Here is a 57,671-nt window from a genome sequence, read left to right on the forward strand (position 1 = left end):
TCAAACATACGATTTTCGTATAATTCGCGTGTTTGACCGCTCTTCTCTTGATCCAGAACACGTCAAAAGTATGATGATTCTTTAGAATCGTCATACTCATAAAGTCGTACCTCTACATCATTCGGGATCACCATTTTGTCCAGACTACGCCGCACACTTTTTGCGCTGCTGGCCTGTGCGTCATTCCTCACGCACGCCGCTGCCACTGATGAAATTACGACCGCCTGGCCGGTCAACGTTGGGCCGCTTAACCCTCATCTGTATACCCCTAACCAAATGTTCGCCCAGAGCATGGTTTATGAGCCGCTGGTAAAGTATCAGGCCGATGGTTCGGTCATTCCGTGGCTGGCAAAAAGCTGGACCCACTCAACAGATGGCAAAACCTGGACGTTTACCCTGCGTGATGATGTGACCTTCTCAAATGGTGAAGCGTTCGACGCCCATGCGGCGGCGGAAAACTTCCGCGTGGTGCTCGATAACCGCCAGCGTCACGCCTGGCTGGAACTGGTCAATCAGATCGTCGATGTGAAAGCGCTCGACAAAAACCAGCTCCAAATCACCCTGAAAAGTGCCTATTACCCGTTCCTGCAAGAGCTGGCGCTGCCGCGCCCGTTCCGGTTTATCGCGCCGTCGCAATTTAAAGACAACGAAACGATGCGCGGTATTAAAGCGCCGATTGGCACGGGGCCGTGGGTACTGAAAGCGTCGAAGCTCAATCAGTACGATGTGCTGGTACGCAACGATCGCTACTGGGGTGAAAAACCACAGATTCAAAAAATTACCGTCAAAGTGATCCCGGATCCGACGACCCGCGCTGTCGCGTTTGAAACGGGCGACATCGACCTGTTATACGGTAACGAAGGGTTGTTGCCGCTCGATACCTTCGCCCGTTTCAGTCAGAACCCGAACTACCGTACCCAGCTTTCTCAGCCGATTGAAACGGTAATGCTGGCACTCAACTCAGCAAAAGCACCGACCAATGAGCTGGCGGTACGTGAAGCGCTGAACTATGCGGTGAACAAGAAATCATTGATCGACAATGCGCTGTACGGCACGCAGCAGGTCGCCGACACGCTGTTTGCACCTACCGTTCCTTATGCCAACGTTGGCCTGAAGCCACGTCAGTACGACCCGCAGCAGGCGAAAGATCTGCTTGAAAAAGCCGGCTGGACGCTACCCGCCGGCAAAGACATTCGTGAGAAGAACGGCCAACCGCTGCGCATTGAGCTGTCATTCATTGGCACCGACGCGCTGAGCAAATCGATGGCTGAAATTATTCAGGCCGATATGCGCCAGATTGGCGTTGATGTTGCACTTATTGGCGAAGAAGAGAGCAGTATTTATGCTCGCCAGCGCGACGGACGCTTCGGAATGATCTTCAACCGCACCTGGGGCGCGCCGTACGATCCGCACGCCTTTATGAGTTCGATGCGCGTGCCGTCACATGCGGATTACCAGGCTCAGCAGGGGTTAGCTGACAAAGCGTTAATTGATAAAGAGATTGGTGAAGTACTGGAAACCACCGACGACACCCAGCGTCAGGCGCTGTACAAAGACATCCTGACCCGTCTGCACAACGACGCGGTCTATCTGCCCATCAGCTATGTCTCGATGATGGTGGTCGCCAGACCTGAACTGGGCACAATTCCGTATGCGCCTATCGCCTCTGAAATCCCGTTTGAACAGATTAAACCGGTGAAACCCTGATGTTGCGTTATGTACTGCGGCGCATTCTGCTGCTGATTCCGATGATTTTCGCCGCCTCGGTGATTATCTTTCTGATGCTGCGCCTGGGCACCGGCGACCCGGCGCTCGACTATCTGCGCTTATCGAACCTGCCGCCGACGCCGGAAATGGTGGCCTCAACCCGCGTGATGCTGGGCCTTGATCAGCCGCTTGTCGTGCAGTACGGCACCTGGCTGTGGAAGGCGCTGCATCTGGATTTTGGCATCTCGTTCGCCACCCAGCGCCCGGTGTTGGATGACATGCTGAATTTCCTGCCCGCGACGCTGGAGCTGGCGGGCGCGGCGCTGGTGCTGATCCTGCTGACTTCCGTGCCGCTCGGTATCTGGGCGGCGCGTCACCGCGACCGTCTGCCGGATTTCGTCGTGCGACTGATTGCCTTCCTCGGCGTGTCGATGCCGAACTTCTGGCTCGCCTTCCTGTTGGTGATGTTCTTTTCGGTCTGGCTGCAATGGCTGCCCGCAATGGGCTACGGCGGCTGGCAGCATCTTATTTTACCCGCGGTATCGATCGCCTTTATGTCCCTGGCGATCAACGCCCGACTTCTGCGCGCCAGCATGTTAGAAGTCGCCGGGCAGCGTCACGTCACCTGGGCGCGTTTGCGCGGGTTGAACGACAAACAAACCGAGCGCCGCCATATTTTGCGTAATGCGTCGCTGCCGGTCGTCACCGCGGTCGGGATGCACATCGGCGAACTGATTGGCGGGACGATGATTATCGAGAACATCTTTGCCTGGCCGGGCGTCGGCCGCTATGCCGTGTCGGCGATATTTAACCGCGACTACCCGGTGATTCAGTGCTTTACGCTGATGATGGTGGTGGTCTTCGTGGTCTGTAACCTGATTGTTGATCTGCTGAACGCCGCGCTGGACCCACGCATTCGTCGTCATGAAGGAGCGCACTCGTGAACTTTTTCCTCTCTTCACGCTGGTCGGTTCGTCTGGCCATGATTGTCATCGCCCTGCTGGCGGTGATTGCGCTGACCAGCCAGTGGTGGCTGCCGTATGATCCGCAAGCGATCGATTTACCCTCGCGCCTGTTGGCCCCCGACAGCCAGCACTGGCTGGGTACGGACCATCTGGGACGCGACATTTTCTCTCGCCTGCTGGCGGCGACCCGCGTGTCGCTGGGTTCGGTGATGGCCTGTCTGCTGCTGGTGCTGGCGCTGGGACTGATTGTTGGCGGCAGCGCCGGACTGCTGGGTGGTCGTGTCGATCAAGCCACCATGCGCGTCGCCGATATGTTTATGACCTTCCCGACCTCCATTCTGTCGTTCTTCATGGTCGGCGTGTTGGGCACGGGACTCACCAACGTGATTATCGCCATCGCCCTGTCACACTGGGCGTGGTATGCGCGGATGGTGCGCAGCCTGGTCATCTCTCTGCGTCAGCGCGAGTTTGTTCTCGCATCACGGCTTTCCGGCGCAGGTCATGTCCGGGTATTCATCGACCATCTGGCCGGGGCGGTGATCCCGTCTTTGCTGGTGCTGGCCACGCTGGATATTGGACATATGATGCTGCACGTTGCTGGGATGTCTTTCCTCGGCCTTGGCGTGACAGCACCGACGGCGGAATGGGGGGTGATGATTAACGACGCCCGCCAGTATATCTGGACTCAGCCGCTGCAAATGTTCTGGCCGGGGCTGGCGCTGTTTATCACCGTGATGGCCTTCAACATGGTGGGTGACGCCCTGCGCGATCACCTGGATCCTCATCTGATCACGGAGCATGCCCACTGATGCCACAGCACATTGAACTGCAAAACATCGCTTTAGTGGCCGATCGCCCGCTGGTGCACGGTGTGTCGTTAACGCTCAAACGCGGACGTGTGCTGGCGCTGGTGGGTGGCAGCGGTAGCGGTAAATCATTGACCTGCGCGGCGGCGCTTGGGATTTTGCCCGCTGGTGTGCGCCAGACAAACGGAACGCTGCTCGCTGACGGCAAACCGGTGTCGCCTCGATCCCTGCGTGGGTTCAAAATTGCCACCATTATGCAAAATCCGCGCAGCGCGTTTAATCCCCTGCATACGATGGCGACCCACGCACGGGAAACCTGTCAGGCGTTGGGTAAACCGGCAGATGACGCCACGCTCGTCAACGCCCTGCAAGCCGTGGGCCTGGAGCAGGCCGATCGCGTGCTGAAGCTCTACCCGTTCGAGATGAGCGGCGGCATGCTACAACGCATGATGATCGCGATGGCGGTACTGTCCGATGCGCCGTTTATCGTCGCCGATGAGCCGACCACCGATCTGGATGTGGTGGCACAGGCGCGCATCCTCGATCTGCTGGAGAGCATTATGCAGAGCCGGGCACCGGGCATGCTGTTGGTGACTCACGATATGGGTGTGGTCGCGCGACTGGCCGACGATGTGGCAGTGATGGATAACGGAAACATCGTCGAACAGGGTGACGTGGAAACCCTGTTCAGGACACCCCAACACGCCATCACCCGCGGTCTGGTGTCGGCACATCTCGCTCTGTACGGTATGGAGTTAGCCTCATGACTTTACTCAGCGTCACAGACCTTTCTCATCAGTACGCCCACGCCAGCCTGGGCGGAAAACATCAGCATCAGCAGGTGCTGAAAGCGGTCTCTTTGCATCTGAAAAGCGGCGAAACCGTTGCCTTGTTAGGGCGCAGCGGCTGCGGAAAAAGCACGTTAGCGCGTCTGCTGGTCGGTCTGGAATCGCCCAGTCAGGGAAGCGTAAGCTGGCGCGGTGAACCGCTGGCAAAACTGAACCGGGCTAAACAAAAGGCGTTTCGCCGCGATATCCAGATGGTCTTTCAGGATTCCATCAGCGCAGTGAATCCGCGTAAAACTGTCTGTGAGATCCTACGTGAGCCGATGCGTCATTTACTCTCGTTGTCGAAAGCCGAACAGCTGGCGCGGGTACGCGAGATGCTTCGCGCCGTCGATCTGGAGGAAAACCTGCTGGATAAACGTCCGCCACAGCTCAGCGGCGGTCAGCTCCAGCGCGTCTGTCTGGCCCGCGCACTGGTGGTAGAGCCGAAACTGTTGATTCTCGATGAAGCGGTGTCGAATCTCGATCTGGTGTTGCAGGCAGGCGTCATTCGTCTGCTCAAAAAAATACAGCAGCAGTTTGGTACCGCCTGCCTGTTTATCACCCACGATCTGCGGCTGGTGGAACGATTTTGCCATCGTGTGATGGTGATGGAGGACGGGCAGATCGTTGAGACACAGACTGTGGGTGAGGCATTAACCTTTTCCTCCGAGGCCGGTCGTGTGCTACAAAAGGCGGTACTCCCCGCATATCCCGTGCGCCGTCGCGCCATTTCGTAAGGTTGATATCTGATGCAACGAATCACCATCACGCTTGATGACGATTTACTGGAAACGCTGGATAGCCTGAGCCAGCGCCGTGGTTACAACAACCGCTCCGAAGCCATTCGTGACATTCTGCGCGGCGCGCTGGCGCAGGAAACCACGCAAGAGCACGGCACCCAGGGCTTTGCGGTGCTCTCCTACGTGTATGAACATGAGAAGCGTGATTTAGCCAGTCGCATTGTCTCAACGCAGCACCATCACCATGATTTGTCCGTCGCCACACTGCATGTGCATATCAACCATGACGACTGTCTGGAAATTGCCGTCCTGAAAGGCGACATGGGCGATGTTCAACATTTTGCCGATGATGTTATCGCCCAGCGCGGCGTGCGCCACGGCCATTTGCAGTGTTTGCCGAAGGAAGAGTAAGCCTCAACGATGCCGCCGGGGGCGCTGCGCTTGCCCGGCCTGCCTTTGCACTCCCGTAGGCCGGATAAGACATCGTCGCCATCCGGCATCTGATTACGCCATCGTGCCAATCGTCTTTCTGAACCGCAGCAATGCGATCAGGAAGAACGCCGCGCCAATGGCGAAAAGCGTCAGAAACTGCGGCCAGACAATGCTGAACCCGGCGCCGCGATAGAGTATGGCCTGCGCAAGGCTGACGAAGTGGGTAGTCGGCATCGTCAGCATGATGTCCTGCACCACCTGCGGCATGCTTTCGCGCGGCGTGGAGCCGCCGGAAAGCATTTGCAGAGGCAAAAGCACCAGAATCATCAACAGCCCCAGTTGCGGCATGGAGCGCGCCAGCGTACCCATAAAAATGCCGATCGACGTGGTGGCGAACAGACTCAGCGCCACCCCCAACATGAACAGCGGAATGGACCCTTCAATTGGCACGCCGAGCGCCCCTTTCACCATCAACATCAGCGACAGCCCCGAGACCACCAGCACCACCAGTCCCATTGACCAGACTTTCGCCATCATGATCTCAAACGGGGTGATCGGCATCACCAGCAGATGTTCCACCGTACCGTGTTCACGTTCGCGTATCAGCGCCGAACCGGTCAGCACAATCGCCAGCATGGTGATGTTATTGATGATCGCCATCACCCCGCCAAACCACGCCGGATCGAGGTTCGGGTTGAAGCGCATTCGGGTCTCCAGCGAAACCAGCGGTTCACTGTTATCGCGATAACGCGCGACAAAACTGTTCACTTCGCCGCTGATGATATTCTGGATGTAGCTGTTACCAGTGAACGCCTGGCTCATGCGCGTGGCGTCAACATTCACCTGAATATCGGGTTGCCTTCCGGCCAGCACGTCCCGTTGAAAGTTAGGCGGAATATTGACCGCAAAGGTATAGCGACCCGCATCCAGCCCGGCGTCCATCTCGTCGGCGGTGATCATCTCCGGCGGTAAAAACCACGGACGGTAGAAGCTGTTGACGATACGATTCGAGAGTTGAGACTGGTCCATATCGGCAATGGCAATCGGCGCGAGATGCAGCGACCCCGGCAGCACGGTCGCGGAGGAGTACACCGAGACGGTAAAGGCAAACACGATCAGCGTCAGCATCGCCTTATCGCCCAACAGGCTGCGCAACTCCTTGATACCTAAATTATAAATATTGCGTAGTCGGCGCATCACCCCTCCTGTTTTTTCAGCAACAGTACGCTCAGCCCCATCACCACCGGAATGGCGATCAGCAGCGGTACAAACAGCGGCCAGAGATCGGTGAGATCCAATGCTTTCGAGAATGTGCCCCGGGCGATCGTCAGGAAATGGCTGGTTGGATAGATCTCGCCGATCCACCGTCCCGCTCCTTCCAGCGACGCCACCGGATCGATCATCCCGGAGAACTGCGTCGCCGGGATCAGGGTAATGATGGACGTGCCAAAAATCGCCGCAATCTGACTCTTCATGAACGTGGAGATCAGCAGCCCCATTCCCGTGGCGATGGTGACATACAATAGCGCGGCCAGGCTGAGCGTGAGGAAACTGCCCTTGTGCGGTACGCCAAACACAAACACCGACAGGGCGCACAGCAGCAGGAAGTTCAGCATCCCCAGCGCGATATACGGCAACTGTTTACCGAGCAAAAATTCACTGCGGGTGGTGGGTGTGACATACAGATTGATGATCGACCCCAGTTCTTTTTCCCGCACCACGCTCAGTGCGCTCAGCATCGACGGGATCATCATCAGCAACAGCGGAATGACCGCCGGAACAATCGCTGGCAGACTTTTCACATCCGGGTTGTAGCGATAGCGTGTTTCAATGGTCATGAGTCCACTCTGCCCTACTGGCGTCGGCTGGCGGCTCGCTACGTCCTGTAGCCAGCTCTGGTGCATCGCCTGCACGTAGCCTTTTACCGTCTCGGCACGGCTGGGCATGGCGCCATCCACCCAGACGCCAATCTCCACCGGCGTCCCGCGCGCAATGTCACGGCCAAAATTAGGTGGGATTTCGATGGCTACTGCCACCTCGCCGGAACGCATCCGCCGGTCGAGATCGTCATAGCTGGTCAACGGCGGTTGTTCAATGAAGTAGCGTGAGCCTGCCAGATTCAATGACCAGGCCTGGCTGCTGACGGTTTGATCGCGATCGAGCACGGCAAAACGCAGGTTTTCGACGTCCATGCTGATGCCGTAACCCATGATCAGCATCAGGATCACCGTGCCCAGCAGCGCCAGCGTCGAACGCACCGGATCGCGCCTGAGTTCCAGCGCTTCGCGACGACTGTAGCTGAACAATCGCCGCAGGCTGAATCCCTGACGCGGTGGCTTCGCCTCTTCATGCTTTGTGTCCACCGGCACAGAGGTTTCAGGCGCCGGGCCCGCAGCCTCCTGGAGCCAGGAGATAAACGCCTCTTCCAGGTTTGCAGCCCCGCGCCGCTCAACCAGCTCCTGCGGCGTACCGCTGGCGAGCACTTTTCCGGCATGCATTAACGACATACGGTCACAGCGCTCGGCTTCGTTCATAAAGTGAGTGGAGATAAAAATGGTCACTTTGTCCTGACGCGACAAATCGACCATCAATTGCCAGAACATGTCCCTCGCCACCGGGTCAACGCCGGAGGTCGGTTCGTCGAGGATCAACATTTCCGGGCGATGGATCACCGCCACTGCCAGCGACAGCCGCTGGCGAATGCCAAGCGGGAGCGACTCGGGCAACGAATCCTCAACCTCCGCCAGCATAAAACGTTCGCTTATATCCTGAACGCGCCGGGGGATCTCTGCTTCCGGGATGTGAAACAACCGGGCGTGGAGTTCCAGGTTTTGTCGTACCGTCAGTTCACTGTACAGGGAAAACGCCTGCGACATGTAGCCCACCCGACGACGGGTGTCGATATCCTTCGGATCGACCGGTTGACCAAAAAGCCAGGCCTCCCCTTCACTGGCAGGCAGCAGCCCGGTCAGCATCTTCATGGTGGTCGATTTACCGCAGCCGTTGGAACCGAGGAAGCCAAAGATCTCCCCACGCGGGATGCGGAAGTTCACGTGATCGACGGCGACAAAATTGCCAAAGCGCATGGTCAGGTCTTTTGCCTCAATGGCGATCTCTTCCTGCTCTGCGTGATACGGCGGAATCACCACCGGCTGATACGCCTGCCGCTGCGCCTGCGGTAACAGGGCGATAAACGCCTGCTCCAGCGTCGCGCTGGCGGTTTTATCGCGGAGTTCCTGCGCGCTGCCGGTCGCCAGCACCTCGCCTGCGTTCATCGCCACCAGCCAGTCGAAACGCTCGGCCTCTTCCATATACGCCGTCGCCACCAGCACACTCATGTTGGTCTGCCGCTGACGAATATTCTCTATCAGATCCCAGAACTGGGCGCGAGACAGGGGATCAACGCCGGTGGTCGGTTCATCCAGTATCAATAATTCCGGGTCATGGATCAGCGCACAGCACAGACCTAATTTCTGTTTCATCCCGCCCGAGAGTTTTCCCGCCGGACGATCGCGAAACGGCGCCAGACCGGTGCTGTTCAGTAACTCCGTAATCCGCGCTTCGCGCTCGGCTTTGTCATGACCGAACAAACGGGCGAAGAAGTCGACGTTCTCATACACCGACAACGTGTGATACAGGTTTTTTCCCAGGCCCTGCGGCATCCACGCAATACGCGGGCAGACGTCACGACGGTGTTTCGGATCGCGCATATCGCCGCCCAACACCATGACGTTGCCTTGCTCAATCACCCGGGCACCGGAAATGAGCGACAGCAGGCTTGATTTCCCCACGCCGTCGGGGCCGATCAACCCCACCATGCAGCGCGCGGGGATATCCAGCGTGATGTTATTCAGCGCCACCGTGGTCCCGTAATGCTGACTCACGCCGTCAAGGTGCGCCACGGGAGGAACGGGAACCAGCGCCAGAGCGGTCATTGCGGCAACCTCACCGCCAGCGAGTCAGGCCAGGGAAGCTGTTCGTTCAGTCTCACCCACGCCATGCCTGGCAAGCCGGTTTTGACATATTCCAGATGCTGCTGGAGTAATTCAGGGGGGATCCGCGCCTTGACGCGAAACATCAGCTTCAGGCGCTCATCGCTGGTTTCAACGGTTTTCGGCGTGAACTGCGCGACGCTGGCGACAAAACTGATCGTGGCGGGAATACGCAGGTCCGGCGCGGCATCAAGCACCAGACGGGCTTCACCGCCAATTTTCAGCAGACCTGCTTGTTCGGTGGGCAGAAAGAACGTCATGTAAACATCGCTGAGATCGACCATATTCAGCACCCGACCGCCCGCAGCCAGCACTTCGCCCGGCTCCGCCACGCGGTACTGAACCCGGCCATCACGCGGGGCTTTAAGCTCGCTGTCTTCGATATCCGCGACAATCCGCCGTTCGGTCGCCTGCGCGGCGTCGACGCGGGTTTGCGCCTGGATAATGCTGGTGCGCGCGGCTTCAATCGCTGCTTTCGTCGCGGAGACCTGCGCCTTTGCCGACTCCAGCGCCGCGCGTGCGCTTTCCGCGGCGGCGCGATCGTCATCCAGTTGTTGCGCCGAGACCGCGCCACGCTGGGAGAGCGAGCGGGAACGAACGTGACGTTTGGAGACGGAATCCAGCTCGGCTTCACGCTGTTTCACTACCGACTGGGCAGCGCGGGTTTCGCTTTGCCGCTGTTCGAGCAGCGCCCGTGCAGCCGCCACGGCGCTTTCGGCCTCTTTGATTTGTGCGATGGCTTCCAGCCGTTGCTCCTGCAACACGCGGGTATCCATCTTCGCCAGCACTTCGCCCTGGCGAACGAACTGCCCCTCAGTCACGAGGATGGTATCAATACGTCCGGCGATTTTGGTGGCAATGTCCACTTCCGTCGCCTCGATTCTGCCGTTGCTGGCAGCAAAACCGTCCGGTACGCCTGCGGGCCGTAGACCCCACCACACGCCAGCAGCGATCACCACCAGTGCGCCCACAACCCACCACGTCAGATGACGTTTAATGTTGTCCATAATCGACCCGCCATAATCCCTGTTAGAAAACAATGCGTGTCACAAAACCCCACTGAACGGGCGTTCAGCGGTATCTTCCCTCCGGGATGAGAAGGAAAAAGTGAGAGTAGCCGGGCGGCGTACAGACGTCATGACTGCGCTCGCCGTGAAGGAAAGTGAATGACAGAGAAGTGCGAAAAACGGGTAGTAATGTTGTCATCATCAGCGTTCCTGGCCGTAAATGAAACACGCATACTCATAGCTAGTATCAATGGAATACTAGCATCATTATGGGTGATGTCTATTCGCTTATGGTTGGTAATGATATACAGGGTGAATGACTTACTCCCCGGCAAGATCCTGCGCACATGCCCAGGCGCTGGACCACGCCCACTGGAAGTTATAACCGCCCAGCCAGCCGGTGACGTCCATCACTTCGCCGATAAAGTAAAGACCCGGCACCTTGCGCGCTTCCATGGTACGTGACGACAGTTCGTGGGTGTCTACCCCGCCAAGCGTCACTTCTGCCGTGCGATAGCCTTCAGTGCCGTTCGGCTGTACGCGCCAGTCGGTCAACGTGTCGATCAGCGTCTGCTGGTCGCGCACGTTGAGCTGTTTGAGCGAGACGTCAGGGATCTGCCCGAGCTGTTGCAGGCACTCGACCAGACGCTTCGGCAGCAGCATCGCCAGCGTATTCTTCAGGCTTTGATTCGGATGGGCGCTGCGCTGTTCGTTCAGGACGTCATTCAGACTGACATCTGGCAGTAAATTAATGCTGACAAATTCGCCTGGCTGCCAGAAGCTGGAAATTTGTAAAACCGCAGGACCAGAAAGGCCGCGATGGGTAAAGAGCAGATTTTCACGAAAGACGGTACCGTCCTGCGCGGTGATGACCGACGGAACGGAAACGCCAGACAGCACCTGAAGCTGCTCCAGTAGCGGTTTGTGCAGGGTAAACGGCACCAGCCCGGCGCGGGTTGGCAGAACGTTCAGACCAAACTGTTCGGCAATTTTATAGCCAAACGGTGACGCGCCCAGACCGGGCATCGACAGTCCGCCGGAGGCAATCACCAGCTTTTTCGCACCGATAGTCGCCCCGTTCAGCGCCAGCGTAAAACCGTCGTCATCCTGCGCAACGCTCAGCACTTCACTGCGTAAACGCAGGGTAACATTGCCTTTTTCACACTCCGCCACCAGCATATCGACGATTTGCTGCGCGGAGTCATCGCAAAAAAGTTGTCCGAGCGTTTTTTCATGCCAGGCGATGCTGTGCTTACTGACGAGATCGATAAAATCCCACTGGGTATAGCGCGCCAGCGCAGATTTGCAAAAATGCGGGTTTTGGCTTAAATAAGCCGCTGGCTCAACATAAAGGTTGGTAAAGTTGCAGCGCCCCCCACCGGACATGAGGATCTTGCGGCCAGGCTTCTTTCCATTATCAATAAGCAGCACCCGACTGCCGGCCTGTCCTGCCTGTGCTGCACAGAACATACCTGCCGCGCCAGCGCCTATAATAATGGCATCAAACCTTTCCACTTTACGTTCCTCTCTGAATTCAGGGCGTGAATTGTAAAGTTATCTCAGTGGTCGCACCAGCGACAAAATCCTTAGGAAGAAGTATTTATATGAAATATATAAGATAATTCTTTATGGGCACTATTGTATTCAGACGTTAAATCAAAAAAAGTCTATATTTCACTTTGCCCGCGCCGCTAAAGTCACTGATAATGCGCCGCGTTCATGTCCTCAAGATGGCGTAACGTCCTATGCTACATTTGTTTGCTGGCCTGGATTTACATACCGGGCTTTTATTATTGCTTGCTCTGGCTTTTGTGCTGTTCTACGAAGCAATCAACGGCTTCCATGATACAGCCAACGCAGTCGCAACCGTGATCTACACCCGTGCGATGCGTTCGCAACTTGCGGTGGTCATGGCTGCGGTGTTCAACTTCTTTGGTGTGCTGCTGGGCGGTCTCAGCGTAGCCTATGCCATCGTGCATATGTTACCGACCGATCTCCTGCTCAACATGGGATCTTCGCATGGACTTGCGATGGTGTTCTCCATGCTGCTCGCCGCGATCATCTGGAACCTGGGTACCTGGTACTTTGGGTTACCCGCCTCCAGTTCCCACACGCTGATCGGCGCGATTATCGGCATCGGTTTAACCAATGCCCTGATGACCGGCACGTCAGTGGTGGACGCACTCAACATCCCGAAAGTCATCGGTATTTTTGCCTCGCTGATCGTCTCGCCCATCGTTGGCCTGGTGGTTGCAGGCGGCCTGATTTTCCTTCTGCGTCGCTACTGGAGCGGGACTAAAAAACGTGCCCGTATTCACCTCACGCCAGCGGAACGTGAAAAGAAAGACGGCAAGAAAAAGCCGCCGTTCTGGACCCGTATCGCCCTGATTCTTTCTGCTATCGGCGTGGCCTTCTCGCATGGCGCGAACGACGGTCAGAAAGGCATTGGTCTGGTCATGCTGGTTCTGATTGGTGTGGCGCCGGCGGGCTTCGTGGTAAATATGAATGCTTCGGGTTATGAAATCACCCGTACTCGTGATGCCATCAACAACGTCGAAATCTACTTCCAGCAGCATCCTGATCTGCTGAAACAGGTGACGGGCGTCGATCAGTTGATTCCGTCTCCGGAACCGGCCGCAACGCAGCCAGCAGAATTCCACTGCCATCCGGCAAATACCCTTAACGCGCTGGATCGCGCGAAGGCGATGTTGTCGAACAATGTGGAAAGCTATGACAAGCTGAGCGTTGAGCAGCGCGGCCAACTGCGTCGCATCATGCTGTGCATTTCCGACACGACCGATAAAGTGACGAAACTGCCGGGCGTGAGCGCTGACGACCAGCGTCTGCTGAAGAAACTGAAAACCGATATGCTGAGCACCATTGAGTATGCGCCAATCTGGATCATCATGGCGGTCGCGCTGGCGCTGGGTATTGGTACCATGATCGGCTGGCGCCGCGTGGCGACCACCATCGGTGAGAAGATTGGTAAGAAAGGCATGACCTATGCTCAGGGGATGTCTGCGCAGATGACGGCGGCGGTCTCTATCGGTCTGGCCAGCTACACCGGGATGCCGGTGTCCACCACCCACGTACTCTCTTCCTCCGTCGCGGGGACGATGGTTGTCGACGGTGGCGGTCTGCAACGTAAAACGGTGACCAGCATTCTGATGGCGTGGGTGTTCACATTACCCGCAGCGATTCTGCTGTCCGGTACCCTGTACTGGATCTCGCTGAAGCTGATTTAAGCGAAAAGAGAAAAGAAATTACCGTAGCAAGCGGGTCAGGAAACTGGCCCGCTTTTTTTTGCTCAGTGCCAAATCAACAGGGCAATAAGACTGACCACCACGAGCCCACATAGCGCGCTGGTCAGAATGAACTGACGACGTACCCGCTCACAGCGGCGGATAAACTCATCATCATGGTGATCGCGGTAGCGCTGGGCGTAGATATACCACACCAGGCGTACCTGCTTATTGGGTTGGCCGTGCGAGGTGAAAAAGCCGCCCCCATCAACATACTGATAGAGCAAAGGATCGCAACCACGAAGTACCACGAGCAGCGCGCGTAGCGACGAGAAATAGCGCGCCATATTCACAATGCAAACAACACATAATGCCCAGAATAATGCAACGGTGCTTATCATACGACCTCCCCGGCGACCCGCCCACGGAGCTCCGCTCCGGGACTACCGCTCCCCGAAACTTGCCAGACAGTCAATGAAAAAGTACGACTAAAAACCGCTCGTTTTGAGCTTATCATCAGAGCGGCTCTCTAAATAGTGTAGGAGATCAGTTAATTTTTTTGCCAGAAGGTTAATCACTATCAATGCAATTATCTAAATATTTTGTTTAACTATTTGGTAAGCAAGGCGGATTGACGGATTATCCAGGTCGCTATACTGTAAGGATAGTCTCTACAATTCACTTCATCGCGGCTGAGCTAGCCCCGCGTAGACATATCGCACAGTTCGCAGGACGCGAGTGACGCAAGGTAGAAAAATCGCTAGCTGGCTGGTCATCGACAACTTTATGGAAGGAGTAATACTATGGCTTACAAACATATTCTCATCGCGGTTGATCTTTCTCCGGAAAGCAAAGTTCTGGTAGAAAAAGCCGTCTCTATGGCACGGCCGTACAACGCAAAAGTTTCCCTTATCCACGTTGATGTGAACTACTCTGACCTGTATACCGGCCTGATCGACGTCAATCTGGGCGACATGCAAAAACGCATTTCTGAAGAAACTCACCACGCACTGACCGAACTGTCCACCAACGCAGGCTATCCGATTACCGAAACCCTGAGCGGCAGCGGCGATCTGGGTCAGGTGCTGGTTGACGCCATCAAGAAATACGACATGGACCTGGTCGTTTGCGGTCATCACCAGGACTTCTGGAGCAAACTGATGTCCTCCGCGCGCCAGCTGATCAACACTGTTCACGTCGATATGCTGATTGTTCCGCTACGCGACGAAGAAGAATAAAACATCGCTAACCGGGTTATCCGGTCATGTCAGAGCGCCCGCCTTTGCGGGCGTTTTTGTTTCTGTCCTCTCCACAAACGATCAGTACAACCTCCCACCCCTCCAATCATAATTAGTGTGATCAACTGATTAGAACGGAATCAATCTGTATAATACTCTACGCTACCGGCTAATGGCCACAGTCTATAACAGAGTCAGACTTTTTCGGCGCGTTTCGTATTACGCGTTCATACTTTTCGGGATGGCATTGAAAGGCGAAGCAATATGAATACATCTGCACCAACGGGTTTGCTGCAGCAACCCCGCCCGTTCTTCATGATCTTTTTTGTCGAGTTATGGGAACGATTTGGCTATTACGGCGTTCAGGGTATCCTGGCGGTTTTCTTTGTTAAGCAACTGGGATTCTCACAAGAGCAGGCGTTTATCACCTTCGGTGCCTTTGCCGCACTGGTCTACGGTCTGATCTCGATTGGGGGGTACGTTGGCGACCACCTGCTCGGCACCAAACGTACGCTGGTGCTGGGCGCGGTTGTGCTGGCGCTTGGTTACTTCATGACGGGAATGTCGCTGCTCAAACCGGACCTTATTTTTATCGCGCTTGGGACGATTGCCGTCGGCAACGGTCTGTTTAAAGCGAACCCGGCAAGCCTGCTCTCCAAATGCTATCCGCCAAAAGATCCACGTCTGGATGGCGCATTCACGCTGTTCTACATGTCGATAAACATCGGTTCGCTGCTGTCGCTGTCGCTGGCGCCGGTGATCGCAGATAAGTTTGGTTATGCCGTCACCTATAACCTGTGCGGAGCGGGGCTGATTGTCGCGCTGCTGGTCTATTTCGCCTGCCGCGGTATGGTGAAAGATATCGGTTCCGAGCCAGACCATCTGCCGATGAGCTTCCGCAATCTGCTGTATGTCCTGATTGGCACCGTGGCGATGGTCTTTCTCTGCGCCTGGTTGATGCACAACGTGAAAATCGCCAACCTGGTGCTGATTGTTCTGTCGATTGCGGTGACCATTATCTTCTTCCGTCAGGCTTTCAGACTGGATAAAACAGGGCGCAACAAGATGTTTGTGGCGTTTATCCTGATGCTCGAAGCGGTACTGTTTTACATTCTGTATGCGCAGATGCCGACATCACTGAATTTCTTTGCCATCAATAACGTTCACCATGAGATCCTCGGTTTCACGATTAACCCGGTGAGCTTTCAGGCACTGAACCCGTTCTGGGTGGTGGTTGCCAGCCCGGTGCTGGCGGCGATCTACACGCGTCTGGGTAGCAAAGGCAAAGACCTGACGATGCCGATGAAGTTTACCCTCGGGATGTTCCTGTGCTCGCTGGGCTTTCTGACCGCCGCAGCGGCAGGCATGTGGTTTGCCGATGCGCAGGGACTGACGTCACCGTGGTTTATCGTACTGGTTTATCTGTTCCAGAGCCTCGGCGAGTTGCTGATTAGCGCGCTGGGGCTGGCGATGGTCGCGGCACTGGTTCCGCAGCATCTGATGGGCTTTATTCTTGGGATGTGGTTCCTGACGCAGGCTGCTGCGTTCCTGCTGGGGGGTTACGTCGCGACCTTTACTGCCGTCCCGGAAAACATCACCGATCCGCTGCAGACATTGCCGATCTATACCGGCGTGTTCAGTAAAATCGGGCTAGTGACGCTGGCTGTCACCGTCGTGATGGCGCTGATGGTGCCGTGGCTGAACCGGATGATTAATACACCGGATACCGCGCAATAATCGTGATTGCCGGATGGCGGCTCACGCCTCATCCGGCCTACCCACACCGCGTCGTAGCCCGGATACGCGAAGCGCCATCAGGCGGCCTGTTAATCCGCCAAAGGTGTACCGGCATAAATATCAAACCGGTGCCCTTTGGTTACCACTGCATTTGGCGTAGCAACATCCGCCAGCGGCGGCGCGTAGTCCGGGCGTTTCACCACCACGCGTTTGGTTGCGAGCTGACGTGCTGGTTCCAGCAAGCCGTCGGCGTCCAGATCCGGTCCCACCAGCGACTGAAAGACGCGCATCTCTTTTTTCACCAGCGCGCTTTTCTGTTTGTGGGGAAACATCGGGTCGAGATAGACCACCTGCGGACGCGGCGTGATATCCGTCAGCGCCGTCAGGCTGGAGGCATGGATCAGCTGCAGTCGTGCCTGCAACCACGGGCCGATTTCCGCATCGGCATAGCCGCGCGCCAGACCATCATCAAGTAGCGCCGCCACCACCGGGTTACGCTCCAGCATCCGCACATGACAGCCGACCGAGGCCAGAACGAATGCATCACGCCCCAGACCCGCAGTCGCATCGACGACATCTGGCAAATAGTCGCCTTTAACGCCCACCGCTTTTGCCACCGCTTCACCGCGACCGCCGCCGAACTTGCGGCGATGGGCCATCGCCCCGCCAACAAAATCCACGAAAATACCGCCGAGCTTCGGTTCATCGCGCTTACGCAACTCCAGATGCTCCGGTGTCAGCACCAGCGCCATCAGATTGTCTTCGTCGTGTTCCAGGCCCCAGCGGGAGGCCAGAACAGATAAGGCGCCGTCTCCGGCGCCTGTTTCATCCAGTAAACAAATTTTCACTGAAGAACTAGCCTTTGATTCCGTAATGCTCAAGCATCGCGTCGAGCTGCGGCTCGCGGCCACGGAAACGTTTGAACAGTTCCATTGGCTCTTCAGACCCGCCACGCGTCAGGATGTTATCCAGGAATGACTGGCCGGTATCGCGATTGAAAATGCCTTCTTCTTCGAAGCGAGAGAACGCATCCGCAGCCAGCACATCAGCCCACAGGTAGCTGTAATAGCCCGCCGCATAGCCACCGGCGAAAATGTGACTGAATGCATGCGGGAAACGCCCCCAAGACGGCCCCGGCACGACGGCGACCTGTTTTTTGATTTCCGCCAGCGTTTCGAGGATTTTCGCCCCTTGCTGCGGGTCAAATTCCGCATGCAGACGGAAGTCAAACAGACCGAACTCCAGCTGACGCAGGATAAACAGCGCCGCCTGGTAGTTCTTCGCCGCCAGCATTTTATCCAGTAATTCCTTCGGCAGCGGTTCGCCAGTCTCGTAATGGCCGGAGATAAACGCCAGCGCGTCCGGTTCCCAGCACCAGTTTTCCATAAACTGGCTCGGCAGCTCGACCGCATCCCACGGCACGCCGTTGATCCCGGAAACGCCAGCGGTCTCGATGCGGGTCAGCATGTGATGCAGGCCGTGACCAAATTCGTGGAACAGAGTGATCACTTCATCGTGGGTGAACAGCGCCGGTTTGCCATTCACCGGGCGGTTAAAGTTACAGGTCAGGTAAGCGACCGGTTTTTGCAGTGAGCCGTCGGATTTACGCATCTGACCGACACAGTCATCCATCCACGCCCCGCCGCGTTTGTGCTCACGGGCATAAAGATCGAGATAGAAGCTGCCGCGCAGTTCATTGTTTTCGTCATACAGCTCAAAGAAACGCACGTCCGGATGCCAGACATCCACATCCTTACGCTCTTTTGCGGTAATACCATAAATACGTTTCACCACTTCAAACAAGCCGTTAACGGCTTTGTTTTCCGGGAAGTACGGACGTAATTGCTCATCACTGATGCTGTAGAGATGCTGCTTCTGTTTTTCGCTGTAGTACGCGATATCCCACGGGTTCAGCTCATCGACGCCAAACTCCGTTTTCGCGAAGGCGCGCAGTTGCGCCAGCTCTTTCTCGCCTTGCGGACGCGCGCGTTTTGCCAGATCGGTTAAAAACTCCAGCACCTGCTGCGGGTTTTCCGCCATTTTGGTGGCGAGCGATTTAAAGGCATAGCTTTCAAAGCCCAGCAGTTGCGCCAGCTCGTGGCGCAGGGCGAGAATTTCCGCCATCACCGGGCTGTTGTCCCATTTACCGGCGTTAGGTCCTTGATCGGACGCCCGGGTCACATAGGCACGATACATCTCTTCACGAAGCTGCCCATTGTCACAGTAAGTCATCACCGGCAGGTAGCTCGGGATATCCAGCGTCAGCAGATAGCCTTCCTGCTCTTTCGCTTCAGCCTGTGCTTTTGCTGCCGCCAGCGCGCTTTCCGGCATCCCGGCCAGCTCTGCTTCATCAGTAATCAGCTTCGTCCAGCCCATGGTGGCGTCGAGGACGTTGTTGCTGTACAGGTTGCCCAGTTCAGACAGGCGGGTGGCGATCTCACCGTAGCGCTGCTGTTTTTCTTTCGGCAGGCCAATGCCGGAGAGTTCAAAATCACGCAGCGCGTTATCCACAGCTTTTTTCTGTGCGGTGTTCAGCGTAGCGTAATGATCGCCGTCACGCAGGTCGCGGTATGCCTTGTATAAACCTTCATGCTGACCAACCCAGGTGCTGTATTCCGATAGCAGCGGCAGGGTTTGCTCGTAGGCTTCGCGCAGTTCCGGGCTGTTTTTTACTGAATTCAGATGGCTGACCGGAGAAAAAATACGCCCCAGGACGTCATCGACTTCCGCCAACGGTTGGCAAAGATTTTCCCAGCTGTAGGGTGCGCCCTGTGCTACGACGCGCTCCACATTCTCACGGCAGTCGTTCAGCGCTTTGGTTACCGCCGGGACCACATGTTCCGGCTGAATGTTGGAAAAAGGCGGTAGCTCGAAAGGCGTCAGTAAAGGATTGGTCATAAACGCTGTCCTGTTAGAATAAGGTGAATGTCGCGCGCGTCCGGCGCTGTGCAATATCCCTGTAGAATGGGGATAAGTGTAGAGGATTTCAATGCCAGGCGTTGCGCTTTCGCGGCAGGGGTGAGTTTTCTGTATACTGTGGCGATAGGCTTTTTATTCGCCCGAAAGCGTGACGCTAATCGGGCCTACGTTTACAACCTGGAACACGTTTACCCATGCTCAGTTATCGCCACAGCTTCCACGCTGGCAACCACGCCGACGTCCTTAAACACACGGTTCAGAGCCTGATCATCGAGTCGCTCAAAGAGAAAGAGAAGCCGTTTCTCTATCTGGACACCCATGCAGGCGCGGGCCGTTATCAGTTAAGCAGCGAGCATGCGGAGCGCACCGGTGAATACCTGGAAGGTATCGCCCGCATCTGGCAGCAGGACGATCTGCCAGCCGAACTCGAGCCGTACATCGGCGTGGTCAAACACTTCAACCGTAGCGGGCAACTGCGTTACTACCCCGGCTCCCCGCTGATCGCGCGTCAACTGCTGCGCGAGCAGGACAGCCTGCATATGACGGAGCTGCATCCGAGTGATTTCCCGCTGCTGCGAGGTGAATTCCAGAAAGATGAACGTGCCCGCGTAGCCCGTGCCGACGGCTATCAGCAACTGAAGGCAAAGCTGCCGCCGGTATCTCGTCGTGGTTTGATTCTCATCGACCCGCCTTACGAGATTAAATCGGACTACCAGGCCGTTGTCGCCGGGATTAGCGAAGGCTATAAACGTTTTGCCACTGGGACGTATGCGCTGTGGTATCCGGTCGTGTTACGCCAGCAAATCAAGCGCATGGTGCACGATCTGGAAGCGACCGGCATCCGTAAAATCCTGCAAATTGAGCTGGCGGTCCGCCCGGACAGCGACCAGCGCGGCATGACCGCCTCCGGCATGATTGTGGTCAACCCGCCGTGGAAGCTGGAAGCACAAATGAACACAGTGCTACCGTGGCTGCACAGCAAGCTGGTGCCAGCGGGTACCGGGCATACCTTGGTAAACTGGATCGTGCCAGAGTAATTGCAGCCATCGGTGGAAACTATTGATTTCAGGTATACAATCGCGGCAATCAGAACGTAAGGAAAAGACGCATGAGCAAGCATTATGACTACATCGCCATCGGCGGTGGCAGCGGCGGTATCGCCTCGATTAACCGTGCAGCCATGTACGGCCAGAAGTGTGCGCTGATTGAAGCCAAAGCGCTGGGCGGCACCTGCGTTAACGTCGGGTGCGTCCCGAAAAAAGTAATGTGGCATGCTGCGCAGATCCGTGAAGCGATCCACCTGTATGGTCCGGACTACGGGTTTGACACCACGATCAATAAATTCAACTGGGATACGCTGATTGCCAGCCGTACTGCCTATATCGACCGCATTCACACCTCGTATGACAACGTGCTGGGTAAAAATAACGTTGATGTGATCAAAGGTTTTGCCCGCTTCGTCGATGCCAAAACCATTGAAGTCAACGGTGAAACAATTACTGCCGATCACATTCTCATCGCCACGGGTGGTCGTCCGAGCCACCCGGATATTCCGGGCGTGGAATACGGTATCGACTCCGATGGTTTCTTTGAACTGCCGGCCCTGCCGGAACGCGTCGCGGTTGTCGGTGCCGGTTATATCGCCGTGGAACTGGCGGGCGTGATTAACGGTCTGGGTGCCAAAACCCATCTGTTCGTGCGTAAGCATGCGCCACTGCGCAGTTTTGACCCGATGATTACCGAAACGCTAGTGGAAGTGATGAATGCCGAAGGCCCGACGCTTCACACCCACGCCATTCCGAAAGCGGTCGTGAAAAACGCCGACGGTAGCCTGACGCTTGAACTGGAAGACGGTCGCAGTGAAACGGTCGATTGCCTGATTTGGGCGATTGGTCGTGAACCGGCAACCGATAATTTCAACCTGGCAGCGACCGGGGTAAAAACCAACGACAAAGGGTATATCGTCGTCGATAAATACCAGAATACCAGCGTGGACGGGATTTATGCGGTCGGAGATAACACCGGCGCTGTCGAGCTGACGCCGGTTGCTGTTGCGGCAGGTCGCCGTCTTTCTGAGCGCCTGTTTAACAACAAGCCGGACGAGCATCTGGACTACAGCAATATTCCTACCGTGGTCTTCAGCCACCCGCCGATTGGCACCGTAGGTCTGACCGAACCGCAGGCGCGCGAGCAGTATGGCGATGCGCAGGTGAAAGTGTATAAATCTTCGTTTACTGCAATGTATACCGCGGTAACCTCACACCGTCAGCCGTGCCGCATGAAGTTAGTTTGCGTCGGCCCGGAAGAGAAAATCGTCGGCATCCACGGTATCGGCTTTGGCATGGACGAAATGTTGCAGGGCTTTGCAGTAGCGCTGAAAATGGGTGCCACCAAGAAAGACTTCGACAACACCGTGGCCATTCACCCGACGGCAGCGGAAGAGTTTGTGACCATGCGTTAATGTTCCTGACCCCGTGATTTCACGGGGTTTTTTCTGCTATTTAAAAATGGACAATTTAGTTCCTCCTCATAACACGACTTTCCTCCGGGTATAAATTAAAATCCGCAGCAATACTTGTCGCGCTAATAGTATCTAATGCTATTTATTTTAAGAGGTTTTACCCGATGAGAATGACATTACTTCCTGCTTTAATTGCCGTCGTTTTATTCCCGGTTGTAACACTCCCGGCGCATGCCACCGCGCGGGCTGAAAAACGTCAGGACGCCCGTGAGATCCGCCAGGATGCCCGTCAGGACGGTCGTGAAACAAAACGGGAATGTGTCCGGAATAACGATGAAAGTAATTCCCAGTGCCGCCAGGATAAACGTGAAAACCGCCGCGAAGGGCGTCGCGACGCGCGTGATGAGAAATGGTAATCCCCGTATTCAGCGGGGTAGGAAACCTTATCCAGGCGACGTCCCGACAATATTCACAATTCGTTTCATTCGAATGTTCCGAAAATAGGGATTCGCCAGTCGACACGTAATAAAAATTATCAACGGTTATCAATGCATTGTGCTTTTTTCTCGGTTTGCGGCGGTTGTGTAAACGTGATCTGTCGCACACTTTGCACCGCACACACCGAAGCGAATGTCTACGCTTAAAAGACAGCCGGGCAACACCCGTATCCTTTACGACGCAATCCGGAGGTCTTTCTCATTATGATCAACCAGAAACTGCAACACGCCCCGTCAGAGGAAATCACGATCGACGTCGATCTTTTCTACGAAACGGATCCGTGCGAGTTAAAACTGGATGAGATGATTGAAGCAGAACCGGAACCTGAGATGATTGAGGGGCTCCCCGCCTCTGACGCCCTGACACCAGCCGACCGCTATCTCGAACTGTTCGAGCATGTACAATCCTCGAAAATTTTTGCCGACAGCAAAACGTTTCCTGACTGTGCGCCGAAAATGGATCCGCTCGATATTCTGATTCGCTACCGCAAAGTCCGTCGTCATCGGGATTTCGATTTACGCCGTTTTGTCGAAAATCACTTCTGGCTGCCTGAAATCTTCGACAGCGCGTATGTTTCCAACCCGGAAAATTCGCTGAAAGAGCATATTGACCAGTTGTGGCCGGTACTCACCCGCGAGCCGCAGGATCATATTCCGTGGTCATCGCTGCTGGCGCTACCGCAATCCTATATCGTGCCAGGTGGTCGATTCAGCGAAACCTACTACTGGGATTCCTATTTCACCATGCTGGGTCTGGCGGAAAGCGGTCGCGAAGACCTGCTGAAATGTATGGCAGATAACTTTGCGTGGATGATTGAAAACTACGGCCATATTCCGAACGGTAACCGTACTTATTACCTCAGCCGCTCGCAGCCGCCGGTGTTTGCGCTGATGGTCGAACTGTTCGAAGAGGACGGCGTTCGCGGCGCACGGCGCTACCTCGACCATCTGAAGATGGAGTATGCCTTCTGGATGGACGGCGCAGAGTCGCTGGTGCTCAACCAGGCGTATCGCCATGCCGTCAGGATGCCGGACGGTTCACTGCTCAACCGCTACTGGGATGACCGCGACACGCCGCGCGATGAGTCATGGCTGGAAGATGTGGAAACTGCCAAACATTCTGGTCGTCCGCCGAACGAGGTGTACCGCGATCTGCGCGCCGGTGCGGCATCGGGCTGGGACTATTCTTCCCGCTGGCTTCGTGACCCCACACGACTGGCGAGCATTCGCACCACGCAGTTTATCCCTATCGATCTCAACGCCTTTCTGTTCAAACTGGAGAGCACCATCGCCAATATTTCAGCGCTAAAAGGCGAACGTGACGTTGAGGCACTGTTCCGCCAGAAGGCGAGCAATCGACGGGCTGCCGTCAACCGCTATCTGTGGGATGAGGAAAATGGCTGCTTTCGCGACTATGACTGGCGGCGGGAGCAAATGGCGCTGTTCTCTGCCGCCAGCATTGTCCCGCTTTACGTCGGGATGGCGACCCATGAACAGGCCGATCGGCTGGGAGATACCGTGCGTGCTCGCCTGTTGACGCCCGGCGGCATTATGGCCTCCGAGTACGAAACCGGCGAGCAGTGGGATAAACCCAACGGTTGGGCGCCGCTACAATGGATGGCAATTCAGGGTTTTAAGATGTACGGCGATGATGCGCTGGGAGACGAAATCGCCCATAGCTGGTTGCAGACGGTGAATCAGTTTTATCAGCAAAATCATAAGCTTATTGAGAAATACCATATCGCCAGCGGCACCCCGCGCGAAGGGGGCGGCGGCGAATATCCGTTGCAGGATGGCTTTGGCTGGACCAACGGCGTCGCACGGCGCCTGATTGGGCTGTATGGAGAACCATAACGGTTACTCTATCACGTCAAAAATGGCGCGCTGAATCTTCAGCCATTTCTCGTTATCCGCGCTGGGATCGGCGCGGAAACGCCGCTCTGCCTGCCCGGTATCATGCTGCTGTCGCGCTATCACCGCAGGCACTGTGCAGAAACGCTTCAGATAAGCTTTGTGTTCGCCCGTCAGCGGCGCACCACCAGACATGGCGTGACCCAACGTATTGATAAAGCGTCGACACGGTTTGCTTTCATCCATCTGCGAGGGGTAGCGCAACAGTAACTCGAGGACATCGGTATTGTTGCGGGCAAACGCCGTTTCGGTCCACGAGACCTGCCAGTTCATACCGCCCTGCAAAAATAGCGCGGTGACCCGGGTGTCATTGCGATCGATCGCCGCACGCATGTTAAACACATCCCAGGTGATCCCCATCTGCGTCACCATTTCGCGTGCGGAAGGCAATTCGCGCTTGGGCTCTGCCTGGGTGATCTTGATATTCGGCGCGGGCGCGGGCGGTTGCGAACTCACTAACCACGCTCCACCGCCCAGGATGGCGATCACCATAAGCCCCACCGCGCCCCAGAGCACGCCAGTGATCAGTTGTTCACGTTCTTCCGCCGTGCGCAGTGAACGCTTGCGCAGGGGTTCAATGGATTCGCCAATTTCCTCGGTATCGCCTCCCGCCTGACGGTCCTTTTTCCGCGCCTCTTCCCAAAACTGCGCCAGTTGCCCCTCTTCCACAATCATTAACGCCGCCGGATTAATGCGGGCGCGCCCTTGCTCATAGGCCCGCTGGACAGGACGGACAATATGCTGAAACTGGCAGGAGAGTAACGTCAACTGTGCCGAAGACAGCGGCTCCCCGGCCAGCACCGTGTTACGCGCCTGGCGACAGTCATCGAGAAACACCCGCAGCGTCAGGCGCGGTTCAACAAACAGGTTCAGCACTGACGCATCGTTAAAGATGCCGGAATAGTGGCGGGTGAAGGTCTTTTTATCGACAATCATCAGCGCCAGCTCGCTAAAACGCATCCCATTCAGCGGATCCTGGCGTTCACCCAGCTTAATCCAGCGTCTGAGCTTATCCGCGCCAAAGTTGTCTTTGAGGTAATTATTGAGCTGCGTTTTATCCGGCCACATCTGCGAGATAAGCGCAGTCAGGGTTAACTCAATCGTGCGTAACTGCCGTTCTGCGCGTACTTGCTGACTGTGGTCGGCCTCTTCAATGTCCGTTTTAAAATTGAGTAACGATTGATGATGGCGCAGCAATTCCAGCGACCTGACCACGCGCAGGGCGGCAATCAGTTGGTTCTCACTGACCTCCTGCCCGCTGTCATATTGCGGTACGCACTGCTGGAGATGGCGCAGTTGCAGCGTGAACTGGCTCAGTTGCGCGTCGTTGAGATGCAAACGCCGGGCGACCTGGCTCCAGCCGCCCAGGTTCAGCCGGGCCTGATCCAGGTGTTCCAGAAACCATCGCGGATCTTTGCCGTCAGAGGCATGCACCCCCAGCATCAGCAGGATCTCCACCGAAGCCTGGCGGATAATCCCCAGACAGTGTTCAAAGGTGGTGCGTGTCGTCAAAACGCTAATCGTCATTCTCTTCCTTCGCTAAAAGCGCCCCCATACGGAGACCATTAATTTTGCTTTAGTTCTTTGTTTTAATTATTAGTTTTTATAGATATAACAAGTTCAATAATTAATACAGTGACCGCTACGTGAACATTGAGAAATATCCCAGGAGATAGCCCTGTGCCCATACTGAAAACAGCCCGCCTGACCTGTCGCCCGATAACCTCTGCCGACTGGCCCTTTTTTCTCGCGCTGCAGCAGGATCCGGACGTGATGCGTCATGTGGCCGACGCGCGAAGTGAGCGCGACATTCGGGAAGCGTTCGATTCTCGCTTACCGACATGGCATCCGGGCGACGCACACTGGCTGTGTTTGCTCCTGTGCGATAACGAAAGCCACAAGCCGCTCGGGGTGACGGGCTATATTCATCGAGGGGAAGTCTGTGCTGAGGTCGGGTTCTTGCTGACGCCCGGCGAGCAGGGAAAGGGATACGGGACAGAATCACTACGCGCCGTCTGCGATTACGCATTTACCACCGGCGGTCTGCGCCGTCTGACCGCTTGTGTCACTGAAGGTAATCAGGCTTCCCGGCATGTGCTGGAGAAAGTGGGATTTATACTGGAAGGGACGCTCAGGGAGAGTTACTGGCTACAACAGCGCTGGCAGAATGACTGGCTGCTGGGGTTATTAAAACAGGAATATATTACGACCGCAGGATCCCGGTCGTAATATCACTGCAGGGTATTAAGGCTGAACCAGCAGCATCGCCGCCTGGGTGCGATTTTTAACATCCAGTCGGCGGTAGAGTGATTCAAGATGCGCTTTCACCGTTCCGGTACTGATATTTAACGCCCGGCCAATTTCCTTATTTGACTCGCCTGATGCCAGCATCGTCAAAATTTCCCTCTGCCGGGCGCTTAATGCATGAATATCACGATATTCCGCAGCCGGAGTCGTTAGCCATTCGCCAGGTAAAAACATCATCCCCATCGCAACGCTATTGATCGCCAGTACAAATTTTTCCGGTTCAGAATCGCGGGAAATAATCGCGAGCACATTATATTGCGTCAGTTCCTGTAATCCTTTTTTCGCGCAGTCCGTCGCGATAATTAAAGTTTTGACGAGGGGGAACTGTTGCACCGTTTTTTGCAGGATCCAACGGCAAAACTCACCATCAAGATCGCCATCCAGCATGAGCAGGGCTTCCGGGTTTTCTTCCAGTTTATACCAGAGTTCATCGGCCTGACTGACACCCTGAATACTCACTCCTGGAATTCGTTGCTGTAAACTGATTTTCATTCCATGAATAAATATTGACTGCCTGTCAAACATGATGATTTGCATTACTCTCTCCACCGTTTCCGATAATAACATTAAGGAGGGGAAGGGTATTACCCGATGGGTAAAATAAACATTCGCCATTTGGCGGGGGGCCATTTTACAGATATCACGTCGGGAGAGAAGTAAAAAAACATTTTTTTACAGCTGAAACACGAGAATTACATCCGGGGATAAAAAACGGGCAATGACTTAAGGAATTCCTTATATTTCACTACCCACTATCTTAATTGAAAATTAAATCTCAGTGAGAATAACGAACGCGCAGGAGAAAAGAAATTATCGCCTGCGCGAAATTATGTTACAGAATTAAAATTCGCATTTCATGATCATTCATCGCACGTAAAGGCTCGCTGAATTCAGCTTACAGGAACATCCCGCCCGAGACTTCAATACGCTGCGCCGTCATCCATGCCAGTTCGTCGCTAAGTAACGCCGCAATCGCATCGCCAATATCATCGGGCAAACCGGCGCGGCCCAGCGCCGTCTGCGAAGCCACATACGCATTCAGTTCTTTATTATCCCGCAGATGGCCACCGCCAAAATCGGTCTCAATGGCGCCGGGCGCAATGGCATTCACCGAGATCCCACGCGCGCCCAGTTCTTTCGCCTGGTAGCGCGTCAGCACTTCCATCGCCCCTTTCATTGACGCGTAGGCGGCATACCCCGGCAGGGCAAAACGCGCCAGCCCGGTTGAAACATTAAGAATACGTCCGCCCTCGTTAATCAACGGCAACAGGTGCTGCGTCAGGAAAAACGGGCCTTTAAAATGGATGCGCATCAGTTCGTCAAACATCTCTTCTGAGGTGTCAGCATACGGCGCGTATAGCCCGATCCCGGCATTGTTCACTAAATAATCAAACGTCTCTCTGTTCCAGTGCGTTTGCAACTGCGTTTTCACCTCAAAGGCAAAAGCTGCAAAACTGGCACTATCACCGACATTCAATTGAATTGCCGCCGCTTTCCTGCCTTTTTGCTCAATTTCAGCGACGACATCCCGCGCCGCCTGCTGTTGACTGTGGTAAGTAAAGAGAATATCCGTTCCTTTGTCCGCCAGCTTAAGCGCGGCATTTTTACCCAGCCCGCGGCTCCCGCCGGTCACCAATGCGATACGTTGCGTCATAAGAAACCTCATTTCAGCTGTTGTGTGGATTGAGGTAAAGCTTATTAGGTGATAGAAAAACAATAAATGTCGCTAATTGCGCATGACTGTTTCATCTGGAACAACAATAGGGCTACAGGATGGATAAAATTCATGCAATGCAGTTATTCATTCGTGTCGCAGAGCTGGAGAGTTTTTCTCGCGCTGCCGACACGCTCGGACTCCCGAAAGGTAGCGTATCGCGCCAGATTCAGGCGCTGGAAAACCATCTTGGCACCCAGCTTTTACACCGCACCACGCGGCGGGTACAACTGACGCAGGACGGCATGGTCTATTACGAACGGGCGAAAGATCTGTTGAGCAATCTGGATGAACTGGACGGTCTGTTTCAGCACGATCCCACCAGCATCAGCGGTAAGCTACGGGTCGATATGCCGGTTGGCGTCGCGCGAAATCTGGTCATCCCCCGCCTGCCCGCCTTTTTGCAGCAGTACCCTGGGATTGAACTGGAGCTCAGCAGCAGTGACCGACTGGTGGATTTGATCCGCGAAGGTTTTGACTGCGTGGTGCGCGTCGGCACGCTGAAAGACTCGGGCCTGATCGCGCGTCCGCTGGGCAAGCTTACCGTGATCAACTGCGCCAGCCAACAGTACCTGACGCGTTTTGGCTATCCGGAAAGCCTTGAAGACCTCGCCTCCCATGCGGTGGTGCATTACTCGCAAAATCTGGGAACACGACCGCCGGGCTTTGAAATCGCCACCAGCAGCGGGACACAGTGGATAAAAACCGGCGGTACGCTAACGGTTAACAGCACCGAAACCTATCACGCCGCCTGTCTGGCTGGGCTGGGAATTATTCAGGTTCCGCGCGTCGGGGTTCGTGAGGCGTTACGCAATGGCACGCTCGTTGAGGTGCTGCCGCAATACCGCGCCTTGCCGATGCCGGTATCGCTGCTTTACCCGCACCGGCGTAATCTTTCACGCCGTGTGCACCTGTTTATGGAGTGGCTGACCGGGGTAATGAAGGACTACGTGGACTGAGACGCTATACTGTCCAGAGAATTAACAAAAAAAGGACGCCTGACCTGATGATGCAGGATAACGACGTAAAACGCCCCACTCAGGAACTTGAACACGACCCGGTACGCAAAATCGACACGACCGGGGACGCCGAGCACGAGAAGAAAAGCACCGCCAGCGAGACGCTGAAAACGGTGACCACCACCGTCGAAAAAATCCAGCGCATTCCGGTGATTGCGCATCTGCTCCGCGCGGCTGAACGCTTTAACGATCGGTTAGGTAACCAGTTCGGCGCGGCCATTACCTACTTCTCGTTTTTGTCGATGATCCCCATCCTGATGGTGTCGTTTGCCGCCGCAGGCTTTATTCTTGCCTCGCATCCCACGCTGTTGCAGGACATCTTCACTAAAATCCTGATGAACGTCAGCGACCCGACGCTTGCCGCTACGCTGAAAAGCACCATCAATACGGCGGTACAGCAGCGTACCACCGTTGGTCTGGTCGGGTTAGGGATCGCCCTCTACTCCGGGATTAACTGGATGGGCAACCTGCGCGAGGCGATCCGCGCCCAGTCGCGGGACGTCTGGGAGCGCACGCCGCAGGATCAGGAAAAAATCTGGATCAAATACCTGCGCGATTTCATCTCACTGATTGGCCTGTTGATTGCACTGATTGTGACGCTGTCGATCACTTCTGTCGCCGGTTCGGCACAGCAGATGATTATCTCCGCCCTCTATCTCGACAGCATCGAGTGGCTAAAGCCCACCTGGCGGTTGATTGGCCTGGCGATCTCCATTTTTGCCAACTACCTGTTGTTCTTCTGGATTTTCTGGCGTCTGCCGCGTCATCGTCCACGTAAAAAGGCATTGATTCGCGGCACGCTGATTGCGGCGATTGGCTTTGAAGTCATTAAAATCATCATGACCTGGACGCTGCCGGCGCTGGTGAAATCGCCCTCCGGCGCGGCGTTTGGTTCTGTGCTGGGGCTGATGGCGTTCTTCTACTTTTTCGCACGTCTGACGCTGTTCTGCGCGGCGTGGATTGCAACCGCCGAATACAAAGACGATCCCCGGATGCCGGGCAAAACGCACCGTTGATGCGCGGTATTATGCCGGATGGCGCTGTGCTTATCCGGCCTCCCCTTCACCCGCTACCCAGGCCAGATAAGTGTCTTACATCGCCATCCGGCAATATGTTCAGGCACTTACTTCCGCCTCGCTCCGTTCATTTAGCACATAAATCCAGTCCTTAACTTTTATTTAACCAAAAACCAGTTTTATCCACTCATTTTGAAATTATGTGAAGCATTTCATGGACGAGAAATCGCAGGCGCAAACATTATCCGCTCTTTGCCTGATTTTTAACCATATCGAGCGATTGTTACAGATTGAAATGTCGCTTTTGCTGTGCGTAATATGGCCGTTCGTTCGCCAAAAAATAAGAAAATACTATGCAAGCAACCGCCACCACACTCGATAACGAACAGGAACATACTCCGGTCAATTCGCGCAATAAGGTCGTCGTCGCCTCGCTCATTGGCACCGCCATTGAGTTCTTCGACTTCTATATTTATGCGACCGCCGCCGTGATTGTCTTCCCGCACATCTTCTTCCCGCAGGGCGACCCGACAGCGGCAACGCTACAGTCGCTCGCCACGTTTGCCATCGCCTTTGTCGCGCGTCCAATTGGTTCCGCGCTCTTCGGCCACTTTGGCGATCGGGTAGGACGTAAAGTGACGCTGGTGGCGTCTTTGCTGACAATGGGGATCTCAACGGTGATCATCGGCCTGCTGCCAGGCTATGCCACCATTGGCATTTTCGCCCCGCTGCTGCTGGCGCTGGCTCGTTTTGGGCAGGGCCTGGGACTGGGTGGTGAATGGGGCGGCGCGGCGCTGCTGGCGACAGAGAACGCCCCGCCGCGTAAGCGCGCGCTGTATGGCTCGTTCCCGCAGTTGGGCGCACCGATTGGCTTTTTCTTTGCTAACGGCACCTTTCTGCTGCTCTCCTGGCTGCTGACGGATGAGCAGTTCATGAGCTGGGGCTGGCGCGTTCCGTTTATCTTCTCAGCGGTGCTGGTGATTATCGGCCTGTACGTCCGCGTTTCCCTGCATGAGACGCCGGTTTTCGCTAAAGTGGCCGCCGCGAAAAAACAGGTGAAAATCCCGCTGGGTACGTTGCTGACTAAACACGTTCGCGTGACCATCCTCGGCACGTTCATCATGCTGGCGACCTATACGCTGTTCTATATCATGACCGTGTATTCGATGACGTTCAGTACCGCCGCTGCGCCGGTCGGTCTGGGCCTGCCGCGTAACGACGTGTTGTGGATGCTGATGATGGCGGTGATTGGCTTTGGCGTGATGGTGCCGGTCGCCGGTCTGCTCGCAGACGCGTTTGGTCGCCGCAAGAGCATGGTCATCATCACCACAATGATTATCCTGTTCGCGCTGTTCGCCTTTAAACCGCTGCTGGGCTCCGGCAATCCGGCGCTGGTCTTCGCCTTCCTGCTGCTTGGGCTGAGCCTGATGGGGCTGACGTTCGGGCCGATGGGCGCACTGTTGCCTGAGCTGTTCCCGACGGAAGTGCGTTACACCGGCGCATCGTTCTCCTATAACGTCTCTTCGATTCTCGGGGCATCCGTCGCACCGTATATCGCCGCGTGGTTGCAGTCCAATTATGGTCTTGCCGCCGTAGGAACCTACCTGGCATCGATGGCGGCATTAACCCTGATCGCGCTGCTGTTAACTCACGAAACGCGTCATCAGTCGCTGTAATCTTTACATGCCGGGTAGAGGCGACGCCTTACCCGGCACTGCGCATCACTTCTTCAACTGCGACAATATCGTCCGGCACTGGTTGGCGTCACCTTCTGACGGTGAAATCAGCGCCAGCAGCGCGGCGGCAGGCGTCACTAACGTCGCCAGCGCCGCGGCTACCGCGCCACGCGCAATCAACGGCCCGGCCTTTACCCCCGCCTGAGGGTTCTTAAACGTTCCGCGCACATACAACGGCGAACGCAAGGTAATAATGCGGATGCCTTTGCTCTCCGGGTCGATGGTCAAATCCAGCTGTTCGGAGGCAAAGCTCGCCGTCCCGGTGACGTTGATCAGCGCGTTTTCAGTGTCGAACGCGAAAATTTGTGGGCGCGCCACGCCGTTTACGATATCCAGATTCGCCGCCGCGCAGTTAACCCGCACTTCGTCATCGCCAAAGATCTGCCCGACGATGAAGTTCCCGACGTTCAGACCGACAATCTCCATCAGGTTGCGGCTAATCAGTCCGTCGTTCATCAGCAGTTTCAGGTTGCCGTTGCTGTTACCCAGCAGCGCCGCCACGGAATTCCCGGTCCCGCGAAATTCGGCGTCACCGCTCATCTCCCCCAGCGTTTTCTGCATCAGTTCAACGTCCGGCATCAGTTCTTTCAGTTTTAAACGCCGCGCCTGAATATCCGCACGCCCCTGCATTGGCTTTTTATCCCCTTCCAGATGGATATTCGCATTGATGCTGCCGCCCGCCAGACCAAACTTCAACGGTTGCAGACGCAGATCGGCATTCTGCAGAAGAATGTGGGTCGAGAGATCGCTGACAGGCAGGCTGCTGCCATGTTCAATACGCCGTCCTTTAAAGCGCACATCGGCATCCATCACGTTCCATTTGTCCGTTTCGAAGCGGTCATAAGGCAGTACTTTGTCCGCGGGTTGTACGCTCTTCTCGCCCTTTTTCTGTTCCGAACGCTGCGCTTTCTCCGTGCCTTTACCGGAATCGACGCCGATCAGCGGTCCTAAATCCGCCAGCCTGAGCTGGCGCGATTCCACCTCGCCTTCCAGCTTCGGACGCGGTTTCCCTGTCGTATAGGTCAGCGAACCATGAATATCGCTGTCGCCGATCCGCCCATTGAACCCCCTGTAGTCAAACACCGATGATGCGTTGGTATCGATTTTCGCCACCAGCCGACCGTCCGTTTCGAACGGCGGCGTATCCGGCAGCAGCACTCCCGTCAGATCGTACAGCTCACCCAGGGAATCCCCGGAGAATTTCAGTTGCAGATCGACGCCGCCCATCTTCATTGGGTCCTTAACCACGCCCACCAGCGCCACCCGGGTATTGCCGGAACGGAAATCGGCCTGTACCGGAAACGCTGCCCCTTCGCTACGCAGCGCCAGCATGCCGCCCATTTTTCCCGTTCCGGTGAGCGGTTCGCCGTTGTATCGCCCCTGCGCCTTCAGACCAAATACGTAGTCTTCAACCTTCGCGTTATCGCCTTTCGCTTTATTTCCCGTGACTTCACTGAACGGCAACGGTTTGCCCAGCGGATCGACCAGGATCTCAATATTAGCTTTATTGACCTTATCGTCGATAGCGATCCGCCCCTGATCGAAGAGAATCGTGTCCAGCCGGAAGGACCAGTCAGACGGCTGCGCATTCGGGTCTTTGTTTTCGCTATTCGCGAGGTCGAAGGTCCAGTTATTGTTTTTCTCGGACAGGCGAATCAACCGCGCATCGGGTTTCACCAGCTTGATCCACGGCAGCCAGACGGTTTTGCTTAACAACGCCAGCGGGGCGATCGTCGCGTCGACGCGGGGAAGGTGCACCATCGTCACTTCAGGAATGTCGGGAGGATTGCCGAGGATAATATCTTCAGCATGTACGTGCGGCCACGGCACCCAACTGCGCCAGCCGGTCTCCTGCTTCTGGCGTTCCCAGACAACGCCTAAATCACCGCGAATAGCGAACGGTCGGTTAAGTTCGGTAGAGACTTTCTGGTTGATGGTCGGTTTGAGGCGGTTCCAGTCAAATGTCGCTATCAACACGATAACGACCACGATCAACAACAAGAAAGTCCCTGTTATCACTGCAGTTATTTTTCCGGCTTTGGTCATAGTTAGCATCCTCACGTCTTTCCTTGCCTGTCCTAAAGATAGTCCAGCCAGACGGAGTTAGCGGAAACTGCCGGTTTTTACAGTGACAGAATGACCTCATCGAGGTAGGCGAACGGGACCGGGCGCGACAGAAAATAGCCCTGTGCAGCAAAGGCAGGAGAACGTTGTACGTCGCGCCACTCTTCCAGCGTTTCCACCCCTTCAACGATCACGCCGCGGCAATAGCGGTTCATCAGTTGCAGCAGCATGGTGAAGAGATTGCGCCCCTCTGGCGTCTGGCGAAGCATCACGAACAGTTCGCGCGCGACTTTAATGTAGTCATAACGGACTTCATTCAGCGCAGAGAAATTCGCCATCCCGGTGCCGAAATCATCCAGCCACAGCGGACCAAATTCGCACATGCTGGCAAACGAGGATTCTTTTGGTAGATGGATATGTTCGACCAGCTCAAAACGCAGCCACGACATCCGCTCAATCATCTGCACCATGTTGGGTTGCTGGCGCATGGCGAAGAGCGTCGGGCCATCGACATTCACAGAGGCCAGCAATTCATGACGCTGGAAAAAGTCGGTCTTCTGCTCCAGTAGCTGAAGTTGTTCTTTGACGATATCAATGCGATGGCGCACCGCCACCCCGGCAAAATAACGGTCAGGCGCGATACGTTGGGTTGGGTTGTCCGGATGCGTCACCACCGTCAACAGCTCAACGGCTAACAGGCGTCCGTCGGTCCGGTAAATCGGCTGATAAGTGTAAGCACGCTCGCACTGCAGCCAAAAGCGCCGATCCTGCAAGCTTTCAACGCTCGCCTCGGAATTGCTTCGCTGCTGGATAACCTGGTTTATCATCTCAGATGTCCCGTGATTAAGTGTGTTACTGCCCCGACTCGTCAAAGGTTATCGGCCTTCGGACGGAGAACTTTATGTTCAGCCTCGCGCAAAATCGAAAACGGTTTTGTAAAAATCAATGCAGAATACGGACTGGCTCAAAAAAAATTTTGGAACGTTGTTTTAATATGATTGACCACCTAACACCCACAGCGCACACTAACGCTAACTTTTTTTAAGCAGGTTCACGACTATGTCCAAAAAGATTGCCGTGATTGGCGAATGCATGATTGAGCTGTCACAGAAAGGCGCAGATGTTCAGCGCGGATTCGGTGGCGACACATTGAATACCTCCGTTTACATTGCCCGTCAGGTTGATGCTGCGGCGCTCTCCGTGCACTACGTCACGGCGCTGGGCACGGACAGTTTCAGCCAGCAGATGCTCGAGTCATGGCAAGGCGAAAACGTGGATACCTCGCTGACGCAGCGCATGGAAAACCGTCTGCCTGGCCTCTACTACATCGAGACGGACAGCACCGGTGAGCGGACGTTCTATTACTGGCGCAACGAAGCAGCAGCGAAATTCTGGCTGGAGAGCGAACAGTCAGCGGCTATCTGCGAAGAGCTGGCGACCTTTGATTATCTCTACCTGAGCGGTATCAGCCTCGCGATCCTGAGCCCATCCAGCCGCGACAAACTGCTGTCGCTGCTGCGAGAATGCCGCGCCAACGGCGGGAAAGTGATTTTCGACAACAACTATCGTCCGCGCCTGTGGGCCAGCAAAGAAGAGACCCGGCAGGTGTATCAGAAGATGCTGGAATGCACTGATATTGCCTTCCTGACGCTGGATGACGAAGATTTGCTCTGGGGCGTGAAGCCGGTTGAAGAGGTGATCGCACGGACGCATGCCGCGGGTGTGCAGGAAGTGGTGGTGAAACGCGGTGCGGATTCGTGCCTGGTGTCTGTCGACGGTAACGCACCGATCGACGTTCCTGCGGTGAAACTGCCGAAAGAAAAAGTGATCGATACCACCGCCGCTGGCGATTCGTTCAGCGCCGGGTATCTGGCCGTTCGCCTGACCGGCGGCGATGCGGTTAACGCTGCCAAACGAGGCCACCTGACCGCCAGCACCATTATTCAGCATCGCGGGGCGATTATCCCACGCGACGCCATGCCGCAGTAAGACCAACGCCGCAGGCGCGGCGTAAACGCCTTATCCGGCCCGGGAAACGCGTTCTTCCAGGCCGGATAAGCGCAGCATCATCAGGCAATCCACCCCTACCGTGCAGCCGGAATATCTGTCACTTCCGGATGCGCATCGTCCGTTTCTGCCGGTGTCGCCGCAGCAGTCACCGGCGCCATGATTTGATCCCACGTCGCCTGCAACGCCTTCATGTTGAATTCCGGTTCGCCTTTCGGCTGTAGCAAAATCAGCGCCATATCCTGCGACAACTGCTGACGCAGATCCTGATTCAACATCTCAACGGTCAGGCTGTTCAGGAAGTCCTGACGCAAACGCTGGTACTGTTCAGGCGCGATATCCACGACCTGATTTTGCAGCGAGCGCAGACGCTGACTGATGAGAATATCGGTATCGGTACGAGCGTAGGTCGCAAACAGTTTCTGCAGCTCCAGATTCTTTTGCGCCACCAGGGCGTTGAACTCTTCTTCCGGCAGGCCGTTATCACGTACCTTCGCCAGTTCACGCGCCACGGTGCTCAGATTGGCGGAAATCTTGTCGTTTGGCGATTCGATGTTGATTGCACACTGGGCGCGCAGGAACAGCACGCGGCAGTCAAAGCCGAGGCCGATATCTTTCGCGTTGTTCTTACTCAGCGCCTGCTGGACGTGCCAGAACAGCGCCTCACGCGCTAAATCCGCGCGCCAGTAGCGCAACAGCGCGGCAGATTCGCGAATCGGCTGCCACGGCGTATCCCACATGACAGAGAGACGATCCTGGCGCACCGCGTCGGTCATAATGCTCACCGCCTCCGCACGCAACGGCGAGAGCGTCGGCACCGGCGCAGGGGTTTCACGTTTCCCTTTCAGTTCACCAAAGGTTTTGTTGATTTGCTCGGCCACCGACCGCGCATCAACGTTGCCGACAACAATCAGCGTCATCGCGTCTGGGGTGTACCACTTCTGGTAGAACTCATGCACTTTCTCCGCGTCCACCGGCATTTTTACCGGCTCGGCAGGATCGTGACCCAACAGCGCCGACCCTTTCAGACGATAGCGCCACCAGCCGTCTTTCGTATCGACGGGCAGCGTGGTGACCATGTCCTCTGTGTTTAGCGCATGATTGACGACGTCGGGGGTGATCGTCAGTTTGCCCATCGTGTTCGCCAGATAGTTCAGCGACTCTTTCAGCAGGTCGCTGCGGTTATTGGGCAGGCTGAGATTGTACTGTGTGGAGTCGTAAGAGACGGTGACGGGCGGCATCGGACGTTTAGGGTCAAAACCCTGCTGCCACAGTGAACGTGCCTGCGCGGCATCAAGGCCGCCACTTTGGGTTAACGCAATACGGGGAATAAGATGACTGAAACCGCTCTGTTGAGTACTTTCGGCGAGCGAACCGGTATTTACCTGCAGGCGGACCTCGATACGGTCGCTGGGGCGCTGCGGGGTGGCTAACACTTGCCACTGTAAACCATTCGCCAGCGTCCCCTGTTGCCATGCTGGGTCAGGCTGGAGCGCATCTGCCTGCACATAGCCAGCAGTGGCCATCATCAGCAAACCGCCCGCTAAAAGTCGAATTTTTGTGCCCTGCATGTGAACCCCTGATCAACAATCCTGGTAATAAAAAGACAACCCCAGTTAGGCTTGTCTGAATATGACGTTAAAAACACTTCGTGTTAGACCGCAAGAACATGAAAATGTCACGGAAGAAGTGAAATAAACCCGATACCTCCATGTTGAAGGATTCGGGCCCAGGGGTCAATTATGCGCAGGAGCCCGCAGCCCCACAAGGGACTGCGGTCATAAGTATCGAAATTAAGAGGATATTTCGTGCGTTTTGCCTTCAGGTGCACGATTATTCAGCACATCATCAAGCTTCTTGTGGTCCAGTTCCTTCACCCACTTCGCGACCACGACCGTTGCCACGCCGTTACCGACCAGATTGGTCAGCGCACGGGCTTCAGACATGAAACGGTCGATACCGAGGATAAGCGCCAGACCGGCAACCGGCAGATGGCCAACCGCAGAGATAGTGGCCGCCAGCACGATAAAGCCACTTCCGGTCACGCCCGCCGCCCCTTTCGAGGAGAGCAGCAGTACCACCAGCAGCGTAATCTGATGGAAGATATCCATATGACTGTTGGTGGCCTGGGCGATAAACACCGCCGCCATCGTCAGGTATATCGAGGTTCCATCAAGGTTAAACGAATAGCCGGTGGGAATCACCAGCCCCACAACCGACTTGCGACAGCCAAGCTTTTCCATCTTGTCGAGCATACGCGGTAACGCAGACTCGGAAGAGGACGTCCCCAGCACGATCAGCAGTTCTTCACGAATATAGCGGATAAACTTAAAGATGCTGAAGCCTGTTGCACGGGCGATCGAACCCAGCACAACAACCACAAACAGGATACAGGTGATGTAGAAGCAAACAATCAGTTGCCCCAACTGCACCAGCGTACCCACGCCATATTTACCGATGGTAAACGCCATCGCCCCGAACGCCCCGATTGGCGCCAGACGCATGATCATGTTGATGATGCCGAAAATGACCTGCGAGAAGCTTTCAATGACGTTGAAAATCAGTTGGCCTTTGCTGCCCAGACGATGCAGGGCAAACCCAAACATCACCGCAAACAGCAGAACCTGCAAGATGTTACCACTGGCAAAGGCGCCAATGACGCTGCCCGGGATAATATCCATCAGGAAGCCTACGATTCCCTGGTCTTTTGCCTGTTCGGCGTAAATCGCTACCGCTTTCGCATCCAGCGTTGCCGGATCGACGTTCATCCCGGCACCGGGCTGTACCACGTTAACGATGATGAGACCAATGATCAGCGCAATCGTACTGACAATCTCAAAGTAAAGCAGCGCAACTGCACCTGTACGGCCCACCGCTTTCATACTTTCCATGCCTGCAATGCCAGTCACGACAGTACAGAAGATAACCGGTGCGATGACCATCTTGATCAGCTTAACGAACGCGTCGCCAAGCGGTTTCATTTGTGCGCCTAATTCAGGGTAGTAATGGCCAAGGAGAATACCAATGGCAATTGCTGTCAGGACCTGAAAGTAGAGGCTTTTAAACAGAGAGATTTTCATAGGGTGTCCTTGAAGTAAAAACCACAGGTCTTATAAGGTTTTGGTTAACCTGCGGCCTTAAAATAACACCCAGACAACATCACAGAAATGCACCAAGATCATAATTGAAACAAAAATGTTAAAAACCTTGAGCTGGCTCGCACAAGCCGGACCTTTTTAAAGTATTGTAATCACATCAATTGTGCTTCAGATAACGTTCTTCGAAGGTTTCAGCGGGTACCGCACGGGCATAAAGGAAGCCCTGAGCGATTTCAACCCCCGCCTGCGCCAGCCATTCACGCTGCGCTTCGGTCTCGACGCCTTCCGCCACCATCTGCAAATTCAGACTGCGCGCCAGCAGGATAATCGCCGAGACCATGCTGTTATCTTCCGGCAGGCCATCGACAAACATTTTGTCGATTTTCAGCACGTCGATGGGCAGGGATTTCATGTGCTGGAGCTGGCGCAGCCCCGCGTAGCCCATGCCAAAATCGTCCAGCGCGATACGCACGCCGGCGTTACGCAACGGACGCAGTATCGCCACGGCGGCATGCGGGTCGTCGATCCGCCGACTCTCCGTCACTTCCAGAATGAGCGTACCCGGCTGGATACGATAACGATTTAACAGTTCCAGCATGTCTGACACCATATTCGGGTGCATCAACTGGAGTGCTGACAGATTGACCGACAGCGGCAGCGTGATCCCCCGTTCCTGCCAGGCTGCGAGCTGACGACAAGATTCTTCCAACACCCAGTGGCCCACGGTGACCATCAGGCCGCAGGACTCAATCCGCTCAATCAACCCTTCCGGCAATTCCCAGCTCCCGTCAGGCTGCTGCATACGCAGCAACGCTTCGGCGCTGACCACGTTGCCGCTGCTCATCTCCACCTGAGGCTGCAACCAGAGGGCAAAGCGGTGATTGTCCAGCGCGGTGAGAATATCGCTCTCTTCGGTCAGCCGTTTCTGGGCGATTTCCATCTGCTCAGGATCGAAGAACTGAATCTGATTTTTGCCCTTGCGCCGGGCGGTAAACGCTGCGGATACCGCGCGCCCATAGAGCTGTTCGGCGCTGAGATCGCCGTAATACATCGCCACGCCAATGCAGCAGCTTGGGCGGAGTTGGATCCCCTGCACCGGCAATCGCTCATTGATGATAGTGAGTACTTGCTGACCTAATGTGATCGCGTGCCACGGCTCTTTGACGCCGTGGGCGATAATGGCAAAATCGTAACCGCTGATCTGCGCGAGCACCATTCTCGGTGACAGCACCGATTTCAGTTTCTCCACCAGCGTCAGCAGCAGAATTTCCCGCTGCGCCTCTTTCAGCACGCCCGCCGTATCGCGCAGCGTTTCGCAGGTGACAATCATCAGCGCCGTGGTGTGCTGACGCGACACGACCTGCTCGAGCAGCCCCATCAGGAACGCTTTGTTCGGCAGGTCAGAGACCGGAAAACGCATCGCGTTATCCGTCTGCTCTTCGCTGTGGCGCTGGACCAGTTGTTGATTGAGGTTGTAGCTGCGCACCAGCAGACCAATCTCATCGTCATGATGCAGACGCGGCAACGCCAGCTGATGTCCAATCAAATCCTGTTGCGGAATGTTATTCAGCTCGCGGGCAATTTTGCGCAGCGGGTGCAAAATCAGGCGATTCACGCACCAGCTAATGGCGACTGTTAGCATCAGGGATAAAAGTAAGTAAATGGTCACTAACGTAGACAGCGTGCTCATCACAAACTTATACATGCGGAATGAGTCGGCCTGGAGCACCAGATATGCCAGCGGTTGCGGATTTGCAGGACGTTCAAGTGAATAGACAGGCAGCGAGATCTGCACCGGCAGTTCGAAGAGTCGGGTTATCATGACTGGAACGGGCCGTTCAGGGATAAAGCTCATGCGCAGCGCCTGAAACTGATTCGGTAGCACCACATCGGCCCGTTGCACCACCCCCGCCGGTTTGATACTGGCAAGAATCGCTTCGGCTCCGGGAATATCGGCTTTTAAAATTGAGGCAGACAGCGGTTCACGTACCGAACGGGCAATACTTTCCAGTTGCGTCGCCGTGTTGTAGCGGTTCTGCTGCACCAGATGAAACAGCAAAACGGTACAAAACAGAAACACAAACACCATGACAACGGCAGCCACCATTGCCATCTGCTTAATTGTTAACGAGCGACTGACGCGCAATATTGTCTCCCCCGGATATCCCAGATTGCCGCCCGAGTATACCCGATCGCGGCGGCATTGAGAGAGGCTGTGTCTGAAAAGGATTTTTCTGATTACCAGTCCGCGTAAGGCACCAGCGGCTGCGGCGGTAAATCCATATCGCCCTGCCAGCCTGCGGCGGAATAACGAACATACAGCAGTAAATGGCTAGGCGCGTAGTCTTTTGCCTGTTGAATATCCACCGCGGTCCCGACAAACCAGTTCGAGGTCACCCGACGCTCAATCAGCGCCCGCGCGGTATAACCAAAGCCCTGGCTGCTTCCGCCGCCGTTAGTTTGCTCGATGGCTTCCTGGTGGTAATCCGACGGAATCAGATTCAACAACGGATAACGCGGCATGGTTTTGGTGCGCGAATGCGACCAGGATACGGAACCGCCCAGCTCCCAGGACCAGTTTTCCGTCCGCTGACGCCACATTACCGGCACCGCGAAGGACAGGTATTCCTGCGGACTGTAGTAGCCACCGTGGCCCAGCGAATAACCGCTCAGGTCTTTGTCGTAGTGCCAAATCATATTGTTCAGGCCCACGGTGACACGGCGATTATTCTCGTTGATGATTTTGTAGTAGTAACCCGTCATCCACCGGACGCGCCAGTTATCCTCGACATTTTTCCCGGTTAACCGATCGGCGCCGAGTGAAGCCCAGACGCCGTTGGCTTCACCTTTGTCGTAGCTGAGGCTAATCCCGCCGCCATCAGCACGAATGCCACCCCATTTTTTACCGGTGTTGACGTCGTTGCTGTCGCCGTTGTGGCTCTGCGCATCTTTCTGTCCGCCAAAGGCCAGCAGCGAACTGGAAATCGGACGGCGGTGCGCGTTCAGGGTATAACCCAACGGCCCAATGTCATTGCTGTAACTGACGCCGCCGACCACATCGACAACGTTGAAGCCCATCGGCGTGGTGCCGATATCCCAACTCCAGGTGTCATTCTTCCAGCCAACAGCGACGCTCGCCCCCGTGTCCGACTGGCTGCGACTGCCGCTACAGTCTTCCAGCGTACAGGTGCCCCAGTTATTCTTGTAGCGACCATTGTCATCAGTCGAGAAGCTACCTGCATTCATGTTGACCAGATCGGTACGGAAGAACATGCGACCGTCCGAATACGGCGCATCCACATGCAGCATAGTGGTATGCGCTTTTAGATCAGAATAGCCGCCGGTACCGCTCGATCCCCAGTAGTCATGCTCCAGCGTGACGTTCAGATCCTGCTGACGATACAAATCCGCCGCATCGCTGCGCACGCCACGCTTCAGCCAGTCATCTTTTTCATCGTTACGGGTCAGACGGGTAAAGGTGTCATTATCCTGCGGACGCGTTGGCGTAATACCGGACGCCACCATCGCATCTTTGTACGTATCCAGCGCCTGTTGCGGCTCGCCGCTCTGCGCCTGGAAATGCGCGGCGTCACGCAGCACCATTGCGCTTTCCATTGATGGCGGCTGCGCTTTGGCCTGCGGAATCAACGTATTGAAGGTCTGTTGTGCCGCAGCGGTATCGCCAAGCTGCATTTGTGCCAGCGCGATTCGCCGCTGCATGTTGATTGACGGCGTCTGCGTTGCGGGCAGTTTTGCCAGTTGCGCTCGCGCGGCAGGCTTGTCGCCCTGGGCGATGTACACTTCCGTCAGCCCCAGCATCGCATCGACGTTATCCGGTTCGCGCGCCAGCACGGCGTCGTATGAACCTCGCGCCGCATTGTATTCCCCGCGCTGCTGCGCCCAGTCGGCCAGCGTTAAATCGAGACGGGTGGAGGCAGGCTGTTGGCGTAACAGCGCTTCAGCCTCAGCCTCCCGGCCGCTGTCGCGCAGACGATTCGCCGTTTCCAGCACCTGGTTGCTTTGCAGGCGATCGGCCAGTTCCTGAATGTTACTGTTCCACTGACTGCGCGGCAGGCTGTTGATATGCGCCAGCGCCGCCCGATCCTGATCATTGCCGGACAGGTACAGCCCATATGCATACACCTGTTCCGGGTCGTTGGGTTTCTGACGCGCCAGCGCGCTCATCTGCGCATCAGCCTGACTGCGCTGCCCGGCCTGCCACAGATCGCGTGACAGACGATACGTTATCCAGACGCTGCCCGGATCCAGCGCCAGTCGGCGGCGTTGCAGTTCCGCGGCCTGTGCCCAGTTGCCCTGGTTCTCCAGCGTTTCGGCCTGCTGCGCCAGACGATCGTTTTCCAGTCCGCGTTCAATATCATCAATGCTGCGACGCTGGCTGGCAGAGAGCGTGGCAATAAACGCGGAGGCTTTCTCCGGCGACTGCGCGCGATAGAGGTTTGCCAGACCGCGTACGGCATTGGTATTGCCGCTGTCCATGCGCAGCGTCTGCTGGTAATAGCGCTCGGCAGCCGGATAATCTTTCCGCGCCATTGCTGCATCGCCCAGCCCCAGTACCGCATAGCTGTCGGTATTGTCGATGTTTCTGGCCTGTTGATAGAGACGTTCAGCCTGGTCAATATTGTTGGCTTTGAGCGCGGCATCACCCTGCTGAATCGCCAGCCAGTAACTGTTCACTTTCAGCAGGCTTTCCCACTTGCTGCGACTCCCGCTCTGCGGATCCATCGCCAGCGCTTTCTTAAACTGCGCAACGGCGCTGGCGCGATCGCCTCGCTGAGAGTAGGCCTGCCCCAGCGCACCCACGGCTTCGCTGTCGTTTTGGTTGGCTCTCACCGCCTGCTGTAATTCTGAAACCGCCCGTCCGCCCTGACCTGCGTCCACTGCCGCCAGCCCCTGCGCACGCGCGCGGAATGTCGGATCGGAAAGCTGTTTTTGCTGTTCGCTAAGCTTACTGCGTGCCGCAGCCACGCTGTCCCCCTCACTGAATACCGTGAGGTATTTTTGCAGCGCCTTCACGCTGGCATCGCTGACCGGCAGATCTTTGATCTGGGTGTACCAGATCGTGGACGCGGCATTCCGCCCGGTGTTGGATTTGGCCATCTGCTCCAGAACCACAAAGCCTTCGGCCGGGCGATCGTTATCAAACAACAGCTGTGCCAGCGTATTTTGCAATGTGTTATTGCCCGGACTGCGGGCGTTAATCACCTTGAGCTGATTAATCGCCTGATTGCGGCGGGCCGGAATTTTTGCCACCGCGCTCCAGTACTCCACTTCCAGGTCGCCTTCCGGCGGGTTGCCCTTGAATAACTTATCATAGGCGGCAACCGCCTCTGCGGCATGCCCGGTTGTCGCCTGTAGACGCGCCTGCTGTAACGACTGACGCCCATCCGGCGTCGCTAACAGCATAGTGGTTTGGGACGATTTATAGGCATTAGAACCCGGCGCTAATTGAGAAAGTCGATCAAGCTGTTTCTGCGCGCCGTCGTTATCGCCCTGACGCAGCAGGTAACGAAAGCGAGCGGCAATAACGTCAGGATTATTCGGGTCCATCAGTTCGAGGCGATAGAGCGACTGGCGCACCAGATCTTCACGGTGCGTTGCTTCTCCCAGCCGCACCTGCTCCAGCAACTGCTGTTGCGCCGACGGCGCGGCGTCGGCAAAGGGCATCAGGGCAATGCCGAGTGAAACCCCGAGTAAACTTAATTTGAACTTGCGCATTCCTGGCCCCAGTCAGGTAGTAACTCACCTTTGGCGGTGAAGCGATAACGATGCTGATCCCACCCTTGTCCGAAGAGGGTTAGCACGTAGCTGTAGTAGGCATCGCTGCCGGGGAAATGGTCTGTTACGCGCTGTCGCTGCACCGCTTGTGCATCGCGGTTTTGCAGGAAAGGCAGTAAGGCCGCAGAAAAGCCTACCGGGCCATTGCCCTGCGCTTTGCCGCTGGCGACGTCCACTTTCTCCGGCGGGAGACCGTTTTTAGTTGTCAGGGTTGCCATCGGTTTGAATTTTGCCAGCAGCCGTGCTTTCTGCGGGTCGCCGTCATGCATCATGCCCACCCACAGATAGACGCGAATTGCGTCGTAACTGCTGACCAGCGTTTTCTCTGCCTTCAGTTGCCAGCCTTTGTTTTTCTCGTAACGAACCCAGTCCGGTGAGAAACCTTTCGGCGCCGTTTCTAACAGCAGTCGCTGGTTGGTTTCACGCAGAGTGGACCATGGCGCGCCGAAACGGGTGAAATACTGCGCCAGCTGCGGTGGCAGATAGCTCGGATTAAAGCGCCAGGTGTTGGCGTCGGCAAAACCAATCTTGCCGGGTAACAGCATGGAGCCCAGCCCCGGCACCGTCACCACTTCTTCGCTGGCAATGCGTTTCAACAAGGCTTTGCCGATCTCGGTATAGCGCGGTTCTTTCCACAAGCGTCCCGCCTCCAGCAGCGACCACGCGATCCAGATATCACCGTCAGAAGCAGAGTTGCTATCCAGCACCGCCCAGGTGGAGGGATCTTTCTGCCCCCACAGCCAGGCGGGCAGATGATCTTTTAGTGAACCTTGTGCCAGATTATTCTCTGTCCATGCCAGCAGCGTATCAAAAGCCTGGCGATCGTTAGCGGCGAGGGCAAAGAACATCGCATAGCTTTGCCCTTCCGAAGTGGTGATTTTGCGTGCGTCGCTGGGATCAATCACCCGCCCTTCCTGACTGATGTAATCCTTTTTAAAGTGATCCCACTCAGGCCAGGTACAGGCCGCCTGTACACTCAGCGCGGCCAGCATTAACACCATGACTATCCCACTTCGCAACGCGTTCATTATTTATCACTCATGATCCGGATCGAGACGGCGGCGACTGATGATGCGCAGCAGACGCCACAGTACCCAGGCCAGTAATACCACGCTGATCGCCGCCAGCACCGCTAACAGCACCGGATGGTTAGCCAGCGCGTACCACAGACGTTCAAACCACGGCAGGTGACCCACATAGTAGATCTCGCCGACGCGTAAACTGCTCACGCCAGATTCACGGATCACCGAGACGGAACCAAACATCGCCGCCCGTTTGCCGCTGTCATTGATGGCCTGGTTCAGCAACTCATAGCCGCGCGGACTATCCGCCAGCAGCGCCACCACGCTACGCTGATCGTGAAACGGCGACTGGAAGCCGACGACCGCTGCCATCGGTCCACTCGACGTTACCGTCGCCTGCGCATCCGCTTTGCGATCGGCTTCATCCGGCATGATGCTCGGGAACGTCGTCTGGCGCATTGGGGTTTTCACCCAGCTTTCTGCCGCCTGAACCAGCAGGTCGATACGCTTGTCGTCTTTCAGTTTGTCCGGGATCGAGCCGATAATCAGGATGTCCGCATCTTTGCCCTGAATCTGGCTGCTGTCATCGGTGATAGTCAGGTTAATCGCCGGGAAGCCGGTTTGCGCGCCAATAGTGCCTGTCGCGTCGAGCAGTGTTTCCATCTGCGCTTCGTTCGGCGTTTTCGGCATCACGGTGAGGGTTTCCGACAGATCCGCCATGCGGCTGAACGGGAAGCCCGCGTTCGCAAACGCGCGCAGATCCGGCATCGCTATGAAGTGGTAGTACTTCGAGAAGTCGATGGTGGAGTCGTCGCCAATCACCACATGATTCGGCACCGGCTGGAAGGTAATACAGTTTTCAACCGAGCCGCCCGGCATCGGGTTCATGTACTCGAAGTTAAACCGCAACTGGTTCATCGCGCCCAGCTTCAGCGCCGGAATGGCAACGTCCGTTTTCCCGTCCAGCAGTCCTTGCAGCACCGGCAGACGCAGCAACAGACGATTGCTCTTCTCATTGCTGGTCAGACTAAAGGCTTGCAGGAACTGGTTGTTCAGACTGATATCCATGCGCGAACTGTCTTTGGTCGGCGGCGTGGTGTAACGGTAATTGAGATTCATATCAATACCGGTACTGCGCAGCAGATAGAGATCCGGCGGCAGGTTCAGCGAGACGTTGATCGCGGCAGGTTCCATCCCGGTGGACTGCAACTGCTCATCATAGGTTTTCAGTTCACCGAAGGTGACCGGGCGATCGGTGCGCACCCAGTTTGGCGCATCGTACGGTTTACGCGCCAGCAGCGGTTTCACCTCGTTGACTTCCACACGGCTTCCGCGGAAGAGAATGTTGCCCTGGGCAATCCCTTTTGCGGCCTGCAGCAGATCGTTGTCGTCACGACCGAACACCACCAGCAGTTTCACGTAAGGGTTATCCGGATGGCTGATCATTTCGATCACTGGCGCTTTCACCGGCGGATGTTCACGCAGGAAATCAGGTCGCTTGTCGTTAGTGGCAAAGACGATCGCATTACGATCTGGCAGCGTGTTGTACAGCACCGGGAAGTGCTGGCCTCGCCAGCCCGCCCGGGAACCAAACCAGGACGATACGATCGACGCCGCCTGTTGCAGGGTACGATCCGGCGAGCCGGCAAAGACCATGGGCAGCGTCACCGCGCGGTTGTCGCGTGGATCGAAGAACGGTACCGGGAAGTGCGAGAGATCGTTTTGCACTTCCAGCGTCTGGTAGGTGAGGTCCAGCATGCTGCTGCGACCGACGTCCAGCCACAGCGTACTGCTGGCCGGGTTTTCACAAACTTGCTGATAGTGGCCGACAAACTCCAGCCGCACACGGTTAAAGTCGGTGATAAACAATGGGTTGATCGGCATTTGCGCCAGCGTCTTTTTGCCCAACTGTTCCTGGGTGACCGGCAGCACGCCCATCAGCTCATCGTTCAGATAGACCTTGAGCTGCGACTGTATCGGCAGCAGGGATGGCGACGGGGTGTACTCCAGATTCAGCACGGCTCTGGAGACCACTTCATCGCTACGCATGCCAAATTCAATACTGCCATTAGGGTTCACGCCACGCAGCACCATGCTGCCCGGCGGCGGCGCGATCTGCGCAAACGTCAGTTTCACGTCACGAGATGGGCCATTCTGCGCCACAATCGGCGCATCAGCTCCCTCAACGCCCGGCATCACCTGACCCACCGGCTGATTTTCATCTGCCTGTGCAGGGGCAGCCGCCGCCGGGGCCACGGTTGGCTCAGTGTTTATCAATGGTTGCGTTGCCGGCGTCGCATTCGTCATGAATGAAGGGATTGCGCTCATCCCCATTGCCACTGCACAAATCCAGGAAAGTTTTCTTTTCATCGCATTATCATCATTGTTGAGCCATAACCTGATCCGGCTGTTGCACCGCCACCTCGTCCTGCTCCGGACGGCGTGGAATGAACGACACAACCCAGGAAACCAGAGAAGTCAGAGACCGGAAAACTATTTTCACGGAAGATGGGGAGAATTCCGCAAGATGGCGATAGCCACGGAAACCCAGCTTCAGAATATCCAACAGGCTTTCCAGCGGCTTATCTTCCGGATAGCTGTCCTGCCAGAGCGCCCATGTATCAGCACGGGCAAACGTACACTGCACAAAATCGATATGCTGTTTGGTGGTCAGCGGCATCAGTTGCAGCCCCACCTGTTCACCCCAAACGCGCGCTACCTGTGTCGGGAAGACATATTCCTGCTGGCCGCGTTTGAGCAGTAAATTCACCTTCTGCCCTTCCAGCACCTGGGCCTGACCGTTGATCTTGATCCCCAGACCGCCGTCGGAGAAATCATGGACGGTGCACGAGAACAGATGTCCGTCCTCACGGGCAATCGCCGCTGGCATAGAAATTTCAACACGGTGTGAGCGGCGAACCTGTTTACTTTCAACCGATACCGCCACCGCGCCGCCGAGGATAATCAGGTTGTAGAACACCCACACCAGGCTGACGATAACAGTCAGCATTTCGTTTTCCGGCCCGTAGAAGTAACGCCAGACGCCGACCGCCACACCGAACAGGTTAAGCAGTACCAGGTAGATGTACGGACGGGAAATCACCCAGTCGACATACTCTTCTTCTACCAGCCCGCCCTTTGCAGTGACGTTAAACTTCCCTTTGTGCGGGTTGATCAGCGCCACCAGCGTCGGCGGCGCAATGTACCAGGCCAGCACCGTTTCGTAGATCTCACTCCAGAAGGAGTGGCGGTACTTGCCCTGAATCTTCGAGTTGGTCAGGCTGGCGTGAACCATGTGCGGCAGGACGAACAGCGCAATCATCAGCGCGGGCGCATAGATGATATAGGCATGCAGTAGTAGGAACGCCAGCGGAGCGGTCAGGAAGATCAGCCGTGGAACACCTGACAGGAAGTGGAACATCGCGTTGACGTAACATAATCGCTGAGCGAACTTCAGCCCTTTGCCGGTCAAGGGGTTATCGAGTCGGAAAATCTGTACCATTCCGCGCGCCCAGCGAATGCGCTGACCGATGTGAGCAGATAAGCTTTCGGTCGCCAGCCCTGCCGCCTGCGGAATGCGCATGTACGCGGAGGTATAACCGCGACGGTGCAGACGCAGCGACGTATGCGCATCCTCAGTCACCGTCTCAACGGCAATACCACCAATCTCATCGAGCGGTTTACGGCGAATCACCGCACAAGAACCGCAGAAGAAGGTGGCATCCCACATGTCATTACCGTCCTGTACCAGACCGTAAAACAGCGTGCCTTCGTTTGGCGTCTTGCGAAAACGCCCGAGGTTACGTTCAAACGGGTCCGGGGAGAAGAAGTGGTGCGGCGTCTGCATCATCGCCAGCTTCTTGTCTTTCAGGAACCATCCCATCGTCATTTGCAGGAACGAACGCGTCGGCACGTGGTCGCAGTCAAAGATCGAAACGAACTCGCCTTTGGCGTATTTCAGCGCATTGTTAATGTTCCCGGCTTTGGCGTGCTCATGGGTAGTGCGGGCGATATATTTCACCCCCACGGTCTGGGCGAACTGGCGGAACTCTTCACGCCCGCCATCGTCGAGGATCCAGATATTGAGCTTATCTTTCGGCCAGTCGATACCCAGCGACGCATAAATGGTGTTCTTCACTACGTGCAGATCTTCGTTGTAAGTCGGCACAAAGATATCGACCGACGGCCATTGAGACATATCTTTTGGCAGCGGCACCGGCTGGCGGTTCAGCGGCCAGACGACCTGGAAGTAACCCAGCACCAGCACAATCCACGCATAGGTTTCGGCAAACAGCAGGATCAACCCGCAGACCAGACTCACCGGATCGTCCCAGTTCAGCGTGGAGGTATAGCGCCACCAGATATAGCGGCACGATACCGTCAGCGACAGCACAATCAGCATCAGCGCGGAGAAGCGCCCCGGCATGCGGCGCACGATCAGCGCAACGCCCCACAGCAGTATCAGGAAGATGAATTGCGCCAGCGGGTTAAACGGCTGGGTCACGCATATCAGCGCCAGAATCAACGAAAAAGTGACAATAATCCCGATGATAAAGCGACGCGCGCCAGAGCTCAGGTGACCAAGCTCTTTTTGTTTATCCAGGTGCGTGGTGTTTTGCGTCACGCGTCCCGGTAGCGCATCCATCCACTGGTGATAACGCCCTCTGACGCCTTGCAGACGGGAGAAGGTTTGCCAGCGAGGCTGCGTCGTCTCCTGACGCGGCGAGGTCGCCATCAGCCAGAGGGTCTGAATGGCATAACGGGCAGGATCTAACGGGCGCGGGCGCGCGGCATTGATATGAGGATAGAGCGCTTTACGCTCGGCACGGATACGCTGCCAGCGCGGGTGCTCCAGCGGGATGAAGACCCATGCGAGAATCACCCACAGGCAACCCAGCGCCGCGCTGAAAGGCGACGCGCCATGACGACGATAACCCTGATAGCGCTCGCTTAAGCGGGCGCTGACCGGCGGAATAAGCAACCACCGGGACAGGACACTCATGATGCGCTCCCGACAGGAGTTTTTTGACCTGCGTAATGTAATAAACACCAGTTTGCCAGCGTCAGCACTTCTTCTGCGGCCAGTGAGTCACTGCGGTATTCCCCCAACGGCTGTTTGGCCGCCATGCACTCAGCCATCGCTTCATCGCGGTGAATCACCATCGGCAGCAGACGACGCTGACTCTGTAGCCAGACCTGGTAGAGATCGTCCTGCAACTGGCTGCCAACACGTAAGTCGTTAATTAAAATATGCGCGCCCGCCGGCAGCGATTGCTGATGCAAACGGACATGGCAGTTGGTGTCGGCTTTGACAATCGCCAGCGTGTGGTCGCACTCAATGACCAGTTGTCGGGTTAACGGCGCGGAACCCGGCGGCAGATCCAGTAAAATCCATGAGTAACGCCCACTCTCTTTCAGCGCACGGATGCCCGCCGCGATGCCGCCCAGTCGTTCCAGCCAGCGGTCAGGATATTCCCGCTCCTGCGCCGTCAGTTGACCAAACGGCAGCAAATCAAGCTGCGAGGTATAACGCATCCCGCCTTCCTGCCAGTCACGACCATCAAGTATCGCTCTGGCCCAGCCGTCGCGATGAGAAAAATCGACGTTGAATGACAGGCGCAACAAATTATCGGGGCTGGTATCCACAACCAGGACGTTTTCCCCTAATAATTGCAATGACCAGGCCAGTGCAGCCGCGATCGACGTCGTGCCCACTCCGCCTCGTATGCCCTGAAGTCCCAGAATGGCCATCCACGGCTTCCTTATTGTTGTTGCGCAAATTCAGCCAACAGCGGCCAGCGTTTAATCGCGGCGGCGAGCTGTTCACGCTGGGAAATATCAGTGTAATCAAATTCTGGCAATGAAAAAGCCTGGCTTAATGCCAGGAAGTCGTTTTGAAAGGTATAGCCCAATGTTGAATCAGTTTGCGTGCCGGGTTCGTTGTCAGACATTTTGTTTTATCCCTTTGAATAGACTCGCCATGCTTCAAACATTTTTTCTTTTCGCATTCCGCTTCGTTCTCACCGAAATTTGGCAAGGCCAGATGTTGCTCATTTTCTGTCTTGTTGTTTCGTGAAAATACGCGTCATGGAATCGGAAAGGCCGATGTTACAAGGCTTCTTGCTCGCCAAATCGATTCACATGCTAAATCTGATACGTTTTAATTTCAATGTTAGGTTTATTTCTGAGCTTTCGCTAGTAAACTGATAAACAGATAAAATAGCGACCCGAGGAACGCTGTGGACCCTGTATTTTCAATTGGCATCTCATCATTATGGGATGAACTACGCCATATGCCAGCCGGCGGAGTCTGGTGGGTTAACACCGATCGCGTTGAAGACGCTATCAGCCTGGCGAATCAAACGATTGCCTTTCAGACCGTGACGGCAAAAGTCGCGGGCATTTCCATGGGCAGCGATCCCGGGAAGATATTCAAATTAGATGAATCTCACGGTCCGGAAAAAATTCAGTTATTTTCCATGCCAAATTCGGAAAAGGGTCTACAATTTATGACCCGCGATTTGCTGTGTTCCGTGGACCCGACGCATTACTTATTCATTCTTATTTGCGCAAATAACGGCTGGCAAAATATACCAGCTGAACGTTTGCGTCTGTGGCTGGATAAAATGAATAAATGGACGCGTCTCCATCACTGTTCTGTAGTGGTGCTTAACCCCGGCAATAATAACGATAAACAATTCTCTCTTTTAATGGGGGAATATCGCTCGCTTTATGGCCTCGCCAGTATGCGCTATCAGGGCGATCAGCATTTGTTTGATATCGCCTTCTGGTGTAATGAAAAAGGGGTTAGCGCTCGTCAGCAACTCACTGTCCGCCATCATGAAGGGCAGTGGGAACTGGCGCAGAAAGAAGAGGCAGAAATCCAGCCCCGTAGCGATGAAAAGCAGATCCTGAGTAATGTCGCCGTGCTGGAAGGGGCGCCGCCACTCTCCGAGCACTGGAAATTATTCGATAATAATGAAGCTTTATTCAATGAGGCGCGTACCGCACAGGCGGCAACGTTGATCTTTTCGCTTCAGCAAAACAGCCAGATTGAGCCCCTGGCACGGAGCATCCATACTCTGCGTCGCCAACGCGGAAGCGCGCTGAAAATCCTTGTGCGGGAAAACATCGCCAGCCTGCGCGCCACCGACGAACGCCTGCTATTAGGCTGCGGTGCCAATATGGTGATTCCGTGGAACGCGCCACTCTCGCGTTGTCTGACGCTGATTGAAAGCGTTCAGGGTCAGCAATTTAGTCGCTACGTGCCGGAAGATATCACGACGCTGCTGTCGATGACCCAGCCGATGAAACTGCGCGGTTTCCAGAAATGGGACGTGTTCTGTGAAGCGGTAAATAACATGATGAGCAACACCCTGCTGCCTGCCGACGGGAAAGGGGTGATGGTGGCGCTGCGGCCCGTTCCGGGTATCCGCGTTGAACAAGCCTTAACGATGTGTCGCCCGCACCGTACCGGCGATATCGTCACTATTGGCGGCAACCGCCTGGTGCTGTTCTTGTCGTTTTGCCGCGTGAACGATCTCGATACCGCGCTCAATCATATCTTCCCACTCCCGACCGGCGATCTCTTCTCTAACCGCATGGTCTGGTTTGAAGATAATCTCATCAGCGCTGAGCTGGTGCAGATGCGCTTACTGGCGCCAGAACAGTGGGGACAACCGCTGCCGCTGACCCAGAACGTGAAACCCGTCATCAATGCCGAGCATGACGGCAAGACGTGGCGGCGTATTCCGCAACCGCTACGCTTACTGGACGATGAAACGGAGCACTCATCATGATGACTATCAGCGATATCCTGCAAATCATCGTTGTTTGTGCACTGATTTTCTTCCCGCTGGGGTATCTGGCGCGCCATTCACTACGCCGGATCAGCAATACGACCCGGCTGTTATTTGCAAAACCTCGTTATGTTAAACCGGCCGGAACATTGCGCCGCGCGGTGATTTCCAGGGCAACGAAAAAATGACTCAACAAACACAAAACGCATCACTGCCTTCACCACTCTGGCAATACTGGCGCGGTCTTTCTGGCTGGAACTTCTATTTTCTGGTCAAGTTCGGCCTGCTCTGGGCGGGCTATCTGAATTTTCACCCGCTGCTGAATCTGGTCTTTATGGCCTTCCTGCTGATGCCGATTCCGCGTTACAGCCTGCATCGCATGCGTCACTGGGTTGCCATTCCGATCGGTTTTGCTCTGTTCTGGCACGACACCTGGCTGCCAGGTCCGGAAAGTATTATGAGCCAGGGCTCGCAGGTGGCAGGCTTTAGCACGGACTATTTACTCGATCTTGCCACGCGCTTTATCAACTGGCAGATGATTGGCGCCATGTTTGTCCTGTTGGTCGCGTGGCTGTTTTTATCACAATGGATTCGGGTTACCGCTTTCGTGGTGGCGATTCTGGTCTGGCTTAACGTCCTGACGCTGGCGGGTCCGAGTTTCTCTTTGTGGCCGGCGGGTCAACCGACGACCACGGTGACCACCACGGGCGGTACGGCAGCAGAAACGGTCGCGACCGCTGGAGGAGCACCGGTCGTTGGTGATATCCCGGCACAAACCGCACCGCCGACCTCGGCGAATCTCAACGCATGGTTGAATACGTTCTACAATGCGGAAGCGAAACGCAAAACGCCTTTCCCATCAGCACTCCCTGCCGATGCGCAGCCGTTTGAACTGTTAGTCATCAATATCTGCTCACTCTCCTGGTCCGATATTGAAGCCGCAGGGCTGATGTCGCACCCGCTTTGGTCGCACTTCGATATCCAGTTTAAACACTTCAATTCCGCCACGTCGTACAGCGGCCCGGCGGCGATTCGTCTGCTACGCGCCAGTTGCGGACAGCCCTCGCACACGAACCTGTATCAACCGGCAGGTAATGAATGCTATCTGTTTGATAACCTGTCAAAACTGGGCTTTACGCAGCATCTGATGATGGGCCATAACGGCGAATTCGGCGGCTTCCTGAAAGAGGTTCGTGAAAATGGCGGCATGCAGGCTGAACTGATGGATCAGAAAGGCTTACCTGCGCCGCTGCTGGGCTTTGATGGTTCCCCGGTGTATGACGACACCGCCGTGCTACAGCGCTGGATGGAAACCACGGAAAAAGATAAGGACTCCCGTAGCGCCACTTTCTACAACACCCTGCCGCTCCACGACGGTAACCACTATCCTGGCGTCAGTAAAACGGCGGACTACAAAGCGCGCGCGCAGAAATTCTTTGATGAACTGGATGCGTTCTTCACCGAGCTGGAGAAATCGGGTCGTAAGGTAATGGTGGTTGTCGTACCGGAACACGGCGGCGCGCTGAAAGGCGACAGAATGCAGGTCTCTGGCCTGCGTGATATTCCGAGCCCCTCGATCACCAACGTCCCGGCTGGCGTGAAATTCTTCGGCATGAAAGCGCCGCATCAGGGTGCGCCGATCGTCATTAATCAGCCAAGTAGCTATCTGGCCATTTCTGATCTGGTGGTACGCGTGCTTGACGGTAAGATCTTCTCCGAAGACAGCGTGGACTGGGCAAAACTCACCAGCAACCTGCCACAAACGGCTGTGGTCTCGGAAAACGCCAACGCGGTGGTTATCCAGTATCAGGACAAACCGTACGTCCGTCTGAACGGCGGCGACTGGGTGCCATATCCGCAATAACGAAAAAGGCCGCAAGGATCGCCCTTGCGGCCTGGTTCGGGCGCATGTTGCCACTGCGGCAGGCAGACGCCCATCAGCGCATTACTTCCTGCTACGTAGCCAGTTCACAACCATACCCGCAATGATACCGGCAATGGCTGGAGCCGCTATACCCTAAATAATTCGAGTTGCAGGAAGGCGGCAAGGGAGTGAATCCCCAGGAGCTTACTCTGGTAAGTGACTGGGGTGAGCGAGCGCAGCTAACGCACCTGCAACTTGAAGTATGACGGGTATAAATCATGCCAGAAAGCCATGCCTGGCTGAGTCAACGCCATATCGCCGCCTGTGTTGCAATGGCAACCGTTCGCGGCTATCGTTGAGTCGTTGAGGTGCAAGGTAAGCCCCCGTTTAGTTGCCAGGTTTATACCAGACAACGTGCGGGGGTTTTCTCTTTCCAGCAACTCACGCCGCCAGGGATCAAGCCCCCGCAACGCTGCGCCTCACCGGGAAACCCCGGCTTACCGCCGATTCTACGATAACCCGCCAGGCCCGACATCCAACATGCTTTCGCTTTGCGCGACGCCTCGCAATCAGCCAACTGGCAGAGACCTACACTCTTCTGTAGAATTGCGTCCCCTCGCGGTCATCAAGCCGTGACGGCTCTTTTTGGCAGGGGACTCCATGCAGCACGACACATCACCACTTTCCGATCACCGCGTATCCGGCAAACCGGCGTCGCAGAGTTTACCGTTTACCCGCTACGATTTTGGCTGGGTGTTGCTGTGCATCGGCATGGCGATTGGCGCAGGAACGGTATTAATGCCGGTGCAGATTGGGTTAAAAGGCATTTGGGTCTTTATTACCGCCTCTCTGATTGCCTATCCGGCCACCTGGATCGTGCAGGATATCTACCTGAAAACGCTCTCCGAGAGCGAAACCTGTAACGACTATACCGATGTCATCAGCCATTACCTGGGGAAAAACTGGGGCGTCTTCCTCGGGGTGATCTACTTCCTGATGATTATCCACGGCATATTTATTTACTCGCTTTCCGTGGTGTTCGACAGCGCGTCGTACATTCGCACCTTCGGTCTGACTGACGCCGACCTTTCGCAGTCATTGATCTACAAGGTGGCAATTTTTGCGGCGCTGGTGGCGATCGCCTCCGGCGGCGAGAAGTTGCTTTTTAAAATCTCCGGCCCAATGGTGGTAGTGAAAGTCGGTATCATCGTGGTGTTTGGACTGGCGATGATCCCACACTGGAACCTGAGCAATATCACCGCTTTCCCGCAAGCTTCGGTGTTCTTTCGCGACGTGTTGCTCACCATTCCGTTCTGCTTCTTTTCGGCAGTCTTCATTCAGGTTCTTAATCCGATGAATATTGCCTATCGCAAACGTGAAGCGGACAGACTCCTGGCAACCCGTATGGCGATTCGCACGCACCGTATCAGCTATATCACGCTCATTGCGGTGATCCTGTTTTTCTCCTTCTCGTTTACCTTCTCCATCACCCACGAGGAGGCGGTCTCCGCCTTTGAGCAAAACATTTCGGCGCTGGCGTTAGCCGCACAGGTTATTCCAGGCCCGATTATCCACATTACCTCGACGGTGCTGAATATCTTTGCGGTGCTGACGGCGTTCTTTGGGATCTATCTGGGGTTCCACGAGGCGATGAAAGGCATCATTTTGAATGTGCTGGGGCGCATCGTTAACGTCGGAAATATTCCTCCGCGCATCATTACGCTGGGTATTTGCGCGTTTATCGTCAC

General features: G+C 55.7%; 43 protein-coding genes and 1 pseudogene (1 of these 44 only partly in view). 22 read left to right on the forward strand and 22 right to left on the reverse strand.

The genetic code is table 11. The features are described from left to right. The first annotated feature begins 132 nt into the window (after positions 1 to 132). Genes nikA through nikR form a run of 6 tightly spaced genes read left to right on the forward strand, consistent with a single transcriptional unit; the run spans position 133 to position 5,456 of the window. Complete coding sequence (gene nikA / locus JTI98_RS03755; protein WP_216082224.1) at positions 133 to 1,707, forward strand: nickel ABC transporter substrate-binding protein; 1,575 nt, start codon at positions 133 to 135, stop codon at positions 1,705 to 1,707. Continuing rightward, entirely contained in the window at positions 1,707 to 2,651 is a 945-nt protein-coding gene (nikB, locus tag JTI98_RS03760; protein WP_044253638.1) for a nickel ABC transporter permease subunit NikB, read from the forward strand. The genes nikA and nikB overlap by 1 nt, the downstream gene beginning before the upstream one ends. Beyond that, positions 2,648 to 3,481, forward strand: coding sequence for a nickel ABC transporter permease subunit NikC (gene nikC, locus JTI98_RS03765; protein WP_042998516.1), 834 nt, complete (start codon positions 2,648 to 2,650; stop codon positions 3,479 to 3,481). The genes nikB and nikC overlap by 4 nt, the downstream gene beginning before the upstream one ends. Further along, entirely contained in the window at positions 3,481 to 4,245 is a 765-nt protein-coding gene (nikD, locus tag JTI98_RS03770) for a nickel import ATP-binding protein NikD (RefSeq protein WP_044253641.1), read from the forward strand. Before nikC ends, nikD begins: the two co-directional genes overlap by 1 nt. Continuing rightward, positions 4,242 to 5,042 carry a nickel import ATP-binding protein NikE gene (nikE, locus tag JTI98_RS03775; RefSeq protein ID WP_044327557.1) on the forward strand — a complete coding sequence of 267 codons (801 nt, stop codon included), beginning with the start codon at positions 4,242 to 4,244 and terminating at the stop codon, positions 5,040 to 5,042. Before nikD ends, nikE begins: the two co-directional genes overlap by 4 nt. A gap of 12 nt (positions 5,043 to 5,054) precedes the next feature. Continuing rightward, positions 5,055 to 5,456, forward strand: a complete 402-nt coding sequence (gene nikR / locus JTI98_RS03780) for a nickel-responsive transcriptional regulator NikR (RefSeq protein ID WP_195505682.1) — start codon at positions 5,055 to 5,057, stop codon at positions 5,454 to 5,456. A 93-nt stretch (positions 5,457 to 5,549) separates the two neighbouring features. Here the strand turns inward: nikR and JTI98_RS03785 are convergent, their stop codons facing one another. From JTI98_RS03785 to JTI98_RS03800, 4 genes are all read right to left on the reverse strand, one after another. Then, positions 5,550 to 6,674, reverse strand: a complete 1,125-nt coding sequence (locus tag JTI98_RS03785; protein WP_058587441.1) for an ABC transporter permease — start codon at positions 6,672 to 6,674, stop codon at positions 5,550 to 5,552. Further along, entirely contained in the window at positions 6,674 to 9,412 is a 2,739-nt protein-coding gene (gene rbbA, locus JTI98_RS03790) for a ribosome-associated ATPase/putative transporter RbbA (protein ID WP_216081933.1), read from the reverse strand. The genes JTI98_RS03785 and rbbA overlap by 1 nt, the downstream gene beginning before the upstream one ends. Further along, positions 9,409 to 10,476, reverse strand: coding sequence for an HlyD family secretion protein (locus JTI98_RS03795; RefSeq protein ID WP_042998521.1), 1,068 nt, complete (start codon positions 10,474 to 10,476; stop codon positions 9,409 to 9,411). The genes rbbA and JTI98_RS03795 overlap by 4 nt, the downstream gene beginning before the upstream one ends. A 321-nt stretch (positions 10,477 to 10,797) precedes the next feature. Beyond that, a complete protein-coding gene (locus JTI98_RS03800) occupies positions 10,798 to 11,991 on the reverse strand; it encodes an NAD(P)/FAD-dependent oxidoreductase (RefSeq protein ID WP_216081934.1) in 1,194 nt (397 codons plus the stop codon). Between the two features lie 230 nt (positions 11,992 to 12,221). Between JTI98_RS03800 and pitA the strand changes: the two genes are divergently transcribed. Continuing rightward, positions 12,222 to 13,721: an inorganic phosphate transporter PitA gene (gene pitA, locus JTI98_RS03805; protein WP_042998523.1), complete on the forward strand. Its 1,500-nt coding sequence runs from the start codon at positions 12,222 to 12,224 to the stop codon at positions 13,719 to 13,721. Positions 13,722 to 13,783: 62 nt separating this feature from the next. Here pitA and uspB read toward each other — a convergent pair whose 3' ends face one another. Beyond that, positions 13,784 to 14,119, reverse strand: coding sequence for a universal stress protein UspB (gene uspB, locus JTI98_RS03810; RefSeq protein ID WP_042998524.1), 336 nt, complete (start codon positions 14,117 to 14,119; stop codon positions 13,784 to 13,786). A 402-nt stretch (positions 14,120 to 14,521) separates the two neighbouring features. Between uspB and uspA the strand changes: the two genes are divergently transcribed. Continuing rightward, complete coding sequence (gene uspA, locus JTI98_RS03815) at positions 14,522 to 14,956, forward strand: universal stress protein UspA (RefSeq protein WP_000323571.1); 435 nt, start codon at positions 14,522 to 14,524, stop codon at positions 14,954 to 14,956. A gap of 264 nt (positions 14,957 to 15,220) precedes the next feature. Beyond that, the gene (dtpB, locus tag JTI98_RS03820) at positions 15,221 to 16,693 is read left to right on the forward strand and encodes a dipeptide/tripeptide permease DtpB (RefSeq protein ID WP_042998525.1); all 1,473 of its coding nucleotides are present in this window, start codon (positions 15,221 to 15,223) and stop codon (positions 16,691 to 16,693) included. An 89-nt stretch (positions 16,694 to 16,782) separates the two neighbouring features. Here the strand turns inward: dtpB and rsmJ are convergent, their stop codons facing one another. Both rsmJ and prlC read right to left on the reverse strand, forming a co-directional pair. Beyond that, positions 16,783 to 17,541, reverse strand: coding sequence for a 16S rRNA (guanine(1516)-N(2))-methyltransferase RsmJ (gene rsmJ / locus JTI98_RS03825; RefSeq protein ID WP_042998526.1), 759 nt, complete (start codon positions 17,539 to 17,541; stop codon positions 16,783 to 16,785). A 7-nt stretch (positions 17,542 to 17,548) separates the two neighbouring features. After that, a complete protein-coding gene (gene prlC, locus JTI98_RS03830; protein ID WP_044253702.1) occupies positions 17,549 to 19,591 on the reverse strand; it encodes an oligopeptidase A in 2,043 nt (680 codons plus the stop codon). 215 nt (positions 19,592 to 19,806) lie between these two features. Between prlC and JTI98_RS03835 the strand changes: the two genes are divergently transcribed. The 4 genes from JTI98_RS03835 (at position 19,807) to JTI98_RS03850 (ending at position 24,424) form a co-directional block, all read left to right on the forward strand. Next, a complete protein-coding gene (locus tag JTI98_RS03835; RefSeq protein ID WP_044326588.1) occupies positions 19,807 to 20,649 on the forward strand; it encodes a 23S rRNA (adenine(2030)-N(6))-methyltransferase RlmJ in 843 nt (280 codons plus the stop codon). Positions 20,650 to 20,720: 71 nt separating this feature from the next. Next, entirely contained in the window at positions 20,721 to 22,073 is a 1,353-nt protein-coding gene (gene gorA, locus JTI98_RS03840; protein WP_042998529.1) for a glutathione-disulfide reductase, read from the forward strand. A gap of 164 nt (positions 22,074 to 22,237) precedes the next feature. Further along, positions 22,238 to 22,489: a hypothetical protein gene (locus JTI98_RS03845; RefSeq protein WP_058587434.1), complete on the forward strand. Its 252-nt coding sequence runs from the start codon at positions 22,238 to 22,240 to the stop codon at positions 22,487 to 22,489. A 285-nt stretch (positions 22,490 to 22,774) separates the two neighbouring features. Next, the gene (locus JTI98_RS03850; RefSeq protein WP_216081935.1) at positions 22,775 to 24,424 is read left to right on the forward strand and encodes an alpha,alpha-trehalase; all 1,650 of its coding nucleotides are present in this window, start codon (positions 22,775 to 22,777) and stop codon (positions 24,422 to 24,424) included. A 3-nt stretch (positions 24,425 to 24,427) separates the two neighbouring features. Here JTI98_RS03850 and JTI98_RS03855 read toward each other — a convergent pair whose 3' ends face one another. Then, positions 24,428 to 26,008 (reverse strand): STY4199 family HEPN domain-containing protein, encoded by a 1,581-nt coding sequence (locus JTI98_RS03855; RefSeq protein ID WP_042998532.1) that lies wholly within the window; start codon positions 26,006 to 26,008, stop codon positions 24,428 to 24,430. 153 nt (positions 26,009 to 26,161) lie between these two features. Between JTI98_RS03855 and JTI98_RS03860 the strand changes: the two genes are divergently transcribed. Continuing rightward, complete coding sequence (locus JTI98_RS03860; protein ID WP_216081936.1) at positions 26,162 to 26,710, forward strand: GNAT family N-acetyltransferase; 549 nt, start codon at positions 26,162 to 26,164, stop codon at positions 26,708 to 26,710. Between the two features lie 15 nt (positions 26,711 to 26,725). Here JTI98_RS03860 and JTI98_RS03865 read toward each other — a convergent pair whose 3' ends face one another. Together JTI98_RS03865 and JTI98_RS03870 are read right to left on the reverse strand one after the other, a co-directional pair. Continuing rightward, positions 26,726 to 27,325, reverse strand: coding sequence for a response regulator transcription factor (locus JTI98_RS03865; RefSeq protein ID WP_042998534.1), 600 nt, complete (start codon positions 27,323 to 27,325; stop codon positions 26,726 to 26,728). 358 nt (positions 27,326 to 27,683) lie between these two features. Further along, on the reverse strand, positions 27,684 to 28,442 hold the full coding sequence (locus JTI98_RS03870; protein WP_044326583.1) for an SDR family NAD(P)-dependent oxidoreductase: 759 nt from the start codon (positions 28,440 to 28,442) through the stop codon (positions 27,684 to 27,686). Positions 28,443 to 28,561: 119 nt separating this feature from the next. Between JTI98_RS03870 and JTI98_RS03875 the strand changes: the two genes are divergently transcribed. The 3 genes from JTI98_RS03875 to JTI98_RS03885 all read left to right on the forward strand — a co-directional run bounded on the left by JTI98_RS03875 (position 28,562) and on the right by JTI98_RS03885 (position 32,213). After that, positions 28,562 to 29,461: a LysR family transcriptional regulator gene (locus tag JTI98_RS03875; RefSeq protein WP_042998536.1), complete on the forward strand. Its 900-nt coding sequence runs from the start codon at positions 28,562 to 28,564 to the stop codon at positions 29,459 to 29,461. Between the two features lie 47 nt (positions 29,462 to 29,508). Next, positions 29,509 to 30,537, forward strand: a complete 1,029-nt coding sequence (gene yhjD, locus JTI98_RS03880; protein WP_044253716.1) for an inner membrane protein YhjD — start codon at positions 29,509 to 29,511, stop codon at positions 30,535 to 30,537. A 353-nt stretch (positions 30,538 to 30,890) separates the two neighbouring features. Continuing rightward, positions 30,891 to 32,213, forward strand: coding sequence for an MFS transporter (locus JTI98_RS03885; RefSeq protein WP_042998538.1), 1,323 nt, complete (start codon positions 30,891 to 30,893; stop codon positions 32,211 to 32,213). Between the two features lie 45 nt (positions 32,214 to 32,258). Here JTI98_RS03885 and JTI98_RS03890 read toward each other — a convergent pair whose 3' ends face one another. Together JTI98_RS03890 and pdeH are read right to left on the reverse strand one after the other, a co-directional pair. Then, positions 32,259 to 34,319, reverse strand: coding sequence for an AsmA family protein (locus tag JTI98_RS03890; protein ID WP_216082225.1), 2,061 nt, complete (start codon positions 34,317 to 34,319; stop codon positions 32,259 to 32,261). 77 nt (positions 34,320 to 34,396) lie between these two features. Further along, positions 34,397 to 35,164 carry a cyclic-guanylate-specific phosphodiesterase gene (gene pdeH / locus JTI98_RS03895; RefSeq protein WP_216081937.1) on the reverse strand — a complete coding sequence of 256 codons (768 nt, stop codon included), beginning with the start codon at positions 35,162 to 35,164 and terminating at the stop codon, positions 34,397 to 34,399. 232 nt (positions 35,165 to 35,396) lie between these two features. On the opposite strand from pdeH, the gene JTI98_RS03900 reads away from it, so the two are divergent. Continuing rightward, complete coding sequence (locus JTI98_RS03900) at positions 35,397 to 36,326, forward strand: sugar kinase (RefSeq protein ID WP_216081938.1); 930 nt, start codon at positions 35,397 to 35,399, stop codon at positions 36,324 to 36,326. A gap of 95 nt (positions 36,327 to 36,421) precedes the next feature. Here JTI98_RS03900 and JTI98_RS03905 read toward each other — a convergent pair whose 3' ends face one another. The 9 genes from JTI98_RS03905 to bcsR form a co-directional block, all read right to left on the reverse strand. After that, complete coding sequence (locus tag JTI98_RS03905; RefSeq protein WP_044328802.1) at positions 36,422 to 37,915, reverse strand: pitrilysin family protein; 1,494 nt, start codon at positions 37,913 to 37,915, stop codon at positions 36,422 to 36,424. A 222-nt stretch (positions 37,916 to 38,137) separates the two neighbouring features. Further along, positions 38,138 to 39,424: a C4-dicarboxylate transporter DctC gene (gene dctA, locus JTI98_RS03910; protein WP_042323143.1), complete on the reverse strand. Its 1,287-nt coding sequence runs from the start codon at positions 39,422 to 39,424 to the stop codon at positions 38,138 to 38,140. A 175-nt stretch (positions 39,425 to 39,599) separates the two neighbouring features. After that, positions 39,600 to 41,588, reverse strand: coding sequence for a biofilm formation regulator HmsP (gene hmsP, locus JTI98_RS03915; RefSeq protein ID WP_042998543.1), 1,989 nt, complete (start codon positions 41,586 to 41,588; stop codon positions 39,600 to 39,602). Positions 41,589 to 41,680: 92 nt separating this feature from the next. Beyond that, positions 41,681 to 45,178, reverse strand: coding sequence for a cellulose synthase complex outer membrane protein BcsC (gene bcsC, locus JTI98_RS03920; protein ID WP_216081939.1), 3,498 nt, complete (start codon positions 45,176 to 45,178; stop codon positions 41,681 to 41,683). Further along, a complete protein-coding gene (gene bcsZ / locus JTI98_RS03925) occupies positions 45,160 to 46,266 on the reverse strand; it encodes a cellulose synthase complex periplasmic endoglucanase BcsZ (protein WP_058587427.1) in 1,107 nt (368 codons plus the stop codon). The genes bcsC and bcsZ overlap by 19 nt, the downstream gene beginning before the upstream one ends. A gap of 6 nt (positions 46,267 to 46,272) precedes the next feature. After that, on the reverse strand, positions 46,273 to 48,630 hold the full coding sequence (gene bcsB, locus JTI98_RS03930) for a cellulose biosynthesis cyclic di-GMP-binding regulatory protein BcsB (RefSeq protein WP_216081940.1): 2,358 nt from the start codon (positions 48,628 to 48,630) through the stop codon (positions 46,273 to 46,275). 10 nt (positions 48,631 to 48,640) lie between these two features. Next, on the reverse strand, positions 48,641 to 51,262 hold the full coding sequence (bcsA, locus tag JTI98_RS03935; RefSeq protein WP_046401663.1) for a UDP-forming cellulose synthase catalytic subunit: 2,622 nt from the start codon (positions 51,260 to 51,262) through the stop codon (positions 48,641 to 48,643). After that, positions 51,259 to 52,011 carry a cellulose biosynthesis protein BcsQ gene (gene bcsQ, locus JTI98_RS03940; RefSeq protein WP_216081941.1) on the reverse strand — a complete coding sequence of 251 codons (753 nt, stop codon included), beginning with the start codon at positions 52,009 to 52,011 and terminating at the stop codon, positions 51,259 to 51,261. The genes bcsA and bcsQ overlap by 4 nt, the downstream gene beginning before the upstream one ends. Positions 52,012 to 52,022: 11 nt before the next feature. Then, positions 52,023 to 52,211, reverse strand: a complete 189-nt coding sequence (gene bcsR / locus JTI98_RS03945; RefSeq protein ID WP_042323607.1) for a cellulose biosynthesis protein BcsR — start codon at positions 52,209 to 52,211, stop codon at positions 52,023 to 52,025. A gap of 288 nt (positions 52,212 to 52,499) precedes the next feature. Between bcsR and bcsE the strand changes: the two genes are divergently transcribed. From bcsE to bcsG, 3 genes are read left to right on the forward strand one after another with little or no spacing between them, the layout of a single operon-like run. After that, the gene (bcsE, locus tag JTI98_RS03950) at positions 52,500 to 54,059 is read left to right on the forward strand and encodes a cellulose biosynthesis c-di-GMP-binding protein BcsE (RefSeq protein WP_046401664.1); all 1,560 of its coding nucleotides are present in this window, start codon (positions 52,500 to 52,502) and stop codon (positions 54,057 to 54,059) included. Next, positions 54,056 to 54,247: a cellulose biosynthesis protein BcsF gene (gene bcsF, locus JTI98_RS03955; protein ID WP_042998550.1), complete on the forward strand. Its 192-nt coding sequence runs from the start codon at positions 54,056 to 54,058 to the stop codon at positions 54,245 to 54,247. Before bcsE ends, bcsF begins: the two co-directional genes overlap by 4 nt. Further along, positions 54,244 to 55,923, forward strand: coding sequence for a cellulose biosynthesis protein BcsG (bcsG, locus tag JTI98_RS03960; RefSeq protein WP_044253740.1), 1,680 nt, complete (start codon positions 54,244 to 54,246; stop codon positions 55,921 to 55,923). The genes bcsF and bcsG overlap by 4 nt, the downstream gene beginning before the upstream one ends. Positions 55,924 to 56,004: 81 nt before the next feature. On the opposite strand, the pseudogene JTI98_RS03965 reads toward bcsG, so the two are convergent. Beyond that, positions 56,005 to 56,073 (reverse strand): annotated as a pseudogene (locus JTI98_RS03965) (type I toxin-antitoxin system toxin Ldr family protein); the annotation flags it as partial. Positions 56,074 to 56,583: 510 nt separating this feature from the next. Here JTI98_RS03965 and JTI98_RS03970 point away from each other — a divergent pair. Then, positions 56,584 to 57,671, forward strand: the 5' portion of a protein-coding gene (locus JTI98_RS03970; RefSeq protein WP_044253742.1) for an amino acid permease. 211 nt of this gene lie beyond the right edge of the window; the window shows 1,088 of its 1,299 coding nt (coding positions 1-1,088); its start codon is at positions 56,584 to 56,586; the stop codon falls past the right edge of the window.

The organism is Citrobacter sp. MGH 55, from assembly GCF_016906145.1.
Classification (GTDB): Bacteria; Pseudomonadota; Gammaproteobacteria; order Enterobacterales; family Enterobacteriaceae; genus Citrobacter_A; species Citrobacter_A amalonaticus.

Bases quoted from the DNA above. Each gene is read 5' to 3' on its own strand.
- JTI98_RS03850 (WP_216081935.1), top strand. From the start codon at position 22,775: ATGATCAACCAGAAACTGCAACACGCCCCGTCAGAGGAAATCACGATC.
- JTI98_RS03870 (WP_044326583.1), bottom strand. From the start codon at position 28,442: ATGACGCAACGTATCGCATTGGTGACCGGCGGGAGCCGCGGGCTGGGT.
- nikD (WP_044253641.1), top strand. From the start codon at position 3,481: ATGCCACAGCACATTGAACTGCAAAACATCGCTTTAGTGGCCGATCGC.
- gorA (WP_042998529.1), top strand. From the start codon at position 20,721: ATGAGCAAGCATTATGACTACATCGCCATCGGCGGTGGCAGCGGCGGT.
- pitA (WP_042998523.1), top strand. From the start codon at position 12,222: ATGCTACATTTGTTTGCTGGCCTGGATTTACATACCGGGCTTTTATTA.
- JTI98_RS03875 (WP_042998536.1), top strand. From the start codon at position 28,562: ATGGATAAAATTCATGCAATGCAGTTATTCATTCGTGTCGCAGAGCTG.
- JTI98_RS03865 (WP_042998534.1), bottom strand. From the start codon at position 27,325: ATGCAAATCATCATGTTTGACAGGCAGTCAATATTTATTCATGGAATG.
- bcsR (WP_042323607.1), bottom strand. From the start codon at position 52,211: ATGTCTGACAACGAACCCGGCACGCAAACTGATTCAACATTGGGCTAT.
- JTI98_RS03785 (WP_058587441.1), bottom strand. From the start codon at position 6,674: ATGCGCCGACTACGCAATATTTATAATTTAGGTATCAAGGAGTTGCGC.
- uspA (WP_000323571.1), top strand. From the start codon at position 14,522: ATGGCTTACAAACATATTCTCATCGCGGTTGATCTTTCTCCGGAAAGC.
- JTI98_RS03905 (WP_044328802.1), bottom strand. From the start codon at position 37,915: ATGCAGGGCACAAAAATTCGACTTTTAGCGGGCGGTTTGCTGATGATG.
- nikB (WP_044253638.1), top strand. From the start codon at position 1,707: ATGTTGCGTTATGTACTGCGGCGCATTCTGCTGCTGATTCCGATGATT.
- JTI98_RS03900 (WP_216081938.1), top strand. From the start codon at position 35,397: ATGTCCAAAAAGATTGCCGTGATTGGCGAATGCATGATTGAGCTGTCA.
- bcsB (WP_216081940.1), bottom strand. From the start codon at position 48,630: ATGAAAAGAAAACTTTCCTGGATTTGTGCAGTGGCAATGGGGATGAGC.
- JTI98_RS03855 (WP_042998532.1), bottom strand. From the start codon at position 26,008: ATGACGATTAGCGTTTTGACGACACGCACCACCTTTGAACACTGTCTG.
- pdeH (WP_216081937.1), bottom strand. From the start codon at position 35,164: ATGATAAACCAGGTTATCCAGCAGCGAAGCAATTCCGAGGCGAGCGTT.
- rbbA (WP_216081933.1), bottom strand. From the start codon at position 9,412: ATGACCGCTCTGGCGCTGGTTCCCGTTCCTCCCGTGGCGCACCTTGAC.
- bcsZ (WP_058587427.1), bottom strand. From the start codon at position 46,266: ATGAACGCGTTGCGAAGTGGGATAGTCATGGTGTTAATGCTGGCCGCG.
- bcsQ (WP_216081941.1), bottom strand. From the start codon at position 52,011: ATGGCCATTCTGGGACTTCAGGGCATACGAGGCGGAGTGGGCACGACG.
- bcsA (WP_046401663.1), bottom strand. From the start codon at position 51,262: ATGAGTGTCCTGTCCCGGTGGTTGCTTATTCCGCCGGTCAGCGCCCGC.
- bcsF (WP_042998550.1), top strand. From the start codon at position 54,056: ATGATGACTATCAGCGATATCCTGCAAATCATCGTTGTTTGTGCACTG.
- nikE (WP_044327557.1), top strand. From the start codon at position 4,242: ATGACTTTACTCAGCGTCACAGACCTTTCTCATCAGTACGCCCACGCC.
- JTI98_RS03890 (WP_216082225.1), bottom strand. From the start codon at position 34,319: ATGACCAAAGCCGGAAAAATAACTGCAGTGATAACAGGGACTTTCTTG.
- nikR (WP_195505682.1), top strand. From the start codon at position 5,055: ATGCAACGAATCACCATCACGCTTGATGACGATTTACTGGAAACGCTG.
- prlC (WP_044253702.1), bottom strand. From the start codon at position 19,591: ATGACCAATCCTTTACTGACGCCTTTCGAGCTACCGCCTTTTTCCAAC.
- JTI98_RS03795 (WP_042998521.1), bottom strand. From the start codon at position 10,476: ATGGACAACATTAAACGTCATCTGACGTGGTGGGTTGTGGGCGCACTG.
- yhjD (WP_044253716.1), top strand. From the start codon at position 29,509: ATGATGCAGGATAACGACGTAAAACGCCCCACTCAGGAACTTGAACAC.
- bcsC (WP_216081939.1), bottom strand. From the start codon at position 45,178: ATGCGCAAGTTCAAATTAAGTTTACTCGGGGTTTCACTCGGCATTGCC.
- dctA (WP_042323143.1), bottom strand. From the start codon at position 39,424: ATGAAAATCTCTCTGTTTAAAAGCCTCTACTTTCAGGTCCTGACAGCA.
- JTI98_RS03845 (WP_058587434.1), top strand. From the start codon at position 22,238: ATGAGAATGACATTACTTCCTGCTTTAATTGCCGTCGTTTTATTCCCG.
- dtpB (WP_042998525.1), top strand. From the start codon at position 15,221: ATGAATACATCTGCACCAACGGGTTTGCTGCAGCAACCCCGCCCGTTC.
- bcsG (WP_044253740.1), top strand. From the start codon at position 54,244: ATGACTCAACAAACACAAAACGCATCACTGCCTTCACCACTCTGGCAA.
- uspB (WP_042998524.1), bottom strand. From the start codon at position 14,119: ATGATAAGCACCGTTGCATTATTCTGGGCATTATGTGTTGTTTGCATT.
- JTI98_RS03885 (WP_042998538.1), top strand. From the start codon at position 30,891: ATGCAAGCAACCGCCACCACACTCGATAACGAACAGGAACATACTCCG.
- JTI98_RS03835 (WP_044326588.1), top strand. From the start codon at position 19,807: ATGCTCAGTTATCGCCACAGCTTCCACGCTGGCAACCACGCCGACGTC.